Annotated in this window: 40 protein-coding genes (1 of these 40 running past the window's edge); 19 read left to right on the top strand and 21 right to left on the bottom strand. The window is 58.9% G+C overall.

Going from position 1 to position 57671, the window contains the following annotated elements:
* The 8 genes in view from VEH04_05485 to VEH04_05450 are tightly spaced (at most 25 nt apart) and all read right to left on the bottom strand, a layout consistent with a single transcriptional unit that may run on beyond the window.
* A protein-coding gene (locus VEH04_05485; protein ID HYG22218.1) for a glycoside hydrolase family 2 TIM barrel-domain containing protein crosses the window boundary here: on the bottom strand, positions 1 to 1570 show its 5' portion. Its footprint begins 1250 nt before the window's first position; only the first 1570 of its 2820 coding nucleotides appear in the window; the start codon lies at positions 1568 to 1570; its stop codon lies off the left edge, out of view.
* A gap of 1 nt (position 1571) precedes the next feature.
* Positions 1572 to 2459, bottom strand: a complete 888-nt coding sequence (locus VEH04_05480) for an AraC family transcriptional regulator (GenBank protein HYG22217.1) — start codon at positions 2457 to 2459, stop codon at positions 1572 to 1574.
* Positions 2460 to 2471: 12 nt separating this feature from the next.
* Positions 2472 to 3659 carry a four-carbon acid sugar kinase family protein gene (locus VEH04_05475; GenBank protein HYG22216.1) on the bottom strand — a complete coding sequence of 396 codons (1188 nt, stop codon included), beginning with the start codon at positions 3657 to 3659 and terminating at the stop codon, positions 2472 to 2474.
* A 25-nt stretch (positions 3660 to 3684) separates the two neighbouring features.
* Positions 3685 to 4740 (bottom strand): 4-hydroxythreonine-4-phosphate dehydrogenase PdxA, encoded by a 1056-nt coding sequence (pdxA, locus tag VEH04_05470; GenBank protein ID HYG22215.1) that lies wholly within the window; start codon positions 4738 to 4740, stop codon positions 3685 to 3687.
* Positions 4737 to 5684: a dihydrodipicolinate synthase family protein gene (locus VEH04_05465; protein ID HYG22214.1), complete on the bottom strand. Its 948-nt coding sequence runs from the start codon at positions 5682 to 5684 to the stop codon at positions 4737 to 4739. The genes pdxA and VEH04_05465 overlap by 4 nt, the downstream gene beginning before the upstream one ends.
* Positions 5681 to 6829 (bottom strand): iron-containing alcohol dehydrogenase, encoded by a 1149-nt coding sequence (locus tag VEH04_05460; GenBank protein ID HYG22213.1) that lies wholly within the window; start codon positions 6827 to 6829, stop codon positions 5681 to 5683. The genes VEH04_05465 and VEH04_05460 overlap by 4 nt, the downstream gene beginning before the upstream one ends.
* Positions 6826 to 8355 carry a sodium/solute symporter gene (locus VEH04_05455; GenBank protein ID HYG22212.1) on the bottom strand — a complete coding sequence of 510 codons (1530 nt, stop codon included), beginning with the start codon at positions 8353 to 8355 and terminating at the stop codon, positions 6826 to 6828. The genes VEH04_05460 and VEH04_05455 overlap by 4 nt, the downstream gene beginning before the upstream one ends.
* Positions 8352 to 10145 carry a hypothetical protein gene (locus VEH04_05450; GenBank protein HYG22211.1) on the bottom strand — a complete coding sequence of 598 codons (1794 nt, stop codon included), beginning with the start codon at positions 10143 to 10145 and terminating at the stop codon, positions 8352 to 8354. Before VEH04_05450 ends, VEH04_05455 begins: the two co-directional genes overlap by 4 nt.
* A gap of 189 nt (positions 10146 to 10334) precedes the next feature.
* Here VEH04_05450 and VEH04_05445 point away from each other — a divergent pair, with 189 nt between their 5' ends.
* The 5 genes from VEH04_05445 to glpK are packed head-to-tail and all read left to right on the top strand — an operon-like array spanning position 10335 to position 15699.
* Entirely contained in the window at positions 10335 to 11756 is a 1422-nt protein-coding gene (locus tag VEH04_05445; GenBank protein ID HYG22210.1) for an L-fucose/L-arabinose isomerase family protein, read from the top strand.
* Positions 11749 to 12594 (top strand): transketolase, encoded by an 846-nt coding sequence (locus VEH04_05440; protein ID HYG22209.1) that lies wholly within the window; start codon positions 11749 to 11751, stop codon positions 12592 to 12594. Before VEH04_05445 ends, VEH04_05440 begins: the two co-directional genes overlap by 8 nt.
* Entirely contained in the window at positions 12591 to 13592 is a 1002-nt protein-coding gene (locus VEH04_05435; GenBank protein ID HYG22208.1) for a transketolase C-terminal domain-containing protein, read from the top strand. Before VEH04_05440 ends, VEH04_05435 begins: the two co-directional genes overlap by 4 nt.
* A gap of 54 nt (positions 13593 to 13646) precedes the next feature.
* Positions 13647 to 14198 (top strand): four helix bundle suffix domain-containing protein, encoded by a 552-nt coding sequence (locus tag VEH04_05430; GenBank protein ID HYG22207.1) that lies wholly within the window; start codon positions 13647 to 13649, stop codon positions 14196 to 14198.
* 40 nt (positions 14199 to 14238) lie between these two features.
* Positions 14239 to 15699: a glycerol kinase GlpK gene (gene glpK, locus VEH04_05425; GenBank protein ID HYG22206.1), complete on the top strand. Its 1461-nt coding sequence runs from the start codon at positions 14239 to 14241 to the stop codon at positions 15697 to 15699.
* Between the two features lie 262 nt (positions 15700 to 15961).
* On the opposite strand, the gene VEH04_05420 is transcribed toward glpK, so the two are convergent.
* The 4 genes from VEH04_05420 to VEH04_05405 are packed head-to-tail and all read right to left on the bottom strand — an operon-like array spanning position 15962 to position 20451.
* The gene (locus tag VEH04_05420; protein ID HYG22205.1) at positions 15962 to 17188 is read right to left on the bottom strand and encodes a bile acid:sodium symporter family protein; all 1227 of its coding nucleotides are present in this window, start codon (positions 17186 to 17188) and stop codon (positions 15962 to 15964) included.
* Positions 17185 to 17862, bottom strand: a complete 678-nt coding sequence (locus tag VEH04_05415) for an aspartate/glutamate racemase family protein (GenBank protein ID HYG22204.1) — start codon at positions 17860 to 17862, stop codon at positions 17185 to 17187. Before VEH04_05415 ends, VEH04_05420 begins: the two co-directional genes overlap by 4 nt.
* Positions 17859 to 19184 (bottom strand): four-carbon acid sugar kinase family protein, encoded by a 1326-nt coding sequence (locus VEH04_05410; protein HYG22203.1) that lies wholly within the window; start codon positions 19182 to 19184, stop codon positions 17859 to 17861. The genes VEH04_05415 and VEH04_05410 overlap by 4 nt, the downstream gene beginning before the upstream one ends.
* Positions 19185 to 19194: 10 nt before the next feature.
* Positions 19195 to 20451, bottom strand: a complete 1257-nt coding sequence (locus VEH04_05405; GenBank protein HYG22202.1) for a ribulose-bisphosphate carboxylase large subunit family protein — start codon at positions 20449 to 20451, stop codon at positions 19195 to 19197.
* 311 nt (positions 20452 to 20762) lie between these two features.
* Between VEH04_05405 and VEH04_05400 the strand changes: the two genes are divergently transcribed.
* Together VEH04_05400 and VEH04_05395 are read left to right on the top strand one after the other, a co-directional pair.
* Complete coding sequence (locus VEH04_05400) at positions 20763 to 24071, top strand: glycoside hydrolase family 2 TIM barrel-domain containing protein (GenBank protein HYG22201.1); 3309 nt, start codon at positions 20763 to 20765, stop codon at positions 24069 to 24071.
* 217 nt (positions 24072 to 24288) lie between these two features.
* The gene (locus VEH04_05395; GenBank protein HYG22200.1) at positions 24289 to 26460 is read left to right on the top strand and encodes a hypothetical protein; all 2172 of its coding nucleotides are present in this window, start codon (positions 24289 to 24291) and stop codon (positions 26458 to 26460) included.
* Positions 26461 to 26516: 56 nt separating this feature from the next.
* On the opposite strand, the gene VEH04_05390 is transcribed toward VEH04_05395, so the two are convergent.
* Together VEH04_05390 and VEH04_05385 are read right to left on the bottom strand one after the other, a co-directional pair.
* Positions 26517 to 27416 (bottom strand): prepilin-type N-terminal cleavage/methylation domain-containing protein, encoded by a 900-nt coding sequence (locus tag VEH04_05390; GenBank protein HYG22199.1) that lies wholly within the window; start codon positions 27414 to 27416, stop codon positions 26517 to 26519.
* Positions 27417 to 27607: 191 nt separating this feature from the next.
* Positions 27608 to 28456 carry a prepilin-type N-terminal cleavage/methylation domain-containing protein gene (locus VEH04_05385; GenBank protein HYG22198.1) on the bottom strand — a complete coding sequence of 283 codons (849 nt, stop codon included), beginning with the start codon at positions 28454 to 28456 and terminating at the stop codon, positions 27608 to 27610.
* A gap of 203 nt (positions 28457 to 28659) precedes the next feature.
* Here VEH04_05385 and VEH04_05380 point away from each other — a divergent pair, with 203 nt between their 5' ends.
* On the top strand, positions 28660 to 29805 hold the full coding sequence (locus tag VEH04_05380; GenBank protein ID HYG22197.1) for a XylR family transcriptional regulator: 1146 nt from the start codon (positions 28660 to 28662) through the stop codon (positions 29803 to 29805).
* A 176-nt stretch (positions 29806 to 29981) separates the two neighbouring features.
* Here VEH04_05380 and VEH04_05375 read toward each other — a convergent pair whose 3' ends face one another.
* Both VEH04_05375 and VEH04_05370 read right to left on the bottom strand, forming a co-directional pair.
* Positions 29982 to 30878 (bottom strand): PEP-CTERM sorting domain-containing protein, encoded by an 897-nt coding sequence (locus tag VEH04_05375; protein ID HYG22196.1) that lies wholly within the window; start codon positions 30876 to 30878, stop codon positions 29982 to 29984.
* A 143-nt stretch (positions 30879 to 31021) separates the two neighbouring features.
* Positions 31022 to 33622, bottom strand: a complete 2601-nt coding sequence (locus VEH04_05370; protein ID HYG22195.1) for a glycoside hydrolase family 88 protein — start codon at positions 33620 to 33622, stop codon at positions 31022 to 31024.
* A gap of 270 nt (positions 33623 to 33892) precedes the next feature.
* On the opposite strand from VEH04_05370, the gene VEH04_05365 reads away from it, so the two are divergent.
* The 7 genes from VEH04_05365 (at position 33893) to hisS (ending at position 43722) form a co-directional block, all read left to right on the top strand.
* Entirely contained in the window at positions 33893 to 34117 is a 225-nt protein-coding gene (locus tag VEH04_05365; GenBank protein HYG22194.1) for a hypothetical protein, read from the top strand.
* A 271-nt stretch (positions 34118 to 34388) separates the two neighbouring features.
* Positions 34389 to 37241, top strand: coding sequence for a glycosyl hydrolase (locus VEH04_05360; GenBank protein HYG22193.1), 2853 nt, complete (start codon positions 34389 to 34391; stop codon positions 37239 to 37241).
* Between the two features lie 72 nt (positions 37242 to 37313).
* Positions 37314 to 38225 carry a hypothetical protein gene (locus VEH04_05355; GenBank protein HYG22192.1) on the top strand — a complete coding sequence of 304 codons (912 nt, stop codon included), beginning with the start codon at positions 37314 to 37316 and terminating at the stop codon, positions 38223 to 38225.
* Between the two features lie 281 nt (positions 38226 to 38506).
* Positions 38507 to 40561, top strand: coding sequence for a squalene--hopene cyclase (gene shc, locus VEH04_05350; GenBank protein ID HYG22191.1), 2055 nt, complete (start codon positions 38507 to 38509; stop codon positions 40559 to 40561).
* Between the two features lie 119 nt (positions 40562 to 40680).
* Positions 40681 to 41793 (top strand): quinone-dependent dihydroorotate dehydrogenase, encoded by a 1113-nt coding sequence (locus VEH04_05345; protein HYG22190.1) that lies wholly within the window; start codon positions 40681 to 40683, stop codon positions 41791 to 41793.
* 236 nt (positions 41794 to 42029) lie between these two features.
* A complete protein-coding gene (locus tag VEH04_05340) occupies positions 42030 to 42344 on the top strand; it encodes an HU family DNA-binding protein (GenBank protein HYG22189.1) in 315 nt (104 codons plus the stop codon).
* 127 nt (positions 42345 to 42471) lie between these two features.
* Positions 42472 to 43722 (top strand): histidine--tRNA ligase, encoded by a 1251-nt coding sequence (gene hisS / locus VEH04_05335; protein ID HYG22188.1) that lies wholly within the window; start codon positions 42472 to 42474, stop codon positions 43720 to 43722.
* A gap of 175 nt (positions 43723 to 43897) precedes the next feature.
* On the opposite strand, the gene VEH04_05330 is transcribed toward hisS, so the two are convergent.
* Positions 43898 to 48226, bottom strand: coding sequence for an amylo-alpha-1,6-glucosidase (locus VEH04_05330; GenBank protein HYG22187.1), 4329 nt, complete (start codon positions 48224 to 48226; stop codon positions 43898 to 43900).
* 257 nt (positions 48227 to 48483) lie between these two features.
* Here VEH04_05330 and VEH04_05325 point away from each other — a divergent pair, with 257 nt between their 5' ends.
* The 3 genes from VEH04_05325 (at position 48484) to glp (ending at position 52360) form a co-directional block, all read left to right on the top strand.
* Positions 48484 to 49329: a hypothetical protein gene (locus VEH04_05325; protein ID HYG22186.1), complete on the top strand. Its 846-nt coding sequence runs from the start codon at positions 48484 to 48486 to the stop codon at positions 49327 to 49329.
* Between the two features lie 3 nt (positions 49330 to 49332).
* Complete coding sequence (locus VEH04_05320) at positions 49333 to 51069, top strand: ATPase, T2SS/T4P/T4SS family (GenBank protein HYG22185.1); 1737 nt, start codon at positions 49333 to 49335, stop codon at positions 51067 to 51069.
* 85 nt (positions 51070 to 51154) lie between these two features.
* Positions 51155 to 52360: a gephyrin-like molybdotransferase Glp gene (glp, locus tag VEH04_05315; GenBank protein HYG22184.1), complete on the top strand. Its 1206-nt coding sequence runs from the start codon at positions 51155 to 51157 to the stop codon at positions 52358 to 52360.
* Position 52361: 1 nt separating this feature from the next.
* Here the strand turns inward: glp and VEH04_05310 are convergent, their stop codons facing one another.
* The 3 genes from VEH04_05310 to VEH04_05300 form a co-directional block, all read right to left on the bottom strand.
* Positions 52362 to 53318: a hypothetical protein gene (locus VEH04_05310; GenBank protein ID HYG22183.1), complete on the bottom strand. Its 957-nt coding sequence runs from the start codon at positions 53316 to 53318 to the stop codon at positions 52362 to 52364.
* Between the two features lie 78 nt (positions 53319 to 53396).
* Positions 53397 to 54200, bottom strand: coding sequence for an acyl-ACP--UDP-N-acetylglucosamine O-acyltransferase (gene lpxA / locus VEH04_05305; GenBank protein HYG22182.1), 804 nt, complete (start codon positions 54198 to 54200; stop codon positions 53397 to 53399).
* Positions 54201 to 54236: 36 nt separating this feature from the next.
* Positions 54237 to 55319, bottom strand: a complete 1083-nt coding sequence (locus tag VEH04_05300) for a sugar kinase (protein HYG22181.1) — start codon at positions 55317 to 55319, stop codon at positions 54237 to 54239.
* A 226-nt stretch (positions 55320 to 55545) separates the two neighbouring features.
* On the opposite strand from VEH04_05300, the gene VEH04_05295 reads away from it, so the two are divergent.
* Positions 55546 to 56031, top strand: a complete 486-nt coding sequence (locus VEH04_05295) for a YajQ family cyclic di-GMP-binding protein (GenBank protein ID HYG22180.1) — start codon at positions 55546 to 55548, stop codon at positions 56029 to 56031.
* A gap of 14 nt (positions 56032 to 56045) precedes the next feature.
* Here VEH04_05295 and VEH04_05290 read toward each other — a convergent pair whose 3' ends face one another.
* On the bottom strand, positions 56046 to 57440 hold the full coding sequence (locus VEH04_05290) for an MBL fold metallo-hydrolase (protein HYG22179.1): 1395 nt from the start codon (positions 57438 to 57440) through the stop codon (positions 56046 to 56048).
* Positions 57441 to 57671 lie beyond the last annotated feature (231 nt).

Here is a 57671-nt window from a genome sequence, read left to right as displayed (position 1 = left end):
CTTCATCCACCAGGGTCCAAAGGAACGCGCCGCCCAGGAGCTTGCTCGCGCTCATCATCCGCCAATAATCCTCAAGTCCCGCTCCGAGCCCGCCATCGTAAAGCCCATGCAACATTTCCGTAGGCATGTAGATGTATTTTGCCGCGTCGTTCGTGGCGACAAGCTCCTGCCCATTGTGGTAATAAACCGCCTGGCCTGTGGCCGCGATTGAAGCTTTGTCGAAGGCAAGATAATGCGCGGTGCAGAGCCCGCTGAACGCGGCCCACGGATGCAGCACGCGCCGCTGCTGCGGATCCCATTCCTTGAAGTCAGCATCCAGATTTGTGTTCCACCCTCCTTCATTCCCGTTGTCCCAGAACAAAATGGAAGGATGGTTTACATCACGGGCGACCATCTCTTCCACTAACTGGCGGCCGACCTCGGTGTCATACGCGCGATGCCAGCCGGCAAGTTCGTCCAGCACATACAGCCCCAGCTCATCACACAAATCGAGGAATTCGGCATCGGGAGGATAATGTGACATGCGCACGGCGTTCATGTTCATCTCCTTCATCGTTTCAATGTCGAGCTTATGCACGTCCGTGCTGAGGCACCTTCCCGAGTCGGGCCAGAACGAGTGGCGGTTCACTCCCTTGAGAATCACCCGCCGGCCGTTCACATAAATCCCGTCGCCATCGCGGACTTCAACCGTCCGAAATCCAAAACGCTGCGATGTGCGATGCAGCACCTCCGCGCCCTGCTTCAAACTCACGATCACAGTATGGAGATGCGGAGTCTCGGCAGACCAGGCCAGTGGCGACTCGAATTGGGCCGCCACGTTTGCCGACGGAGACGCGGGCGCCGTCAACGCCGAACCCAACGGTTTCCCGTCCCCGCCAATGACCTGTGCCTCAACGGTCGCGCCCTGCGCCTCGCCATTGATGAACACATCCATTGCAAACCTGCCGTCAGCGCGAGCATCAATCGCGACGCGTTGAATGAATTGCCGGGGAACTGCCTCGAGGTAGACGGGACGATAAATCCCCGCGAACACCCAATAATCCGCAAGGCGCTCGGCATCGTTCACCGATTTGTTCGCTGAATGGCGCGCCACGTCCACTTCGAGCAGGTTGGTCCCGCCGAATTTCACGTGGTCCGTGATCTCGTACTTGAATCGATAGAAACCACCCTGATGCGCAGGTCCGGCGGACTGGCCGTTGATCTTGACCGCGGTGTCTGTCATGACCCCTTCGAACACAATAAAGATGCGTCGATTCGTCAGTTCGTTCGGAACAGCAAACTCGCGTTCATACAATCCCCGTTCGTCCAACGCATTTGTTCCGTCCTTTTTGTAGCTGAGTGTGCCGAAGCCGTGCACATCCCAATGAGACGGAACCGGCAGATTGGTCCACACCCCGGCGTTGGCGCCTGACGTGCATTGGAAACGCCACGGCACCGCGTCGTCCTTTCCCTTGCCGGAAAGATATTGCCGCAGCGTCTCCTGCGCCGTCGCCGGGGCGAAGCCACTGCCAGCGAAAACGGCGGCCACCGTGACCAGCCGCAGAACCAAATTCAAAATCCGAAGCTTCATGTCATCCTTTCAAATGCTGCCTGAACTCGGTCGGAGTCATCCCTGTGTAATGGCGGAAGAAATGGCTGAAGTAGAACTCGCTTGAGAAATTGAGCTGTGCGGCGACATCCTTCACGGACAATCGCTTGTCCGCCAGGAGCAGCCGTGCCTGGTCGAGGCGCGCGCGCTGTATATGCTCGTGGATCGTTCCCTGTTTTGCCTTCTGGAACATCGCGCGCAAGCCGGAGTAACTCACCTTTCCGATCGATGCGAGTTCCGTCGCCTTCCAGTCGCGCATGGGATTGGCTGAAATGGCGTTCAGCACCCGCACCACGGGAGCGGGCAGTTCGGCTTGCGGCGACACCAAGAGCTTCCGGGCCATCAGCAGCTTGCCCAGCATGTTCGTGATGACCACATGAATCTGCCATTCCCAACCGACGGGACGCCGGCGAACCAGGCGAAGGAGTTCGCTCTGGGTGCGCTTCACAAAACCAAAATCACTGAGTGCAAATTCAGGACCTTCCGTGCCCCGAATTTCCTCATGCCAGAATTCCAGCCCTGGACCTCCAAACCGGAAACCCGCGATCGTGAGATGCCGCTTGGCCGCGGGCAGATACGTGCGCGGTTTGCTCATGTCCACCAGCCACACCTTGCGCCCGCGCGCCAGCGCCAGCCGCCCTTTCTCATGTTCCAGTTCGCCTTCTCCGGACTGCACCCAGAATAGATGCGCGCCAGGTTTTTCGAACGATTGATGGCGGTCAGATTCGGTGATCCGGCGGGATCCGATCGAGAACAAGTGCCATAACAGCCGCCGCGCAATGGGCGACGGCTCGACAAACGTCAGGTGTTCAGCGGTTGGCGCTTCAGGCGCCTCCACAACATCTGCGTCATCGACCGGTCCAGGTTGCATGCGCGCACTATCTCAAGCGACCCTGCCGCACGCAAGCGCCGCGCCTTTGCGAACCGCTGCCGGCCAGGCGTAACTGCCTGGTTTGACTGTCAGCCATATCCTCCCGTCCTTGCCGGCAGCCAGACGCGCAACACCAGGAGCCAGCTCACTCATGACCTTCAAACGCGTCCATCCCATGCGCTGCATCAGGGCCGCCGCCGTCGCCCCGCCCTCGGCATAGACGCTTGTCACGTCTGCCAGACCCAATACCAGTTCCGCAAGACGAACGAGATGTTCAGTCAGCATCCGCGCCGCCTCGGGTCGGCGCATGTTTGGCAGGCCGACGTGCAATATGACCCGCAGGCTTGTCGCGCAAGCTGCCGCTGCCCGGCGCGCCACTGCCAAACGGGCGAGTTCGCTGAAGTCCGCGCCCCAGACGAGTTCCGATGGAAGTGAAAAAATCGGAACTTTGCGGAGCCGGGATGCCCGGACGAACTCGCGGCCCGAGCGGCTTGCTGTTCCGCAGACAAACAACTCACGGCGGGGTTCGTCACAGCGTTCCAGCTCTGCAGTCTCGGATCGCTCAGGAAAGCCGCGCGCCTCGAGCAGCGCGGCAAAAAACTCTGCGGCCCCCGCTGCAACGATTCCCGGCGTTAATCGTCCCGCCCAAACTTTAAGATCCGCCAGCTTCGAAGCTTCCCCGATCCCGATTCCATTTCCCACAAGCGGGTCGGTTTGCCGAAACACCCGCATCGCGCCCTGCCGCGCAGGCCCGAGCAGGTCAACTACCCTCGCCGTGTTCCGCGGGTATTCCGGATCGTGCGCGAACTCGGTTTGATCGATCGGGCGGCCATCAATGTAATACTTGCCGCCGCGGACAATCCGTTTGCGTGACGGATTGGCCGGAACGAGCAAAGCCCGATCGCAGGCAAGCGCATCCATCACGGCGTGCAGTTCAGCTGCGACGTGACCGCGCAGCACGGAATCGACCTTCTTGTAGATCCACTCAGCACCCGCCGCTTGCAGCACCCGCGCGGCGTCGCGATTCCTCTCCACGGCATCGCTGGCGGTGCGGGAACGCGAATCCGTATCGATGCATACCAAATCCGCCCGGCCCGGCCGCGTCCCATGCGTCACGATCTCCGACGTCAAACCATGGCGCAGGCCGAGCGCGCCGATTTCAGCCGCTCCGCTCAAGTCATCTGCAATGACGCCTATCATTGATTTACGACCTATGATTTACGATTTATGAGTTGAGCGTTCTGTCCGTGCTGGTTGCTTCGTGACGACGTGGCTCCTGGCGTCCCTCGGAGAGTTCAACGGCCACGCGAATCGCCTCAAACAAACTGCTTGGATCGGCCGTTCCCCGCCATGCAATATCGAACGCCGTTCCGTGATCAACAGATGTGCGAATGATTGGAAGCCCGAGCGTGATGTTCACCCCCGTATCAAAGGCAAGCATCTTGAAAGGGATGTGGCCCTGGTCGTGATACAGCGTAACGATGGCATCAAAACGTGCGCGCTGATTTTTGGTGAACGCCGCGTCGGGCACCAGTGGGCCTGTGGCGTCGATGCCGCTTTCCCGCGCTTTTTTGACAGCGGGTTCCACAATCTCCTCCTCCTCGCGCCGCCCGAACAGCCCGTGCTCGCCTGCATGCGGATTAAGCCCGCAGACGCCGATGCGCGGCTCTCGTCGCAGCATCCAACGCATGGCCTCGGCCGTCAGCTCAATCACGTTCAACACACGTTCCACCGACAGCTTCGACTCCACATCCAGGTAACCGATATGTGTCGTCACCATGCTCACCGTGATGACTTCGGACCGCAGCATCATGCAGCTTCGCCTGGAACCCGTGAGCGCGGTGAAGATTTCGGTGTGGCCTGGATGGGGGATTCCGGAAAGATTCAATGCCTCCTTGTGGATCGGTGCCGTGACCACACCCGCGATCTGCCCGCGCAAGGCGGATCGGATTGCCTGCTCAATATAAACATATCCAGCCCGGCCACACGCCGCGGAGATCCTTCCCGGTTCCACTGCAGCCGCATCAATGGCACGACAGTCAACCACTGCCGCATCCGTTATCGCTGTCCGCTCCCACTCTTCCAATGTCAGCAATCGCGGCGCATGTGCCGCGCTTCCAAGAGCCAGACGGGAAACTTTATCCAATACACCAGCGTCGCCAAAGAGGACGGGAACACACTGGTCGAGAACGGAAGGTTCGCTCAGGGCGCGCAGGCAGATTTCCGGGCCTATGCCTGCGGGATCGCCCATCGTCAGGCCAAGGACGGGCCGCGCGCTCATACCGCGTGGCCGTGCCCGTTGCCTGAGCCATTTCCGCTGCCATTGAGCTGAAGCTGCATCATCTGCGTCCGCAATTTTTCCATGGCTGCGGCCGAAAGCATGCTCAACGGCGGCAGCACGTAAGGCTCGCAAAGTCCGCGAAAATGCACGGCGGCTTTCAGGACGGACAGGGATTCATTCAGGGTCCTGCCTTTCTGGTAAAGCGCGGCAACCGCATTCATGCGCGAGAAATGTGTCTCTGCCTGCATCCAGTCGCCGCTCCGCGCAGACACGCACAGGTTCTGGCAAACATCGGGGATCAGGTTGCCTACGCTCGGAACGATTCCATCTGCGCCCAGCTTCAACCCCTTTTCCATCAGCGCGCCCACGCCCACAAAAATGGCGAAGCCCGGACGCCCGCCGAATCGCTTGAGCATTTCCTCGAGCCTTTTCGGATTGTTCTCGGAATCCTTCATTCCAGCCAGGTGCGGATGACCCAACAACGATTCAACCGCCTCCAGCGGAATCGAGATCCCTGTGGTCGAAGGCATGTTGTAAAGAATCAAGGGCCCATGCAGGCCATCGAGCAAACGCCGATACCACCCGCCCACATCCGCGGCGCTGACCGCTTCCGTAATGGGAGGATGCACCACAATCGCATCGGCGCCGTCTTCGAAGCAGTGATTGACGAGGCCAAAGTCGGAGGCTGTCAGATCGCCGACGCCTGCATAAACCATGGCCCGGCCTCGGACGGTGCTCGCGGTGAGGCGGACCATCTGGCGGCGAAGCGCCTTTGGGACGTTCGCGCCCTCCCCCGTCGTTCCGAGGACAAAAATCCCGTTCACGCCTCCCTCGATCAAAGTCTCGACGAGCCGGCTCACCGCGGATTCATCGAGCGCGCCTGCCGCGGTGATTGGCGTCACCATCGGGACGACCGTGCCTTCATATTTTAACCCGTTCTTCATTCAAAACCTGCTTCGTAGATCCTGATCGCATCGGCCTCCGTCAGCGGCCGCACATTGTTTTTCAACAGCCGCGCCACCTGCATTGCCGCGCGCGCCATTTCCGGAATGGCGCTCCGGGGAACTCCGAGGTCAGAGATCCATTGCGGGATGCCACACGCTTTCGAAAGTTTCGTGAGGCGCTGGATTCCCTGCTCGGCTGTGCCCGCCGCCGAGCCATTCCGCTGCACGCCCAGGGCGACGGCCACTTCCGCGTAACGTTCTGGCGCCGCGGGCAAATTGAATCGCAACACGGATGGCAGAAGCACTGCATTCGAAATGCCATGCGCAATATGGAAACGGCCGCCCAACGGATACGACAACGCATGCACCGCCGCTGTGTTGACGGGCCCGAGGCAAAGCCCGCCGTAAAGACTGCCCAGTGCCAGGTCCGCGCGGGCATCCACATTCGAACCGTCCTGCACCGCAGCGTGCAGGCTGCGCGAAATCAGCCTGATGCCCTGCAGTGCATATAAGTCCACGGCGGGATGGGAAAAATTGTTGACGAAAGCCTCGATGCAATGCGTGAGCGCATCCAATCCTGTCGCCGCCGTGACTGCGGGGGGAACGGAAAGCGTCAGCAACGGATCAACAAATGCCGCATCGGGAACAAGGTGCGGGCTGATCACGCCCTTCTTCAGTTCGTCACTCTCATCCAGCAGAATGGCGTTTGGAGAAACTTCAGCGCCGGTTCCGGCGGTGGTTGGCAGGCAAACCAGCGGAAGATTCCGGCCAGCCAGCAAACCAATCCCGAACACCTCCTCCACCCGCTGTGTGCCACGCGTCAAAGCTGCGGCGAGCTTCGCCACATCGATTGCGCTTCCGCCGCCGATGCCGAGAACTCCATCCACATTCTCGCTCTTCGCAAGTTCCAGCACGCCATTGAACAGAGCCCGATCCGGCTCGCGGTCCACAGCGGGGCTCATGACCGTTTGAATCGATTCGCCCGCAAGCGCATCCAAGACCGGCTTGAGCGTCGGAATCACAGGTGAACTCGAAACCAGCAGGACGCGCCGGCCTCCGGCCTCTGCGAGGACACGGGCGCACTGCGGCGCGCAGCCGTTGCCGACAACGATCCGCGGGGGTTGAAGCAGCGTGACAATGTTCATGGTGTTCCCACTGTTTCCAGCGAAGCCCGCGCCGGCACAGCCGGGTTGTCGGTAAACAGGAAGCTCGCTGCCCAGCCCACCACGAAAAGAATCGCATGGTTGAACACCCCGATCAGAAACGGGTGCAGCGAATAGTTGAGAGGGCCGAGATCGAGTGCGCGGCCGCCCAGCGCAGGAATATGCACCGACGTCAACGTCGCCCAGCCTGTAAAGATTGCGCACGCCAGGATCCCTACCAGCGCGCCCTTCGCATTGGCGCGCCGCGTCAGTGCCCCCAGCGCGAACAGGCCCAGCATGCCCGCCGTCGCAATCGAGAAAAGTTGAATGCCAAACTCCATCGCGGTTCCAATCCCGATCCACAATTGCGAAAACACGATCGCCAGGATGCCGAGCATCGCCACCGCCAGCCTGCCCACCCACAAGCGCTGCGCATCGGGCGAAGACGGACGCAGCCGCGCGTAAAAGTCATCCACGATCACCGTCGCCATGCTGTTGAGGTCCGAGTCGAGGCTGGACATCGCTGCGGCAATCAACGCTGCAATCACGAGGCCGATTACCCCCACTGGCAATTGTGTCTTGATGAAGTAGGGAACGATGTTGTCCTTGATGGTGGCGACCTCAGCCGGCAACGCCCCGCCGCTCAGCTGAAAAAATGCCCAAAGGCAGGCGCCGAGGAGGAAGAACAACATCCACACAGGCAGGCAGGCTATCGCTCCGAAATAAGCGCTCATCTTTGCCTGGCGATCGGTTTTCGCGACCAGATATTTTTGCACGATATGCTGGTCCAGAGCGTACCGTTGCACGGCCCAAATCCCGCCGCCTACGAGATAAAACCAGATGTTCTCCGTCACCCAGCTGAACGACATGTTTCCAAGCCCGAACTTTCCGCCCTCCCACGCCGTCTGCAGCACTGCCATGGGTCCGCCCGCCGGCCGGAACATCGCAATCGCAAGACACGCAATCGCACCTCCGATCAGCAAAACGCCTTGCAGCACATCGGCGTAAACCACAGCCGCGATCCCGCCCGCGACCGTCATGATCAAAGTCACCATTCCCACAATGAAAATCACCCAGCTGACACTGATCCCGCTTAGGTAGGAAACCGGGATTGCCAGGAAATAAAGGGTGGCGCTCATGTCTACAACGCGGCTCACGATAAATGCCGTCGCGCCGTAAACCCGCGCGAAGTAACTGAAACGTTTCTCCAGATAATCGTAGATGCTCATCTGGATCGTCCGCCGATAGAACACCACGATGAACCGCGAAACCGCGAGCATCACAACCGGCAGCAGGAAAAACGAAGGCAAATTCCACATGTCGCGGGCGTAGACATTGCCTGGATGCCCGATGAAACTCGTGCTGCTGATCATCGTGCCGACAATCGCAAACACCACAACCCAGCCAGGGACCCGCTTTCCAGCGAGGAAGAAATCAGTCGTGGTCTTCTGGTTGCGCGAAAAGTAGAACCCGATTCCGAACACGACCAGGAAGTAGACTAGTATTATGGCTGAATCGATCGCGCTCATCGAAAACCCTGGCCGCCCGGTTTTGAAGAGTTAACCAGCGCGCCATGCGCAAATTCATAGCGCGCTGACACCTTGCCGTCCTCGCTCCAATGCGTCGCTTTCCCATGGGCTTCAAGCCCGACGAAATGGCGCGCGGCGTCGCGGGCGCGCGGCTTGAGGTTCCAATGCGATTCCACGCGTTTCCTCCCGTTCGGCCAATAGTGCGTCCACACCGCCGTGTTCTTTTCAACATCCCGCTCCCACACCCAAATTTTCTTCCCGTCGCGCGTCCACAATGTTTCGATTCCAGATTTCCGGCCACGGATGTAGGTGGTCTCGCGTTCTTTCTGTCCGTTGTCGTAATAAGAGATCTCCTTGCCGTGCAAACGGTAACTTCCGGCTTTCGTGATTTCCGCCGACCAACTCACGCGCTGTTTTCCGTTGGCGTGATTCTCGGCAAATTGTTCGACACGCGCTCCATCCACATCCAGTTCCCCCTCAGCCCGGTCAGAGAAAACCCAGGCCTCATTGAACTCGTAGTGCAGACAAGGGTGGGTCATGGTCGCGAGCACGTGGATCACACCATTGGGCGCCTGTGCCACACTCGCATAGCCCAAAGTTCCCCGGGCACGATCCGCCTCATGCGGCAGTTCCACCGGCAGCCGCTTTACACGCCACGTCATGCCGTCGTCCCTGGAAATCGCCACGAATGCACCCGCTCCATGCGTCCACCCCGGTGGTAATTCCTCCTTTCGGCGATGATAGGAATCCGTGACAAAGCAAAGATGGCCGTTCGCGAGTCGAATGAGGTGTGGGCGCTGATTCCCGCCAAGCGGCGAAAAGATAGTCGAAGTCGATTCCGACCACGTTGCTCCCCAGTTGGTCGAAATGTTTTGTGGCGTGAATCCGTTGACAGCGGTGTTCTTTCCCCCAATGGAGAGCAGCGTATTTCCATCACTCAACAGCGCCATCGTTGAATGGCGTCCTCCCGTCCGTCCGCCCATGTCGCGCCACGTCACGCCTTGATCGGAACTGCGCCAGAGAAAGCTGTTGTCATCTTCAGCATCCATCGCGAAATACATGGACCCGCGTGGATCCCGAAAGGCATTCACGATCGGTTGCGCAGTGAAATCTTTTGGAGGCGCTTCCAGGATGGGTAACGACAATTTCCAGTGAGCGCCGTTATCCTCGGAAGCGGCGATTTTGAACATCATCGGGTTTTCGCGTCCCCCGCCAAAAAACCGCACCGTGCTTCCATCGATCCAAAGCAGCGCCGATTGATCGTTGAAGTCGCGCGTGTGAAAAAATAGCTCGGGAAGATCCCACTCCTCGGCCCCATGACGCAGCCGCGCCTGCACAAACCGCGCCGACGCTGCGCGCTCGTTGTGACCGCGCGGCCCCTCTGCGCTGAAATAAATCGCCAGCACATCGCCGTTTGGAAGGACCGCGAATCCAGGCGAATGGTTGTGGGCGAGCACATTCGCATCCAGTCCCAGCAATGCGCCGATGAGGTTGGTGTCGTTTTCGGGCGGAATCGGCATTGCAAAGCGCACAGCAAAGTGCGGGTTATCCGCGCTCGGGCCGCGCCGGGCGGCTTCGGTTGTTTGCTTCAGGGCGCGATGCGCCATGCGCGATCCTGATAGCGTTTCAGCGGATTCCCGCAGGGAAACATTGAACTGCGCGGCGCTCCTTTCGTCGACAGTGAAGCCCTCCGGGGCGAGGACAATGACCTCACCCTGAAAGCGATTCGTCCCGGCAACGATGTCCGCGGCGAACGTCCGCGTTGACTCCACGCAAAGCAATGCTGACATTGCCATGACGGCAACACGCAACCGACATTTGTTTGTGAGCGATAGCATAGACCTGTTTGGAGGCCTTTCTCTTGTAACCCAAAGCCCCGAATTCGGTCATCTTAAAAGGGCCAAAAGATTTATGGAAAATGCCACCAGCCAGAAACGGCTTGCATCAATTGCCCGCAGGGAATTGTCTTTCCACGCACTATGAAAGCCCTCAATTCCAAGCCGTTCGCGCTCGGCGTGCTTTACGGAAATCGCGACTTTTTCCCGGATCACCTCATTACGGAGGCGCGGGCGGACATGGCAGGTGTGTTTGCGAAACTCGGCATTCGCGCCATTCAGCTGGACGAAAATGACTCCAAGCTCGGTGGTGTGGAGACCCACGCCGATGCCCGAAAGTGCGCTGAACTCTTCCGAAGGCACAGTCACGAGATGGATGGGATCCTTGTCTGCCTTCCGAATTTCGGCGATGAAAAGGGAGTTGCTGACACGCTCAAGATGGCAAAGCTGAACGTGCCGGTTTTGATCCAGGGTTATCCCGACGACCTCAAGCAACTCTCCCCTGCGCGACGGCGCGATGCTTACTGCGGCAAAATATCCGTGTGCAACAACCTGGTCCAGGCCGGGATCAAGTTCACGCTCACGAGCAAACACGTATCGCATCCCACGTCCGCAAGCTTCATGCAGGACCTGCAGCAGTTCATGGGCGTCTGCCGCGTCGTGAACGGCATGCGCGGTGTCCGGCTCGGCGCCGTCGGCGCGCGGCCAGGCGCGTTCAACACCGTTCGTTACTCGGAAAAAATCCTGGAGCGGCACGGCATCAGCGTCACCACGGTTGATCTTTCCGAAATCATCGGCAATGCCAACAAGCTTGATCTGTCGGTTCCGTCCGTCGCAGCAAAGCTCGACGAAATCAAAAGCTACGCGCCTGCCCCGGGCGTTCCCCATGACAAGCTCGTGCAGATGGCGAAAATGGGTGTCGTGCTCGCCGACTGGATGACCGCCAACGCGCTCGACGCAACGGCGATTCAATGCTGGACCTCGGTTCAACAGAATTACGGCTGCAACGTTTGCACGCTGATGAGCATGATGAGCGATCGTTTCATGCCAAGTGCGTGCGAGGTCGATGTCACCGGCGTGCTTACGATGTGTGCCATGCAACTGGCAGGCAACACGCCTGCGGCGCTCGTCGATTGGAACAATAACTACGCCGATGACGACGAAAAGTGCGTGCTCTTCCATTGCGGCAACTGGGCGAAGAGCTTTCTGCCCGACATCAAGATTTCCAACGCCCCGATTCTCGGCAGCACGCTTGGCGTGGAGAACACATATGGCGCACTCGAAGGGCGCACACCCGGGGGTCCCCTGACCTTCGGACGCATCACGACCGCGGATACGGACGGTTGCATCCGCGCGTATGTGGGCGAGGGCGAGCTTACAAATGATCCGCTCGACACCTTCGGCAATCGAGCTGTGGCGCGTGTGCCGAACCTGCAGAAGCTGATGAACTACGTTTGCCGCAACGGCTTTGAACACCATGTCGTGATGACCGTTTCCCAAAGCGCGGCCATTCTCGAGGAGGCCTTTGGAAACTATTTCGGATGGGAAGTGCACCGGCATGGCTGAACAACGCCCCTTCCTGGACCTCCAGCTCAAATCGTTGCGCCTGCGCAAACGCATGCTGCAGGCGATTCGTCATGCAGGCGCCGGACACACGGGTGGCGGCCTCTCCTGCATCGATATCCTGGTGGCCCTATACAACCAGGTGCTAAACATCTCGCCGCAGAATGCGCTGCACCCGCACCGCGATCGTTACGTCCAAAGCAAGGGACACTGCGTTGAAGCGCTTTACACCGTTCTCGCGGATCGCGGCTTCTTCCCTGAAACCGAACTCGACAAGATCTGCCGCTATCAGTCCCATTTCGTGGGCCACCCGACGCGCCACATTCCCGGAATCGAAATGAACACGGGCGCACTGGGCCACGGTCTTCCGATCTGCCTCGGGATGGCGCTCGCCGGGAAAATGGATCGCGCCAATTACCGCGTGTTCACGTTGCTCGGTGACGGAGAGTTGGCCGAGGGTTCGAACTGGGAGGCTGCCATGGCGGCCTCGCATCACAAGCTCGATAACCTCGTCGCGATCCTTGACCACAACACGCTGCAGATCACTGGCCACACGCGTGATGTGTGTTGCAACGAGCCGCTCGAGGACAAATGGCGTGCTTTTGGGTGGGCGGTGCGGACCGTCGACGGACACAATTTCGCGGACCTGGTTGAGGCGCTCAGCGCCGCGCCTGCGCCCGGGCAGCCCACGTTCATCCTTGCCAGCACAGTGAAAGGCAAGGGCGTCAGCTTCATGGAGAACGTGCCGAAGTGGCATCACGGCGTGCCCACCGCCACCGAACTGGAGCAGGCCCTAGATGAACTCACTGCGGCGGAACAGCGGCTGCAAAAAAATTCATGAGCGCCCCTGCCCCTTCAATATTTTCGACGGCTGCAACAGCCATGGCCGAGAAGCTTGGCCTGAGCATGGGACGCGCGAACCTGGACGAGTTCGCGGCAACCATGGAGGAACTCGCGCGCGCCGATCGCAATATTGTCGCGGTAACGAGCGACTCACGCGGCTCCGGCAAGCTCGCACCTTTTGGCAAGGCGTTTCCGGAACAACTGATCGAAGTCGGCATTGCTGAACAGAATCTGGTTGGCATCACGGCCGGGCTGGCTGCGTGCGGGAAGAAATCGTTCGGGGTTTCACCTTCCTGCTTTCTCACCGCCCGCTCGCTCGAGCAAATCAAGAACGACATCTGCTATTCTGACGTCCCTGCTGTGTTGGTCGGGATCAGTGCCGGCGTCAGTTATGGCGCGCTCGGCAGCACACATCATTCGTTGCACGACCTCGCTGTTCTGCGCGCGATCAATAACATCAGCATCATCGTTCCCGCGGACAACTTTGAAACTCGGGAGGCCATCCTAACCGCCGCACGCGCATCAAAGCCGGTCTTTGTGCGCTTCGGCAAGGCGCCCATGTACACGCTGCACGCGCCAGGCACACAGTTTCAAGCCGGCAAGGCGATCCAGCTGGGCGACGGCAACGATGTTGCATTTATTGGGACGGGAGAGACCGTTGTGCATTGCGTGCTGGCAGCGGCGGCGTTGGAAGAGCGCGGCATTCGCGCCAGGGTTTTAAGTGTGCACACAGTGAAACCGCTCGACGCAGAGACCATCCTGCGCGCGGCCCGCGAATGCCGGTCAGTAATCACGGTGGAAGAGCACAGCGTTCACGGCGGTTTGGGCGAAGCGTGCGCCGGCCTCCTCATGCAGGCGGGCGTGCACGTGGCGTTCCGCATGGTAGGCATTCCAGATGAAGAAACCGTCACAGGTTCGCAAGCGGACATTTTCCGCCATTACGGAATTTCGATGGAAAGTTTGTCGGCAGTGGTTATAAAGGCACGGGTCCCATGAGTCCCATGGGTCTTATAGGATCCATGGGACTGATGGGGAAAAAAGGGAAAACATATGCAAGAGGGATTCATACCGCCGCACGGGAACTACCGCGAGCTTCTGTCCTACCGGAAATCAGAGATGATCTACGACCTGACTTTCACCTTTTGCAAGCGCTTTTTCGAAAGACGAGACCGGACGATCGACCAGATGGTTCAGGCAGCGCGATCCGGAAAGCAGAACATTTCCGAAGCCTCAAAAGCCTCAGGCACCTCGAAGGAAACCGAAATCAAGCTGACGAACGTGGCTCGTGCCAGCCTGGAAGAACTTCTGCTCGATTACGGCGATTTCCTACGCGCGCGCGAACTGAACATCTGGGACAAGAACTCAACAGAGGCTCTCTACGTGCGCAAACTTGGCAGCCGGCCCGACTCTACGTACGAGATCTTTCGTCCGTTTGCGGAAAGCCGTCCTGCGGAGATCGTAGCCAACATCGCCATTTGTCTCATTCACCAGGCGAACTACCTCCTTGATCGCCAGATCCTTCGTCTCGAGCAGGATTTCACCCGGCACGGCGGCCTCCGCGAACGCATGTTCGAAGCCCGCCGCCGCCATAAGTCCCATTAGTCCCATTAGTCCCATTAGTCCCATTAGTCTCATTAGTCCCATGCTCCTAGCCCTTGACCAAAGCACCTCTGCAACCAAAGCGCTCGTCTTTTCGCCGCAAGGCGAAGTCCTCGCCCGGGCCAGCCGCGAGCACCGCCAACTCTACCCGCAACCCGGCTGGGTCGAACACGACCCTGAAGAAATCTGGCAGAACACGCTCGCCGTCCTCAGGGAGGTGGTGGAACAACATCGCCATCCCATCAGCTTCCTCAGCCTGACGAACCAGCGCGAAACGATCCTCATCTTCGACCGTAAAACCAGCAAACCCTTGCACAATGCGCTGGTGTGGCTCGACCGCCGCGGCGATGGGATTTGCGCCGATCTCATTCGTTCCGGCCATGAAAGCACCGTGCGGGAAAAGACCGGGCTCAAGATTAATACATATTTCTCGGCTTCAAAACTCAAGTGGCTCATCCAGGAAAAACCCGGCCTCGCGCAAAAGCTTAAAACCGGTGAAGCGGTCATTGGAACCATCGACACCTATCTTATCCATCGCCTCACGCATGGAAAAACTTTTGCCACCGATTTCACCAACGCCAGCCGCACGCTTCTGTTCAACATCGCCGAACTTCGATGGGATCCAGAGCTGTGCAACCTCTTCGAAGTTTCTTCTCGCGCTCTGCCTGAAGTGCGGGAAAGCGCGGCTCAGTTCGGCGATACTGATCTCGAGGGCCTGCTTCCAAACCCAATTCCAATTGCAGGGGTGATGGGCGATTCACAGGCAGCTCTCTTCGCCCAGCGCTGCTTCACGCCGGGAACCGCAAAAGCCACGTTCGGAACAGGAACGTCGGTCATGCTGAATGTGGGCAGCGCATTCCGCCTGCCTGAAAAGGGAAGCGTGCTGGCCCTGGCATGGGTGCTCAATGGCCAGGCCACTTTCGCGCTTGAAGGTCTCATCAACTTCTCCGCGGCCACCATCGAATGGTTGAAGAATCAAATGGGACTGATCCGCGACGCCTCGGAAGTCGAAGCTCTGGCGTGCTCTGTGCCCGACAACGGCGGTGTGCATCTCGTCCCCGCCTTCGCAGGCCTGAGCGCGCCCTACTGGTCTCCTGATGCGCGCGCCGCAATTCTCGGCATGAGCGCCCACACCCGGCGCGAACACATCGTCCGCGCCGCCCTCGAGTCCATCGCGTACCAGCTTCGCGACGTCCTGGACATGATGAGCGCGGAAGGGCATCGCGTCACCCGGATTGCTGCTGATGGAGGTCCAACCCGCAACCAGTTTCTCATGCAATTCAGTGCGGACATCACTCGTGCCGAACTCGCCGTTGCGCAGACCACCGAACTGTGCGCCTGGGGCGCTGCGCTGAATGGATTGCTGAACCAGAAGATCTGCGGATCGCTGCAGGATCTGGAGCGCATCGGAAACACACACATCTCCTACGCTCCAAAGCTGGATTCCGCCCAGGCAACTGCCCTGCATCACGCATGGCAGCAGGCTGTGCGCCGGGTAATCTGAATTCCCAGTTGCCAGCCCGCGATCGCGCCAAAAGATGCGTAGCTTCCTGGCCAAATCCGGTTAGCGGAAGGCGTGCGCTGATGTACGTTGTGTTCATGACGAGCCACGTGCAGCCAGAGCAGAAATCCGGTGCGATACGCCAACGAACAGAACGGGCATTGATCAAGTGCAATGGGAATTCCCGGCTGGCGTTCCGGGATAACCGCGGAACCTGGCGCGGGCTCCAGCGCGGAGATGAAATCAAAGGCGCAATTCAAATCCTTCAGGTGATCACAACCTGACTCCCGCATTCTGCCGTCTTTCCAGCCCTCTTTCGCCAGTAATTGGCGAGAATGGATCCGCTGACATTCATCCACGGGCTGAAAATGGCCGCCGCCAGGCCCACAGTCCCGAGCTTGCCCATCGCGCCTGCGATGCCCGACGCCATTCCGCCATTCTGCAGGCCGACCTCAAATGCAACCGTGCGGCACGATGCCATGTCGAGCCTGCATAAACGCGCCAATCCGTAACCGAACACGTAGCCGAACACGTTGTGCAACGCGGCCGCGCAAAAGAGGGCCCCGCCAACCTCGAGCAGATTGTTCCGGCCAGCCGCAGTCGTCACGGTGGTGAAATAGACGATGCCCGCCATCGAGAGCACCGGCATCACTCGTGGCAAGACAGGCAAAAATCGCGTGAGTTGATGGTAGATGACCCCGACGGGAATCGCCGCCAGCACAAATCCAACCGCTCCCACCCACGGCAGCGCGTCCGCAGACAACGCCAGCTGAAGCCATGGCCATCCGCCCAGCGCCAGAAATGCCAGCCACCCCACCGCAACCAGCGCGAGCGAAAGCACAATCCTTCTCCCCCGCTCCGAGGCGAACCCGAGATAATCGTGCAGGAGCGCCGCGGCGATCGGAACAATGACTATTTTGATGATCTCCATCATCATGCTCACGTAACTCAAACTCTCAACGCGTTCGTCAACGAGCAGCCGCATCCAAAACGGCGTCATGACCGGCGCCAGCATCGTCGTTATCGAAGTCATCGTAATCGACAATGCCAGGTTCGCCTTCGCGATGTAGGCCATCACGTTCGAAGCAAGGCCTGCGGAGCACGAGCCGATCAAAATCACACCCGCCGCTATCTCAGGTTCGAATTGGAAAAGCTTGGTCAGCGCAAAACCCAGGAGCGGCATGATCGTGAATTGCCCGGCAACGCCGATGAACACCGCCCACGGCATCCGCACCAACCCTTTGAAATCCGCCAGCTTCATCTGCGTGCCCATTCCAAACATGACCGCCTGCACAATGAACAGGATCAGCCACTTGTTGCGGAGATCCACATCACCAATCCGGAGGAAGCGCTGCGGATAAATCATTGCGCACACGACCGCGGCAATGATCCATGCAGTGAATTGGTAGCTGCGCAATTTTGGAACAAATCGCAGGGAAATCGCAGCCGCCACAGCGGCAGCCGCCGCCAGCATTTGCCAGGCGGGGTTCATATCGACCCCGCCGCGCCTTGCATGCGTTGAGCCACGTAGTCAATCGCCAGACGCGGACTCGCAAGGATAGGAACACGCCGCGCTTCCGAAGGCAGCCCCTCGACCACCCGGGCCATCGATGCCTGCGCAAGCACGATGACTTCCACCTTCTGTGCCATGTCCTGCAGCGCTGCCGAAATCATCGCGTCGTGCGTCGCAGCGTCTCCACTCATCAAGGCATTAAAGGCGCCTTCGCAAAGCCGGGATGTGACCTCAACTCTCTTGCCAATGATCGCAGCGCGCCGCGCAATGAGATCGGCCGTGGGTTCCAGTGTCGTGGGCAAAGTCGCCACGACGCCAATGCGAGTGCCCAGCCGAACCGCTTCGTCGGCCATCGGCTGGTCCACCCGCAGCACGGGCACGTTCACCAGCCCGGCAGCTGTCTCCACTGCGCGGCCAATCGAGGAGCACGTGACAAGGATCAAATCGGCGCCAGCCTCGGCAGCCGACGCCACATGCTGAACGACCCGCCGTGCTGTCTGGGACGTGAGCTCGTTTCGGCGAATCACATCCTTGATCAGACTGTCATCGGCGATGTTGAAGGTCTCGACATTCGGCAGCTTCTCCTTGCACAGCGCCGCAAATACAGGAACAAGCGTCGCTGATGTGTGAACCAATCCAAGCGTCTTTTTCATAGCTGTTCGAAATAATTTTCCACTCCCACCTGCCCGCCTTTGAAAACCACCTCACGCCCATCGAGCGGCGAACCTGGAGCGCGCGCACGACACAGCGGCGCCCCGGGTGTCAACGGCGCGATCATCTCAAGCGCCTCCAAACCTAGCGCACGGGCTGCGTAACTCGACGTGTCCCCTCCAGCAAGGCACACCCTGTGAACCCGATTTTTCGCCAGGACATTCCGGAGCACGGAACCGAGCGCATTCCCAAGAACCTCAGCCGTGCCTTTCGGGAAATGGCTCGACAGTCGTTCGGCGCGGCCGTGACGGGTCGTATGGATCACAACACTGCGTTCTTTTTCGAGCGCGGCCAACGCGGCGTTCGACGCGCGGACAATTTCGTTTGCGCGGCTCCTTGCCGCTCCCAGCGCCCGCACGTCCAGCGGTACTTCAACAAACCCGCTGCGGACCGCAGACCTTATCTGGCGCAGCGTCACAGGCGAGCAACTGCCCGAGGCCACCAGCACTGGTTCGCCCGCAGATATTCCAGTGCGGCGAGGCTTCACCGCTCGCGGCCGTTTGCTCGTCATGCTGGCAAGTGCCGTTTCAATTGCGGACGAACCCATTGAAAACATCGGGGCCTGTTCACTCGCAAACGCATCCATCAGTTCACCCACGCGCTCCACGTGGTCCATGGTCAATGCGTCGAACAACACCACGCGCGCCCCAGCAGCCAGCAGGCCTTCAAGAGCGGTTGTTCGCTTTTGCATTGGCAGTGAAAGCTTGAGGACGTCAAACAGGCCAACGGCTTCCTTCGTCTGTCTTGCCAGGTGCAAACGCAGATCCGCCTCACGCATCGGGGTGATCGGATGCCTGCTGACGGACGGATGCCGATCCAGCCGATGAATCTCCCCGCCGCTGCCGATGCCAAATTGCGCGAAATGATTTCCGAACACGGTGAATCGGCCGAGCGCGGGAGCAGCCGCGAGGATGGGAATGAATCGCGTTTGAAACACCTCGAATCCCAATGCAATCACAGTGCCGAGATTGCCGGCATCAGGGGATGAATCGAACGTCGAGCAAACCTTGTAATGAACATGACGCGGCCGCAGGTCCTTCAAACGCTGAAAGGCTGGCCGCAGTTCTCGAGTCATCGCTTTCGGCCGCAACGCGCGTGTGCGCCCCGCGACGCCAATCGCCTGCAGCCCATCGAATCGCCGCATCTGTTCGGCCGTTGGCGGCGAAGTAAACAATGCGGACTGGATGCCTGCCATGTTCAACTGCTCCAGCGCGTCAGTCGACCCCGTGAAGTCATCGCCATAAAATGTCAGGAGCAGGCTCATGCGCGTGGCGTCAGCTCGATCGCTTGCTTCCGCCGAATTTTTCCCGGGACAACCTTAGCTCGGGATACGCCTCGACCGCCTGTTCCATGGACAGCCCCTCAACCGCAGCCTCCCACCATTTCCGCAACGACCGCACGCCTGCTGCCGGCCCCGAGGGGTGCGCCATGATTCCGCCGCCCGCCATGTACAACAGGTCCACCGTTTGTGTTCGACGATACGTCTCGGGCGCTTGCCCGCCCCATTGGCCCGACGACACCACTGGCAGGATTGCAGACGTGTTTTGCAGCCGCGCCTGGCAAGCCTCGATCGAGCGCACGACCGAATCGTCGCTTTCCCAAAACTTGTTTGCGATGCCGTTGACGTGAAGCTGATCCACTCCTGCCATGCGCCACAATTTCTGGTATGCGCCGAATTCAATTCCCAAAAGTGGATGCCGATTCAGGGCACCCCAGCCATTGCGATGCCCGTGAACTGACAGCTGTCCAACGTCACAAATCTTCTTCACCGCAGACAACCCGACGCTGTTGATCGACATCATCACGCAGGTGCCGCCACTGCGAACCACCTTCTCGTAATGGCGCAACATCGGATCCAATTCGTCGCTGATGTTGAACGCGTACATGACCTTTTTGCCCGTCCGATCGGCATGCGCATGGATCACGCGCATGATGGCATCGACACGATCGTCGAAGGGTGAATGCGGCGGATCAGCCATGAGTTCGTCGTCCTTGATGAAATCAATTCCAGCTTCGCTCAGCACGCGGACGAGTTCCGCCGTTTGTCCTGGCGCGAGGCCGATGCTCGGCTTGATGATCGTGCCGATGAGCGGCCGTCCGTGAACGCCCGTCAGCTCGCGGCACCCTGCAATTCCAAACTTCGGTCCGCGAAATTGGGACACAAAGGAAGGCGGCAGCTCGAGATCAAGCAGCTTGAGTCCGGAAAATTGGGAGAGCTCGTAGAGGTTCCCCTGAACCGTGGAAACGAGCGTCGGCAGATTGAATCCCATGTTTTCAATCGACCACGACACCACGATGTCCGCGCGTTGGTAGGATTGGTTTCCCTCCCCGCAACCAGGAAGGCTCGGGTGCGGCAGCACCTCCCGGGGTGTGATGCTTTCCACGCGCGCCGCGAAACGGTGTTTCAGTTCGGCGGTTTCGCCTGGCACTTCCACGAACGTGCCGGAGGATTGCTCGCCAGCGAGGATTGCGGCGGCTTTCTCGAGCGGCAGCGGCGTTTCGATCCGATAGATGGCGCGGATGCGTTCCATGAGTTTTTGAGCCGCCGCCAGCATAACGAACGGCTTCAAGGAACCAACACTTTGCGTGAATGGAAAATCGCCAAATGCGTTGATGAAATTGCCTCGCCCGTTGCTGCATCCCGCCTGACTGACTAAGCTCTCGCCAAGTGAACACCCCCACGCATCGCAGCGCAGACTTGAAAACTCGGTGTAACGCGGGTTTCCAAACTTCCCGTGCGCGGTTTGGCTCAGCGCACTCGGAAGCCGGAGATACAGCAGGTTCGGAGACCTGCGCTACGAGCAGCGCAGACTTCCAAACCTGCTCACCACTGATTTTCGCCATGGTCCTGCTGCTCTGCGGGGCAACCTCTTTCGCCCGCGAGTGGGAAAACGAGCAGGTCAACCAAATCAACAAACAGCCGCCGCGCGCCACGTTCACACCGTTCCACGACGTCACATCCGCTCTTACAGGCGATCCAACACGTTCGGCATTTTATCAATCATTGAATGGCGCATGGCGTTTTCACTGGGTTCCAACGCCAGACTCGCGTCCCACCAACTTTTTCGAATCAAGGTTCGACGACTCGCAATGGGTTCACATCGACGTGCCCTCGAATTGGGAAATGCGCGGTTACGGCACGCCGATATACGTCAGCGCGGGATATCCGTTCCGAATCGATCCGCCCCGCGTGACTTCTGTTCCGCCCACCCATTTCACGGCATTCACGGAACGCAACCCTGTGGGCTCCTATCGTCGCACATTCGAGCTGCCGGCTGCATGGGACGGGCGCCGCGTCTTCATTCACTTCGCAGGCGTCGACAGCGCATTTTACCTGTGGATCAATGGCCAATTTGCCGGCTACAGCGAAGACAGCCGCACGCCTGCGGAGTTCGACATCACTGATCATGTGGCCGCGGGAACCAACCAGGTTGCGGTGCAGGTCTATCGCTGGTGCGATGGCAGCTACCTGGAGGATCAGGACATGTGGCGATTGAGCGGAATTTTTCGCGACGTTTGCCTCTACTCCACCGCGCCCGTGCGCATTCGCAACTTTGCAGTACGGACCGATTTCGATGCCGATTATCGCGACGCTACGCTGCAAATCAAACCCGAGCTCGAAAGCCACACAACGCAGTCGCTTGCCGGCTGGACGATTGAAGCGACTTTGTTTGATGAACAGCTGCGTCCGGTTGAAATGCAGGCGTTGAAACGCGATGCTGCGTCGTTGTTGAACCAGAATTTTGCGCCGTCGATCCTGAACGATCTCACCCCTCAGCGCGGTTCGCCAACATTCGCCCTGATGGAAGGGGTTGTGGCAAGGCCGTCACAGTGGACTGCAGAAACACCGAACCTCTACACGCTGGTCCTAGCGCTCAAGGATTCGGCTTCGAACATCGTTGAAGCCGTCAGTTGCAACGTCGGTTTTCGCGAGATTGAAATTCGAGATGGCCGATTCCTCGTAAACGGCCAGCCCATCCGGCTTCGAGGCGTGAATCGGCATGAAATTGATCCTGACCGGGGCCATGCAGTAGCCGTGGATCGCATGGTGCAGGACATCCTCCTGATGAAGCGCGCCAACATCAACGCCGTCCGCACGTCGCATTATCCCAACGATCCGCGATGGTATGAGCTGTGCGATCGTCACGGGCTGTATGTCATTGACGAAGCCAACATTGAAACGCACGGAACGCGTGGATACCTCGCAAACGATCCGGGCTGGCACCACGCGTTTCTCTCACGTGCCATTGCCATGGCCGAACGCGACAAGAATCACCCTTCAATCATCATGTGGTCCATGGGCAACGAATCCGGGTTCGGCCCCAATTTCGCCGCAATCTCAGCTTGGTTGAGTTCCTTCGATCCAACCCGCCCCATCCATTATGAAGGGGCGCAAGGCGAAGCGCGGGAACGCGAACTTCTCCCTGGCTCAAGTTCACCCACCGCTTCCGCGTCCAACGCACGGAATCTTCCTCCGCCGGATCCTGACAGCGTCGACGTGATCAGCCGCTTCTATCCGCGCGTGCTGCAGCCCTATCTCAAACCCGACGCTCCCGAGAACGCCCGTTGGGACTACTTGCTCGCGATGGCCCGTTATCCGAACGACCATCGTCCCATTCTCACGAGTGAGTATGCCCACGCGATGGGCAATTCCATCGGGAACCTCAAGGAATACTGGGATGAAATCTATTCACATCCGCGATTGCTCGGCGGGTTCATTTGGGAATGGTGCGACCAGGGTTTGCGCAAGGTATCTTCCGACGGAAAAAGATTCATCGGCTACGGCGGCGACTTTGGCGATGTGCCGAACCATGGGATCTTCAGCATCAAGGGCGTTGTGACTTCGGATCGCGATGAATATCCGAAATACTGGGAAGTGAAGAAGGTGTACCAACCCGTCGGAATTCGCCTGGCGGGCCGGAATCGTCGCGGATTGCAAATCGAAGTTGTGAATCGCCACTCGTTTTTGAACCTGCGCGATCTCGAACCTCGATGGACGGTCAGCAGCAACGGAGTGGTTGTCGAGTCCCGCATCGCCAATCCCATGGTGCTGCGTCCAGGCGGGACGAATCTTCTGTTCATTCCTGCGGCTGGAACCGCCACGCGGCGCGGCGCGGAACATTGGCTTCGCTTAAGTTTTCACCTCCGGCACCAGACGGATTGGGCGCCTGCAGGACACGAAGTCGCGTGGCAGCAGATGCCCATCAACGTTCGATCCACCCAGGCTGCCTCTTCCCAGCGGGAGACCCGGTTCGATAACTCACGCGGACGCAACGTGGGGCTGCGACTGACGCGCACGAATGAATCGCTCGCAATCGCGGGCGACACGTTTTCAATTCGGTTCAATGTCAACAACGGCACGTTGAGTTCGCTGCTTTATTCAGGGCGCGAATTCCTTGGCGGCAGCAACAGCGGCCCGGTGCTGCAATTCTTTCGCGCGCCGGCGGACAACGACCGCGGCTTTGGCCGATGGCTTGCACGCGATTGGCGGCAGGCCGGCCTTGACCAGGCGACTCGCACGCTGGATTCGTTCTCAGTGCAGGAGTCCGCGCCGATACGTATTCACATTGTCTCGCGCACGACCGCATCGAACGGCGCTGGTTATCGGCATTTTGAAACATGGACCATTCACCCCGAGGGCGTCCTCGATCACGACAACCGTTTTGAGCCGTTCGGGGTCCTGCCCGCTTTGCCGCGCATCGGTGTCGTGCTGCAGTTGGACGGAATGTTTCAGAATCTCCAATGGTTTGGCCGCGGTCCGTGGGAAAACTACGCCGATCGAAAGGAGAGCGCCGATGTCAGTCTGTGGCGAAGTTCTGTTACCAATGAATACGTTCCCTACGTCCGCCCGCAGGAAAATGGAAACCACGAGGACACGCGGTGGCTGACATTGAAAGACGGGAACGGCGCTGGCTTGAAGGTATCGGCAATTGAAGCGTTGTTCTCGTTTTCCGCGCTCCCTTTCACCGCAGCCGATCTTGCGTCGGCCCGCCATCCGCACGAACTGGAAAAACGGCGTACAGTGGTCCTGTCGCTAGATGCAGCGCAATCCGGTCTTGGCAATGGCAGTTGCGGCCCGGGAGTCCTGGAAAAGTACTCCGTACCGCCGCAGCCTTACCGTCTGAAGCTTCGCTTTGAAGAAGTCAGATAAGGTCTCTGCTCCAGCCGGGAGTGCTCATTTTTCAAACAGTTATGCAATATTCCCTAGCTGACGCTGTTGTGCTGCATGCTAGAGTGACCCCGTGTAATCCCAATCAGTATTGAAGCCATGCCTTCTTTGCTGAGTTGGAATTATTCGTGATCGCGCAATTGCCTGCTGTGTTTCGCCCAACTGGAATGCAGCCCATCGACAAACCAGAACAATTCCTATGAAGCCAAGCCGTACGATTCTTGTCCTCTGCCTCGGCGCATTGCTGACCGCAAGCACCCAGGCGATCACCTTTTTGAACGAACCGTTTGCCAATTATGAAACGGGAGAACTCGGCGCCGCAGGCACCGGAAGCACCGGGACCGAACCAGGGTGGAACACTCCCCAGGATTTCATCACTGTCACCAACGGGAGCGGCAGCCTCGATGCCTCCGCCCTGGGTTTGCTGGCGGCGACAGGCGACATGGTGTGGATTGCAGCCAGCAACATCAACAACGGCAGCTACAACAGATTCGTCCCCTCGCAAACGTTCCGGCCCGATATCAATACAAACGTTTACTATTCGTTCCTGTATCGCTTCAACAGCATTTCCGAAGTCTCAACTGACGGGCAGATCATCACCGCTGCCAACCGGCAGAACAGCGGATGGGCGTCGACAGCCACGTTCCACTGGCATTTGCAAGCGCGCCGATCCGGCAACTCCGTGCAACTCGGGCTCAGCCGGGCGGGAGGCACCACGACCAACTGGGCAACCGAAACTGTCAGCGCAGGTCAGACGTTTCTCGTCGTGATTCGCCAGCAGATCATCGCGCCCGCAGCTACTCCCGATACGGAGGATTTGTGGGTCAACCCTCCGTCCTCAACCTTCGGAGTGGACGAAGCGAGCGTGCCCACACCCAGCGTCAGCACATCCGACGGACTCGATGACACGAGCAACACCGGCGTCGGCCGATTCTGGATTGTTGCGAGCGGACAAAATGCAAACCTGGACGAGCTCCGCATTGCCAACACGTGGGCGGAGGTGACGCCGCCAGCCGACTTGTGCGAACCCGCGATGATCACATCGAGTCCGACAAACCTGACGCAGGTTGCGGGCATCACGGCAACGTTTCGGGTTGTAGCTGGAGGAACGAGCCCCACCGTCCAGTGGCAGATCAGTGAAAACAACGGCGCAAGCTGGATGGATATCCCGGGCGCTGTCTTCTCAAGCTACACCACGCCCAACCTGTGGCTGCCCGACGATAATGGAAACCAGTATCGCGCGATTGTGAACATTCCCTGCAATAGTTCATCGGCAACCTCTGAAGTCGCCAGCGTGACTCTTACAGCGCCTGTTGCGAGCCCGAACGGCCTTGTGATGCACGACACGTTTACGGACCCGGAACTCGGTTTTGACTCTCGCAGCAACGAGCCGCTCACCCCGAGCAACTCCCTGTGGTATACGATTCCCGGTGAGGGTGAGGAATCCAGCGGCTTGAATGCATTCAATACGGGCGGAAACCTGGTCGGCACACCGCGAACAGGAAGTTCAAGCCTGTGGCTTGGATACTTCGTTCCCGCCGGTGACCAGCCTATTCACCTGGATGTCGGGCAAGCCATTCGAGTCACCCTTCCGTTCATCCCCGACAGTTTTGCCTCCCACACAAACAATGCTGCGCTTCGGTTTGGATTGTTTGATTACTACGACGCAGGCACGCGTGTCACGGCGGACGCTGCGGATATCAGTGGCAGCAATGGCCGGGCATTCGGGGTTCGAGGCTACATGTTAAGCGTCGATTTTGGTCCGACCTTTACCGCCAACTCGCCGCTTTCGCTCCTGGTTCGCAATGGCATTTTTGATTCAAACCTCATGGGAACGACAGGAAGCTACGCCTCGATGGGCAGCGGCCCCGCCAGCGGCGGTTATAGCAATGCGCCGGCGTTCCAGGCTGGGGTGGAATACACGCTTGAATTCACTGTCGCCCGCACGGGCATGAATTCGGTGAACGTCACCGCTTCGATCGCGGGTGGCGGAACCAATTGGACGCACAGCGCGACCGAAACCAATAACGCGTATCATCGCTTCGACTCGTTCGCGATCCGCCCCAATTCACTCGAAACGTCGGCCGACACATTCACGTTCCCGGAATTCAAGGTGGAAGTGATTGCGGCTGCGATCCCCCTCAATCCGTTCGGCCTTGGTGTGAACCTGCTCGCACCTGGTTCCGTGCGGCTCAATTGGGCGTCACAAACCGGAGTCAATTACCACGTGCTGTCGTCGGCCTCCCTGGAATCGCCGTCTTCCTGGACAACGAACGCCACGGTGATTGGAACCGGCGGAACGCTGTCCTACACCAACTCAGCAATCTCTACCACGACTCAAAGGTTCTATCGGGTGCTTGCCACGCCTTGAGCGCAGTTGGCGTGAAGTAATCGCGAGAGCGCCGGTTTCGCCGGCGCTCTTTTTCCTTATGGCTTCCAGGTATTCATCAGCGTCCGCCAGGTCCTGCTGGGCGGAGGATCATTGCCCAGGGGTTCGCCCCCAACTTCATGATCCTTCCAGAGCTTGAAGGCCGTGGGATTCTGACGCGCATTCTGGTAAGTGACATGGCCGTCGGCGAACAACGCATTCAATCCGGCGACTGACGAACTCAGTTTATGGGCGGCAGTGGCAACGCTATGGATTTGATCGGTGGAAATGCTCTTGTTCAGGTCCACGTTGTTTAGCTTCATCACGATCATGTCGAAATCTCCCCCAAACTCGAGAACGACATTTTTGTAGGTTACTCTTGGAAGCAGCACTCCGCCCACAGGGCTCAACTCCTTGGACTGCGGAAAAAAATTGTAGTTCGCTCGCACCTGTTCGTCCGTCGATCCCACGGGCGTGGATGGCCACATGTTCGGAGATCGTGAGTAATAATCAAACGTGCGATCTTCCGCTCCGCGCTTGTTGCTGGGACAATAAAAAACGCGCGGGTCAGGAACGAGCTTGGTTCGCCACAGCAAGCCAAGGTTCATGAAGCCGCGGGTGACATTCATGGTCCCCGGCTGCACACGGCAGGCGCTGTAGGTCTGCCACGGATTCTGCCCGCTCGGCCAGCCGCAAATTGGCAAAACATCGGAGTTGTCTCCCGAATACATGTTGATCCCGACACCAGATTGCCGAAGGTTGCTGCTGCAACTGGCGCGCATCGCCTTTTCCTTCGCGCTGCTCAGTGCAGGGAGGAGCAATGCAGCGAGAATGGCAATGATTGCGATAACCACCAGAAGCTCGATCAGCGTGAAGGCTGCGCGGTCCGGGGCCGTGTCACGACACGATTTCAATCGAGTGTTGGATGCCGAAATGGTTGCTTGAACAGACTTGCTCATAGGCGTTTCGGTTGGAGTTATCTGAACCTAGCAACGGGTACTCCGCGCCAGCAATGCCCGGAGCGTGCATTTAGCGGTGAAAAATCTGCACCGCTTCCGCCGCACCGAGCGCCGGCCACGGGGTTCAGCACAAAAAAACCGGCACCATGGACTCCATGGTGCCGGGTCAAAAGCGAGTCACAGCCGCCGCATCATGGCTTCCAAAGATTCATCAGCGTGCGGAACCTCGTCGAGTCGCCGCCTGGGTCTTCCCATAACGTGGCCTGGAACGCTCCCGGATTGGCACGGGAGCTTTGAAAGGCAACATGGCCATCGGAGAACAGCGCATTCAGCCCCCCGGCTCCGGCATTGGCCTTGTGGGGAATCGCTTCCTTGCTGTGCACCAGATCCGTGGAGACACTCTTGTTGGGATCAGCGTTCGACTGCTTCATGACCACCATTGAAAATTGGCCGCCAATCTCCAGGTTCACTGGCGTAAACGTGAGTTTCGGCAATAGGACGCCTCCAACGGGAGTGACATCGCGGGATTGCGGATAATAATTATAGCCAGTCTTCACCTGTTCATCCGCGGCATCCGGCGACGAGGGCCAGGGCGCTTTGCGCGATGCGTATTCGTAGGTCCATTTCTCCCCGCCCGTCCGCTTGTTGCTCGCGCAATAGAAAACCTTGGCATCCGGAATCGCCTTCGTTCGGAAGAGAAGCCCCAGGCTCATGAACCCTCGCGTAATCGTGACACCATCGCCTGCCACTCGAGCCGCGCTGTACGTCTGCCAGGGATTTTGCCCGCTCGGCCAGCCGCAGATCGGCATCGTGTCGCGATTGTCTGAAACATACATTCCAATACCGATTCCCACCTGGCGCATGTTGCTGGCGCAGTTGACCCGCAGCGCACGCTCCTTGGCACTGCTCAGCGCCGGGAGCAACATCGCGGCGAGAATGGCTATGATCGCAATGACCACAAGCAGCTCGATGAGCGTGAAACCACGGGTTCGCGAAGGACGCGCGGGGAGTAGGGGTCGGACCTGGGGGCTGTGGATCATACGGCGGGAATGGTCGTTATAAGATTGGGTCGATGCGAATTCACCATAGTCGCGATCCCCAGCAGGAACAACGTTCCGCATCTGCATTTGCTCTTGAAAAAACTGCACCCGCCCGACGAATTGCGTCCTTTTTTTCACGTCAGTTCTCACGACACGAAAACCAGTTGCGTGGCTCCAACACACTGGTCATTCTTCGCGCTACAATGCACAAACGCCGCAAGCGGGTGCTTACCGCGCTCGGATGGTACGATTACCGGGTGCATCGCGGAATCGAACGCTATGCGCAGGAACACGACTGGCACCTCTCCGCCAATTTCGCACGGGAAAAAATTATTCCCTGGGGATGGGATGGCGATGGCATCCTCGCATGGCTCGGCGCCGGCGATGACCTCGCCGAATTTGTCGTTCATGCCAAAAAACCAACCGTAGACCTGAGCTGCCGGCGTCCGCATCTCAAGTTTCCCCGCGTCCTCGAAGATCATGCACATGCTGCAAAAATGGCGGCGGAACATTTTCTTTCACGGGGGTTTCGGAACTTCCTTTTCTACAGCGAGTCGGACAATTGGTCCTATGAGGAACGCGGCCAGGGATTTGTCGCCGCGTTGAGGGAAGCGGGCCACGCGTGCGCCTGGATTCGATGGCATCAGTCACCGGCCTATCGCGTGGATCGCGAGCAATGGAGCCGCAAGCGCAGCTGGATTGCCGCGCAGATGCGCCGGGCGACCAAACCGCTCGCAGTGTTCGCCGCCAACGACGAACACGCTCTGGACGTGCTGGAATGCTGCCAGTCCGCGGGCATCACCGTTCCTGAACAGGTTGCAATCGTGGGCGCCGAGAACTATCTGCTCGCGCCCGACGCCATGCTGACTCCGATCTCGAGTGTCGACACAAACCTTGAGCAACTCGGCTATACAGGCGCTGCGTTGTTGGACAGGCTGATGCACGGTGGAGAACCTCCCGACCAGCCGATCCGCGTTCCGGCCGCCACATTGATTACGCGCAAAAGCAGCGATCTTCTGGCCGTGAATCACAAGGGAGTCGCGAACAGCCTCCGCTTCATTTGGGAGCATTGCCATGAGCCAATCAGCGTGAAGGATCTTGTCGGCGTTGCCGCGATGTCACGCCGCGGATTGCATAAAGCCTTCCTCGAGAATCTCGGCCGCACGCCCGGACAGGAGCTTCAGCGAATGCGCATTGAACGCGCAAAACGCCTGCTGACTGAGACGGACCAGAAGGTGGAGATTGTGGCGGGCATGTGCGGATTCCAAAGCGCCAATAGCTTCTGCGTCGCGTTCAAGCAGGCGTCGGGTGTCTCGCCGAAACAGTTCCGCACAGCCTCGTATCACTGACAGCGAAGGCGCGCCGCGTCAGTGGCCGCGTCGAACCTTGGGACTGAACGCGCGTGGGAGAGTTCCAAGGATTCTCGCATGTTTAACAGCGAAGCAGGCTGAACTGCGCTCCGCCAAAAACAAAAGCGCCGGGAAAATTCCCGGCGCGTGAGAGTGATCCAAAAAACAGGCGGGGCTTATGCCCTGCGCGAGCGGCGAATCGCAAGACCAGCCAACCCAAGGCCAACCAGGGCGAAAGCGCTCGGCTCAGGCACCGGGATGAACTCGACGGTCAATCGCCCTGTATCGAATATCTGGGCTGCACCTGTCGCGTTCGAAGGGCGAATCGAGAATGTATCGAAGCTGAAGCTGTTTGGCGTTGCATCCGAAACACTCACCGTCGCGGTGCCCGAGTTGTTCAAGCTGCCACCCGACATGGTGGAGGTGATATCCAGGCCATCCAGGGCATTGCGCATAAATTCCATTGTCAGCGTGTATTGCGTGCCTTCGACGTAGCCTGTATTCCCGGTAGTAGCGCCATTGCCCAAGCCGACCCAGGAAGCACCTGCTGAAAGCATGGCTGACGCGGTGTTTGGATCAACGCGCTCCATGAGCTGGTAAGGATTCGAGTTGCCCAGCACGGGCGCGAGATTCATGAACATTCCGTAACCCGCGTACGCGGCGTTTCCAGGTGCTCCGTCAGCCGCGAGTCGATTAGCATCGGGCGTATCCACCACCGCCAAACGGAAATTCTGGCTGTTGTTCTGAGCGCCGATTCCCGTAAGACTGAATTGCCACGTGAGACGCAGCGTATCGCCAGCATTCGCGAGCACGACCGCGTTGCCTGCGCCGGCGAAGTAAGTTGTCCAGGACGCGGAGCCGGTTGCTCCCGCGCCGAGGTCGCCGCGCAATGGACCACCAGGAGCGACCACATCCAGCGTGCCAACGCCGCCGCGATACCATTGCGAAGACGTGGGGAGATTCTGATCGTTGCGCGCGCCGTCGGCGAATGTGTCATTGAGAAGGGTCGCAGCCTGGCTTTGTGCGACGACGCCGCAAAGCGCCGCAAGTGACAGGGTAATCGGGAGTTTCATGAGTCAGCGGTTGTTGGGGTTATTCTGTATTGAACGGCGTCCATCGTAACGGCGCATGCAGAATTGTCACCCTTGCAGGTTGCAAAGGTGCTTGAAAATTCGGCACAAATGGCGCATCTCGGGAATTACGGATAACCCGCTGCTTAATCCGCCTTCGCTGCCGCAGCACCCGCGTTCTCAACCACGCAGTCGACCAGTTTCACATCCGTCGCCTCCCTGATCACGTCGGGTCGCTGCACGTTGCCGAAGGCTGAATTCACGACACGCACGTTGCTGATCTCGCCATTCGGAATCCCCACCACGTTCAACACGCGCGGCGTTTCCCGGCTCGTAATGTTTTCCATCACGACATTCCGAACAACCGGCCGATGGCTGCCTTTCGCGCCTTCCTCGTACACGAAGTCAATCTGCAGGATCGCATCAGCCACGCGGCCAACGCGGATATTGCGCATGAAGATGTTCTCCACGAGCCCACCGCGCACGGCGTTGGATTTGAACCGCAGCACACGATCCAGGTTCGGGCTGTCCATTTCGCAGTTCTCGACAAAGACATTTCGGCAGCCGCCCGAAATCTCGCTGCCAATCACCACGCCACCGTGTCCATCCTTCATCGTGCAGTTGCGAATGATGATGTTCTCCGAGGCCAAACCAACACGCCGTCCATCGTTGTTGCGTCCCGACTTGATCGCGATGCAATCATCGCCCGTGTCGAACAGGCAATCTTCGATCAGCACATCGCGCGAAGCTTCAGGATTGCAGCCGTCGTTGTTCGGCCCGTGCGTCACGATGTCGACACCCCGCACGATCACGTTGGTGCAGAGCGCTGGATGAATTTCCCACATGGGGGATCGGCGAATGCGCACGCCTTCGATCAGCACGTTGCGGCAGCGATATGGATGAATAAAACTGGGCCTCAGGTAATCGCCCTCGCCGAAACGGCGTTCGTCGACGGGCACGTTGTTCTCGACCATTTTGATCAGCCGATCCCGGGCGGCTTTCTGCTGCGGTCCGCCCGTTTTCCATCCATGCTTCGCCTGCCCTTTCCACGGCCACCACGTTTCGTGATCCGCCTGCCCGTCCAACACGCCATCGCCGGTGACGGCAATGTTTTCCTGGTCGATGGCATAGATGAGCGGCGAGTAATTCCAGCAATCCATTCCTTCGTAACGTGACAACACTGCTGGGAGGAATGCGGCGGGGTCTTTCTTGAACAACAGCGTCGCGCCGCCATCGAGATGCAGATTCACGCGGCTCTTCAATTCAATTGGCCCCGTCAGGTACATCCCGGCAGGAACCACGACGCGCCCGCCGCCCGCCTTCACGCATGCGTCAATGGCGTTGCGGATCGCATCAGAGGAATCCGATTGCCCATCGGACTTCGCGCCAAAACCGACGATGGAGAATTCACGATTCGGAAAAACAGGCGCCTGAATGCGCGCAAGAATCTCGTCGGCCAGCTTCCATTCATTTGTGAGAATACTTGCTGCCGCGCCGCCTGAGCCCAGGCCTTTCCACTCTGCGCGCATGGGCAACCCAAGCAGCCGCTGCATCTGGATTCCTCCAAGGATCAATGGCCCGACGCCCTTGAGATCATTATTCACGATCGGCTCGCGAAGATAATACGCGTACGATCCATCGCGTCCGTAACCGAGTCCCGCCACCGAGCAGCATTGGGTGAGCGATACTTTTCCATTCGCCTCCACTTTGAGCAGCCGTTCTATCAGCCCGCTGTAACCTTTCAGCAGCGGCTGCAGGTACGGGTCGCGCGGCAGATAGCCTTCGTTGATCGCCTTCGCCAAAGTGTAGGTGAACATCGTCGCGGCCGTTGCCTCGAGATAATTTCCCTCCCTGCCGCCCTGGTCCATCACCTGCCACCACAGACCGCTCGCGGGGTCCTGATGCCGGACGATGCCGTCGGCAACGAGCTTCAGCGATTTCAGAATATCTGCGCGCCCGGGATGTTCCTGCGGCAGAAAATCAAGAACGTCCACGAGCGCCATTGAAAACCAACCCAGCCCGCGACCCCAGAAATTGGACGAAGTTCCCGTCGTCTTGCTGGCCCAATCCTGCTCCCTGCTTTCATCCCAACCGTGATAGAAGAGGCCGCTCTTCGAATCGTAGGTGTGCTTCACGATCAACCTGAACTGCTTCGCCACATCGTCGAACGCCGCGGGTTCATTGAAGAGCTTCGCGTATTCAGCGTAAAACGGCGCCCCCATGAAGAGGCCATCGAGCCACATCTGGTTTGGATACCGTTGCTTGTGCCAGAACCCGCCATCGCTCGTCCGCGGATGCGTCTTTAATTGGTTGCGCAGCAACTCAGCGCACTTTCTGTAGCGCTCTTCCTGCGTGCGTTCCCAGAGCGTGATGACGGTTTTTCCGGGATTGATGTTGTCGATGTTATAATCCTCGAGCTTGTAACCCTGAATGCCGCCGTCAGGTTTCACAAACGAACCGATCGTGCGCTTGCTGAACTCCACGTAGCGGGGATCGGGATGCAGCGTGTGCAGCGTCAGCAGCGACTCCGTGAAAAGCCCCGCCGTGTAATCCCATTTGGCGCGGCCGCCTTCCTTCCACGCAAGATTGTCGCCGCGCCGTTCCATTTCCGACTGCGCCATGCGAATCGACCACTCCAGCGGCGTTGCGCCTTTGAATTGGCTGGGAAAATCGGCTGCATTGGCCAGGGACAGTGCAAGAGCGGCGGGGAGCAGACAACAGCATTTCAGGACTCGCATCAGCTTCATAAGGTAATTTGGATCCAGCGCGCGTTGGGCGAAGTGCATACGGCGTTTAGAACCGGGAATTTCGCGAAAGGTTACCGGCGTTGCAGGGGTTTGAACATTGAGAATTCGGCAATTCGACGTGGGTTATGTGCACGCGCAAGGCTGAACGTTCAACTCCCCTCGCGGGCAACCCGCCAAAACTCCTGCGTCATACTGCAGACTTCCAGGTCTGCTGCCGAATTCGGGTATCCCCCACGTGGACGCCTCTCAAGCTGCGGTTCAGGTTGCAGCATGAATACAAATGAGATCGCTGAACAAGCAACGGATCGGGCGCGCGAAGCAGCCGAGACCATTCGCAACTCCGCAGAAACGTTGAGCAGCCGCGCCGCAATGAAAGCGCGTGAAGCCAGCGCAATGGCCGATTTTTACGTGCGCGAGTATGCGTGGACCTCAGTGGCAATGGTCGCCATTACCGCGGGACTCATCGGGTACCTGCTCGGTCGCCGCGAAAATTGAATCGAACTCACGCGGTGTTCTGCTCGAAAGCGTGGGCCGCCGACAGTTCGGAACCCCCCACCTTCAAGCACGTGGAAGCCGTGTGCTTCAGGAGGCACGCGTTGACTCCTGAAGCGCAGAGAGCTATTTCGTCTGCATGACCCACGGCGATTTCCTCCGCGCTACTCTTCGACCGCTGATCTTAGTTTCTGTCCTAACGCATTCATTCGTTCTGTTGTCAGCTCCTGCGGATGGAAATGCAGCGCTTTCGTGGCCTGATGTGACGCGTGAAATGCGCCCGTGGACCCGCTGGTGGTGGATGGGCAGCAGCGTGGAATCCAACAGCCTCTCAGCCGATCTCGAGGGGTTAAAGGCTATCGGCATCGGTGGCGTCGAAATCACGCCCATTTACGGCGTTGCAGGACGGGAGCAACAATTCGTCCCTTATCTTTCTTCCCGCTGGACGGACCTGTTCGCGCACACTCTGGCTGAAGCCGAAAGGCTCAACCTGGGCGTCGACATGGCGACTGGCACCGGCTGGCCGTTCGGCGGGCCATGGATCGGCGCACCCCATGCCTGCAAGGACGTTGAGTTCCGAACCTTTCAACTCAAGCACGGTGAACGGCTGAACGAACCCGTCACCTTGTCTGCCGCGCCGCTGATTCGCGCAGTGGGCAACCAGGTTTATCAACTCTATGGCGAAATCCTGCGCCCGCCCGGCGAGCGCGTCATCGGCACTGCGCAAAATCCGCAGCTCCTCGACAGTTCCCCGCGAATCGCTTTGGAACGACTGCGTGATCCAATTGCGGACACCCCAAACCTGCAGACACTCGCCCTCGATCAGGTCAAATTTCCCAAGCCATTGCCCCTTCAGGCGCTGATCGCCTACTCCAAGTCGGGGGCTGTCCTCGATCTCACCCGGCGCGTCGACGCGGACGGCCGGCTCGACTGGAGCGCCCCTCAAGGCGAATGGACTCTCTACGCAGTTTTCCAGGGCTGGCACGGCAAGATGGTTGAACGGGCCGGGCCGGGCGGCGAAGGCAACGTCATCGACCATTTTTCATCCGCTGCCCTCAACCATTATCTGGATCGATTCGGTCACGCCCTCGCCCGCCGCGATATCCGGCCGCTTCGAGCGTTCTTCAATGATTCGTATGAAGTGGACGACGCCAACGGACAGGCCGACTGGACGCCCCGCCTGTTTGCAGAATTCCGCCGCCGCCGCGGTTACGACTTGCGCGAACATCTGCCCGCATTGTTCGGAAACGCATCGTCCGAAGTGAATGCGCGGATACTGCACGATTATCGCGAAACGATTTCCGACCTTCTGTTGGAGAACTTCACGCAGCCGTGGCGGCAATGGGCGCATCGCAAGGACGCCCTGGTTCGCAATCAGGCGCATGGTTCGCCCGCAAATATCCTGGACCTGTATGCTGCAAGCGACATCCCTGAAACCGAGGGAACTGACATCCTTCGCCTCAAGTTCGCCAGCTCCGCAGCGCATGTAACCGGAAAACGCCTGGCGTCGGCAGAAGCGGCAACGTGGTTGAATGAGCATTTCCTCTCCACACTTTCGGATGTGAAGCGCGCGCTTGATCTCTACTTCATTGGAGGCGTTAATCACGTGTGTTATCACGGCACGGCGTACTCGCCCCAAGACGAACCCTGGCCGGGATGGCTGTTCTACGCTGCCGTTCATTTCAATGCGCGCAATTCATGGTGGGAGGATTTTGGCACCTTGAATCAATACGTCACGCGCGTCCAATCGGTGCTCCAAAGCGGCAAGCACGACAACGATGTGCTGCTGTATTTCCCGATAGCTGATGCATACGCGGAACGGGGTCCCGATTTGCTGAGACACTTCGACGGCATGCCGCGCGGCAGTCACATTCAGAAGACGGCGGAAGAACTGCAGGCGGGCGGGTTTGCCTTTGACTTGGTTTCAGATCGCCAACTGCAACACGTAAAGTTCTCGCGCGGAAAACTTCGCGCCGGCGGAGGCGCCTATCAGGCAATCCTTGTGCCCGAGTGCCACTGGATGCCGCTCGACACGATGCAACGATTGATCGTCCTCGCGAAAGAGGGCGCCCGGATCGTGTTTGTGAATGGATTGCCAGCTGACGTTCCCGGGCTGCACCAGCTGGATTCGCGGCGCGCAAAATTCAAAGCACTCGCAGCGAACGCCGCGTTCACTGAAACGAGCAGCGGTGGCGTGCAGGCCGCTGAAATGGGACACGGCACGCTCTTCGCAACATCATCCGCGCGCGCTGGCCTCGAAGCCTCGGGCGTCGCGCGGGAAACCATGGTGGATGCGGGCCTGCAATTTTTTAGGGGAATCAATGCCCTGGGAACATTTTATTTTGTCGCCAACCGCGGCGAACGTGCCGTCGCTGACTGGATTCAGCTGGGGAGAACTGCGGGCAGTGTAGCGTTGTTCGATGCCATGACTGGCAACATTGGCTTGCTGCCGTCGAAGAGTTCCACGGGCGAATCCAATTCTGCCGTTTACCTGGAGCTCGCGCCGGGCGAAAGCGCGATTCTCCAAACGCTGTCAAGCTCCACCGCCGATGCTGCGATCAGCTTTCACATCGAAGCCGGCGAGTCGCAGGAGTTGAGCGGCCCCTGGCGTGTGACCTTCCTGCGCGGCGGGCCGGAATTGCCGGGCACGATCGACCTGTCAAAGTTGCAGTCCTGGACTGAGTTCGGCGGAGATGCAGGGAGAAAGTTTTCTGGAACCGCCGAGTACTTCACTCGATTTAGCACATCCCTTGATGACGCCGCCGCGGGATTATGGCTCGACCTTGGCGAAGTCGCCGACAGCGCGCAGGTGTTTTGGAACGGTGAGCGCCTGGCAACCCTCATCGGAGCGCCCTTCCGCATTTTTGTTCCGCGTTCGAAGGTGCATTCACACAACCTTCTAGGGATCCGTGTATCGAATATCATGGCCAATCGCATTGCGGACATGGATCGAAACAAAGTTCTATGGAAGAAATTTTACAACGTAAACTTCCCCGCCCGGCTTGCGGCGAATCGCAGGAATGGGGTGTTCGACGCCTCGGATTGGGAACCCCTGCTCTCGGGATTACGCGGGCCAGTGACGCTCACTCCCGCCCAGGAGCGGGTGATCGGCCCCGCCCGACGCTGACAGGCTCAAAATCAAAATCCAGCCGCTTTCCGCCAATCAGCGGGTAGTGATCGGCCGCGCTTCCGCAAAAGGATGGTGACCATGGAACAGCGGCATCTACTTTCAATCGGCAGCAGCAGGAATGGTCATGGTCTTTTATCGGACACGTGGACGGAATCAGCGTTCGGCTCTCCGCGCGACTTCCTCAAGAATCGTTTCGTCTACCTTGTCATTTCGCCGCGTGCCAAAGGCCTGTCGATCGGCATCAACCTCAACCCGGTTGTCACCTGCACGCTCGACTGCCTGTATTGCGAGGTGGAGCGGCGCAAGACGGTTTGCGACTGCAGCCTGGACGTGGACCAAATGGCGAATGAACTGAATGCGATGCTGGACACGATCTCGCCGGAATGGCTGCGCCAGTGGCCTCGTTATGCGCGCCTGCCTGACGACCTGCTGCAGTTGCGACACGTGGCATTGAGCGGCGACGGCGAGCCGACGCTTTCGCGCCATTTCATCGAAGCCGTGCAGGCCGTGGCACACGTTCGCGCCATGCGCGGATTCTTCAAGATCGTGTTGCTCACCAATTCCATGTCACTCGACCTGCCGAACGCACAGGAGGGGATGAAGTATTTGACCCGGGAGGACGAGATTTGGGCGAAGCTGGACGGCGGCACACAGGAATATGTTCAACGCCTGAACGGCGGAGCGGTTTCGTTAAAGAAGGTCCTCCACAATATCCTCCTCGTCGGACGCCGCCGCCCCGTAGTGATCCAAAGCTTGTTTCCGGCAATCAACGGCAAGGCGCCCTCCGTCCGCGAAATCCGCCAATACGCGGAGCGCCTGAAGGAACTGAAAAACGCCGGCGCAGAAATTCCGCTGGTGCAGATTTACTCCGCCACGCGTCCGATGCAGCGCACCGGCTGCAGCCATTTGCCCCTCAAAACTCTCTCGGCAATCGCCCGCACCGTCCGCAACGTCAGTGGCTTGCACGCAGAAGTTTTCTGAGGATCGGGGGACGTCTGGGCTCGGAAGAGAGGGAGTCGGACGGGGTTGCGCAGTAAACCTCGCACGGCTGCTTTCTCCCCTCGCCTGCGACGGAGGAGTGGGAGTGGGGTTGGGGAGAGGGTGCTCTGATCTTTTCCCCTGCTGTCGTGCTATCCCAAGTCAAACGCGCCTCCTCTCCCCAGCCCTCTCCTCCGCTCGGAACCGGAGTTGAATGGGGTTGCACCCTTTCGACACTCAATAAACTCTTTACAGCCCGAACGTCGATTCGCAGAGTATCGTGCGTGTCTGCCAAGTCTGAACAGAATCGAGCGGGAGAGGCACTGCGGCCCAAAGTGCCGCAGAAAAGTGCCGGGAATTACGAGGACGCCATCCGGCGTTCGCAGGATTATTTGCTCTCGATTCAGAAACCCGAAGGTTTCTGGGTCGGAGAACTGATGGTTGACTCCACCCTGGTGTCGGACATGGTCGCATTCCACCACTGGGACGACAGCGTGGATCCGGAATGGCAGCGCAAGGCGGTCAACCACATCTTTTCCATGCAGTTGCCCGAGGGCGGCTGGAACATCTATCACGGCGGCCCCTCGGAGGTGAACGCCACGATCAAGGCTTACCTCGCACTCAAACTCGCGGGGGTGCCCGTTACAGATCCGCGCATGCTGCGCGCCCGCGAGGTCGCGTTGAACCTTGGCGGGGTGCCAAGGATGAACACCTTTTCCAAGCTTTATCTCGCGTTGCTTGGCCTTTACCCGTGGGAATACGTTCCCACGATCCCGTGTGAAGTGCTCCTGATCGGCAAGTGGTTCCACGTCAATTTCTGGGATATGAGCAATTGGTCGCGAGCCATGCTCGTGCCCCTTGCGATCATCAACCATTTCAAGCCCACGCGGCCTCCGCGCAACCGGGTGAACCTGGACGAACTCTACCCGCTTGGATTCCACGAGCGTGATCTTGCCCTCCCGCCCGATCCGGATCGCTTCTCATTGCGCAACTTCTTCCTGTGGCTGGACCGCCTGCACAAGTTTGCCGAGGTCTTCGCACAGAACGGCATTCACCCGTTCCGCAAGCAGGCCCTCAAAAAAGCCGAGCAATGGATGCTCGAACGCTTCGAGGGTTCCGATGGGCTCGCTGCGATTTTCCCTGCAATGCTGAACTCCATCATTGCGCTGAAGGCGTTGGGTTACGCCGACGACAACCCGGTCCTGATGCGCGAATGGAAGGAATTGAAGCGCCTGCAGCACGAAACAGAAAACAGCGTGCGCATCGAGCCGTGTTTCTCCCCCGTCTGGGATACCGCCATCGTTGCGATCTGCCTGCGCGAATCAGGAATTCCCGCCGATCATCCGCAGATGATCGCTGCCGGGGAATGGCTGATGTCCAAGGAAATCCGCTTCAAGGGGGACTGGCAGTACAAAAATCCCACCAAGGTCGAGCCGAGCGGCTGGGTGTTTGAATACGAAAACAAGTGGAACCCTGATGTCGATGACACCGCCATGGTGCTGCTCGCGCTGCGCCTGGTTCCAACCCGCGACGTCAAAAAACGCGACGAATGCTTTCAGCGCGGGTTGAAATGGATGATGGCCTTCCAATGCAAGGACGGCGGTTGGGCGGCGTTCGACAAGGATTGCACGAAGAACATTCTCGAGAAGGTTCCATTCGCAGATCACAACGCCATGCTCGATCCCGAGTGCGCTGACATCACGGCGCGCATCCTCGAACTCCTCGGATACGAGAACTACAGCACGCGTCATCCGCAAATCAAGGACGCGCTCGCCTATATCCGCGAGCAGCAGGAACCCGATGGCTCATGGTACGGCCGATGGGGCGTGAACTACATCTACGGAACCTGGCAGGTATTGCGCGGCTTGCGGGCTCTGAACATCGACATGAACCAGCCGTGGTTGCTCAAGGCCCGTGACTGGCTGGAAAGCGTGCAGCACGACGACGGCGGCTGGGGCGAACGCTGCAATACCTATGATGATCCTGTCTTCAAAGGCCGCGGCCCGAGCACGGCCTCGCAGACAGCCTGGGCGTTGATGGGCTTGTGCGCGTTTGATGACCCGCATCGCGCCAGTATCCGCCGCGGCATCGATTACCTGGTGCGCACGCAGAATGCGGAAGGCTCGTGGACGGAACACGAAACGACGGGCACAGGGTTCCCAAAGGTCTTTTATTTGAAGTACGACATGTATCGCAATGCATGGCCCCTGCTCGCGCTCGCAACTTATCGGAAGATTTTCAATCGCGCCCTGGAACACAGCGTTGGCCGCAATGGTGAAAATGGGCTCGTCGCAAAACCTGCACTGACACAAACCGCGACGACCAAGGTGGATCATTGAACGGCGCCACGATCGGCGAGTGTGACATTTAAACTCTCCGCAGCAGAAGCGCCTTCGGCGCCGTGTTGTTTCCGTTGCGACGCTTTGAACGTGAACTTGAACCTGGAACCTGCACGGGAATGAGCTGGCTGTATCGAAACGCAGTCCGGCCCGTGTTGTTCACCCAGGATCCGGAAATGGTCCATAACCGGACCATGCATACGCTCGGCTGGCTGAGCCGTCACGAGCTCGCGCTGGATGCGATCCGCTCTTTCCTTGGATCGCCCGAATTGCCGGTGGATCTGTTCGGTCTTCGGTTTCCAAACCCAGTCGGCCTCGCAGCGGGAATGGACAAAAATGCCGAAGCTGTCCCAGCCTGGGCCGCCATGGGATTTGGCTTCACAGAGCTCGGCGCCGCCACGTGGCATGCTCAACCGGGAAATCCAGCGCCCCGCGTATTCCGCGCCGTGACGGAAAACGCGATCGTTAACCGAATGGGCTTCAACAACATTGGAGCAGAAGCAATCGCGGAAAAACTCTCCGCCTGCCGTCGTTCGGGGCGCTGGCCGAAGCACCCCGTCGGCATGAACCTCGGGAAATCGAAGATTACTCCGCTCGATAAAGCGCCGGAAGATTACGCCAGTTCCTTCCGCGTGCTGAGGGCGCATCTCGACTTCTTCGTCGTCAATGTCAGTTCACCCAACACACCCAATCTCCGCCAGCTTCAGGATAAATCCGCGCTCAACGACATCTTCAAGGCCATCCAGGAAATCAACACGCCCGGGAATGGCCCCGATTTCTACAAACCCATCCTGGTCAAGGTCGCCCCGGATTTGTCGTTCGAGGCGCTCGATGAGATTCTTGAATTGGTTGAGCCGTGCCGAATTGCTGGGATTGTTGCCACCAACACTACCATTTCCCGCCCGGCCTCTGCAGATGCCATGGTGAAGAGGATTTACGCTGAATCAGGCGGATTGAGCGGGAGGCCCCTCACGTCACGGAGCACAGAGGTGATTCGGCACCTCTACCGGCGAAGCCAGGGCAAAGTCCCAATCATTGGAGTGGGTGGCATTTTCTCTGCCGACGACGCCTGGGAAAAAATTCAGGCGGGTGCATCCCTGATCCAGGTTTACACGGGCTTCGTCTACGAGGGCCCAACCCTGGTGCGCAATCTCGTCCGTGGCCTGATAGAGAAGCTGGCCGCGCGCGGGGAAACCTCGCTCCTGGCCGCGGTCGGCAGTGCCGCGCGGTAGGGGCGGACGCGAGCTTCAGGTTCCCGCACGCTGCACCTCAGGAACCTTCCGACACGCCCATCCCCTACCCCTGCTAGGCTGGCTTCGAGAACGGGCTTCCCCGCGGACCACCCAACAAATTTTGCCCTGGTAGCTCTTTTAGCTTGCGTGTCACTTTTAAGTCACACTCATCTCTTGACCGTTCGCGCTAAGGCGGTTATACACGAAACGTTCGAACCTAATCTCCCTTTATTTGTATGACGCTCACCAAACGTGACCTCGTGACTCGGATCAGCGAAGAGACGGGGATGGTCCAGCAGGAAGTCCTCGACGTCGTTCAAAAAACGCTGGATTACATTGCCGAAGCACTGGCGAATGGCGACAAGGTGGAACTTCGGAATTTCGGCGTGTTTGAAGTGAAAGTCCGAAAAGCGAGAGTCGGCCGAAATCCAAATGCCCCCTCCACCGATGTGCCGATCCCCGAGCGCTCAGTGGTCAGGTTCAAACCTGGCAAGGAAATGCGCGCCGAGGTATTGAAGATTGGTCCAAACTCCATTCCCACGGGATCGTAAGTTCCGTCGATTTCTCCCCTGAACAGGAATTCATCAGCGGTGTTCCTTTTCAGGGATTCTCTTTTTCAGGAAGCAGCGTTTTGCCTTTTCTCGCGCGGCGGCGGGACTTACCTTCCCGCGACATTTTATGGAACGTTTGCCCGGTTTTCGCGATTTCTATCCAGAACCGCTTCCGCACCCCGACGTCTGGAGTGCCGACGCGCGACAATACATCTTTGCCAAATGGCGAAGCCTGGCTAAACGCTACGGATTCCGCGAATACGACGGTCCCCCGCTCGAGCCGCTGGAGCTCTTCACAACCAAGAGTGGCGAGGAAATCGTCAAGCAACTGTTCGACTTCAAGGACAAGGGAGATCGCCACGTGGCAATGCGCCCCGAAATGACCCCGACCCTCGCCCGCATGGTCGCGGCGCATGAACGGAACTACAGGAAACCAATCAAGTGGTTCGCGATTCCGCAGCTGTTTCGATACGAAAAACAGCAGCGCGGGCGGCTTCGGGAACATTTCCAGTTCAATGCCGATATCTTGGGTGAAACGGATCCTGCCGCCGACGCCGAGTTGATTGCGCTATTGATCGACACGTTGCGCGGATTCGGCCTGACGGCGGCGGATTTCGTCGTGCGCCTTAGCAGCCGCAACGCCTGGCAGCAGTTTTATCAGGCGCATGCCACCGGCCAAAGCCAGCCCGCCGACGGCGAATACCAGTTCTTCCAGATCATCGACAAACTCGAACGGGCATCCGCCGATGAAAGCCGCAGGAAGCTCCAGGAACTTGGGTTTTCATTGGATGACGTCACGGCATTCATCGAAGGGGGCGCGCCAACGGCAGAATTACAGGCCATCATCGACAACCTCGCCGCGCGTGGAATGAAGGATTTCGTCAAGATCGATTACCATGTCATTCGCGGGCTCGCGTACTACACAGGCGTCGTATTCGAGGCGTTCGACACCAACATGAACCTCCGCGCGATTGCGGGGGGAGGGCGTTACGACAATTTGATCAAGCTGGTGAGCGGCGGCAAAATTGCATTGCCTGCCCTCGGATTCGGGATGGGCGATGTCGTTCTCGTTGAATTGTTGAAGGCCCGCGGATTATTGCCGCCCTTCGATGCAAACGTTGACGTGTTCGTGATGATTGAAGATGAAGCATTGCGCGGAGCCGCCCTGGCCTTGATCCAAACGCTCCGAACAGCAGGGCTGAGCGTGGAGTACTCCCTGACGCCTGCCAAATCGGATAAACAATTCAAGCGCGCGCAGGAGTTGAAAGCGGTGTTCACCGCAAAACTCGACAGCGATTCCTACGTGCGCATCCGCAATCTGCAGACGCGCAAGGAAGTGGTGACGGGATTCTCAGACGTCGTGCACCACGTCAGGTGAGTGGAACGCCAACGGCGTGACTCAACCCGAACAAGGGATTGCTCACCCTTGCCTGCTGCGCTCGCCGATTGCGCTTGCATTGACTTTGGTCCGCCTGCCGAAAACTGTTCATCCGGAAGTCTGCGGGAACCCGATCCCGTCCCACGCACGCGTCGCGCTGCCGAGAGTCGATCAATCAACTGTTGAGAATTCGCCAGACGCGCAACGCTTCGGTCGCACCCCACGCCTGCGCGTCGCAACCGCGCGCAGCGTGCGGCGTGTTGCCATCCAGAACCTCCGGAACGTGTCCGAGGCAGCCCGACTCCATCAAACGGGCAATGCTCGCAAGATACGCGCGGGCCGCTGCAACGGCTTCCGGCGCAAACTCCCACGCGGCAGCGAGGGCTTCGCAGAACACCGGAAAAGTCCAGGTCCACGCCGTTCCATTGTGATAGGCCGGCTTGCGCCGCGTATCTTCATCGCCTTCGTAATGTCCCCAATACGGGTGCAATGGATCGTTCAACATTCCGCCGTGATTACCCAGGACAGGAACAGGCACCGACACCGGCAGCGGTGCCAGCGATCTAAGTGCGCCCGGAATGACAAGGTAGCGCTGGGACGCGGCCACACATCTGCGGGCGCGTTCGCCCGAAATGACCCCGAGCGAGACGAGAAACAATGCGTTGCTTCTCAGGGCATCGCTGGCGACGGCGCGGGCTGCCGAAACCTGCCGTGCTGCAATCAAGACATCTGCATACCATCCGCGATCTTCAAGCCAGCAATACTGTTCAACAGACGTTTTCGCGTGTTCCGCCATCCGAGCCCAACCTTCCGCGTCTTTTCCTGGACTGATCCGCGCCAGGTGCCGTAACAGGCGAATCCACAGCGCCTGGATTTCGACGGGATATCCTTCGCGTGGCGTTCCAGCCGGATAATTCGTGTCCATCCAGGTGAAGTGACTTGGGCTCCAGATGAGGCCGGATTCGGGATCCATTCCGATTCCATTGGGCGTTCCCGAAACATAATTGTCAGCAATGCTGCGCAACACCTGGCGGATCGTGCGTCCGGAATCATCAACATGACGATCGTACAATGCGTCCTGTCCCTGCGCCTGCGCGAGCTCTTCACACACGACGCCGAACCACAGCGGGGCGTCTGACGTGTCGCGGTTGGATGCATCCGCGCCATGAATTGTATTGGGCAGGGTCCCCTGCTGCTCGAACCGGGCGAACGTCAGGACAATTTGCTCAACCTCCTGCAGCATTCCCGCGGTGATCAATCCGCGTGCACAAATGAATGTATCGCGGCCCCAGTCCAGGAACCAGGGGTAACCCGCAATCACTGTCTTTCCTTCGTCGCGGCGAACCACGAACGTGCGCGCCGCAGACTCCAGGCGGGTTGCGAAAGACTCCTCCGCACGGTTCCCGTCCGCGTCCAAAACCGCGTCGAAGCTGTCCCATCCTTCCGGCTCGGCCGTGACACAAACCTCGGAAACGCCGCCTTTCGGCATTGGAAATTCAAACCATCCCGGGCTGAACGCATCGCCCGAACCGATCTGTCCGCGCGCCGCTTCGACGGGGTGGGGAATTCCTTCACTCCATTCAGGCTGCGAATGATAGCGCCCCGATTTTGCAAACACCCGCAACTGCCTGTCCTGGGCTGGAGTGAAGGCAAAGCCCTGTCGATGCGTTGATGGGTCGATGAGATGAACGTTGGATTGGAAATGAAAGTCAGTCCCGCCGTTGCGCCGGGTTTCCGAATGGAAATTACGATCCTCGATATCCACCCGCACCGTTAGCCGAACATCGGCATCGGCAGGCAACTGTTTTCCTGACGCCGCAGCAGCCGTGGGACGGGAAAATCGAAAGATGGTGGAGTTGCGGCCGGGCACCATGGCAGCATGCACCTCGATTTCCACTGTCCGCCCATCGCCCGCATTGGCCACAAACTTCCACACCGCGGGCGGCCCCGACTCAAACGCCACCAGTTGCTGGCTGTTCAATGGCGATATGAATCCGTCCGCCACCACCCAGGCGCGAATGCGCTTGGCAAAGATATGACGGTCCACTGGCAATCGCGCATGAAGGTTCGCACCGAGCACGCAATCGTACTTGGATTGGATGCGACCCAAATCCACGCACAGACGCGCCATGCCGCCGATGCCATTGGTCAGAAGCACCATTGCATCACCGCCTGGCAAAATCCTCGCCTGCCCCCCCGATCGCGGGTCTGCCGGCACAAAACGGACGCGCCCTTCAGCCGAACGCTCGGACTGTCCATAGCGTTCCAGCACCAATCGCGCGTCGCCGACCCGGCCTCGCGGCGGAAAGCACGCGATGAAACGTCCGCCAGCCGCGATCGCCTCGACGTGCTGCGGCACATGCGCGCCTTCATCCTGGAACAGCAGCGATGCGCGAAAGCGGCAGTCGTCCTCGATTAGCAGCCAATGTGCGGGCGGCACGGGCGTGACTCGATTGCAATCCAAAACACTCCATTGAATCACCCGCGGGTAAGATAACGCATCCGAACGCCCGCTGATAACGTCGCGCACCTCAGCCGCTGTCGCATCGAGGGTGAGACCTGCGGTGCGCGCGAGGAAAGCAAACGGTGATCGATCCACAATTCGCGAGAGTTCCAGCCAATCACAACCAACTGCGGCAACGCTCGGCAGGGTGTGGTGCAGCGCCTGGATTGCCCACGCTGCACGTCCTCGATGGGCGCGGTAAACATCCCCTCGAAGTCCAAGCGGTTCGGGAGCGGGAGCGAGGCAACAGACCTGGCCTGGCGCCAGCGTCATCCTGAAGTGATTCCCTGATGTTTCAAGCGGGTGAATCGCCTGTCCCAGCAATTCAAAACGAAATTGCTCCAGCGGTGCGGAGGTTGTCCGCAACTCAATGGTCTGTTCCTTGTCTGGATCTGTGTTGGCGAGCACCAATACTGCGTCGTCCCCTTGCCCTGACTTGCGCAACAAGGCATACACGGGCGATTCGATTTCGCTCAGCCGGGCAAGAGTTCCGCCGTCAAAGAAGCATGGATGATCGGACAACAACCGATTCAATTGCGCAAGTTCCTTCACGAGATTTTCGGTTCGCCCCCATGCGAGGCCATTGCACCCGTGCACGCGAATTTTTTCCGTGGCGAGCCACTCCACGCCGCAGGTGAAACCGAACCCGCCACTAACGCTCGTCAGCCCGCACAAACCATTGCGAAGCCATGACCACGTCTTGTCAGGAGGGGTGGCCGAAGTGATCGACCCACGCCCATGGGCTGCGAGGCGGTTGTTATCGTGAGTCTCGCTATAATGCACGTAGAGACCCACACGCGCACTTTGGCGCAGCGCATAATCCAGGTACGTGGCGACTTCGCGGCCCGAATAGTTTTGGAACAACTCGGAATACGCCCACTGCATGCGCCCTTCGGTCAGCAGAGATTCGGTCGTTTCCCACGATCCACCCAGTCCCTCGAGGAGAAAGAGCGTCTCCGGAAATTCCTGTTGAACGCGCGCAATGATGTATTGCCACGCGGGCAGTGGCACCTTGTATCCCGCATCGCACCTGAAACCATCCACCCCGCGGCGGCACCAGGTGAGGAACATCGCGGCCAGCCGATCCCACAACGCCACATTGTCGTGCTTCAGCTCCACCAAATCCTCCCACGTCACACCCCACGCTCCCGGGCTGGCAAATGTACCGCCGGCATCTCGCAGAAACCATTCGGGATTGTTCTCCTGCAGCGTGGAACCCCACCCCGTATGGTTGATAACGATGTCGATGAACACGCGGCCACCGCGTTCATGCGTCGCATACGTGAGTTCGCGAAACTGGTCCACGGCCGTTGTGCGTTTATCGAAGACGACGAGCGCCGGGTCAATCGCGGTCAGATCCAGCGCCGCGTAGGGACTGCCGAATCTTCCGAACCGCGCGTATGTTGTCGGAGTGGGATTGACAGGCAGCAAATGCAAGATCCGGCAGCCAAGGACATCGATGATGTGCGGCAGCGCATGAACGAGATCGCGAAGCTTCCCCGAGGGCGGCAGGATGGCGAAACCATGTTCCTCAATCTGCTGGATCTGCGATTCCAGCTTTTCATTCGCGGTGGAAACCGCATTCCGCGTTGGCCCGAACAGCCTGGGAAACGCGCAGTATAGAATATTGCCGGTCCGATACGAATCGGGATGGACAGAAATGCCGACGTCGCCCCCTTCGGGCCAGTGCTGCCAGCCCTGGGGGTCCAGCAGATACGCCTTGGCTTGAAAATAACCGACCTCGGCTGCCGCGAGCTCAATCACCCACCCGTCCTCCACGCTTGCCATGGGCAAATCGCGCCACGACGCGCCGGCGATGGGCAGGCTGTTGGTGTGGGCATCCAGGATCTCTCGCCGCAGCAACTCCGCCCGGCCGAGATTCGTGCGCAAGCGTGCGTGCCAGCCCTCTGTGGCGGCCGCGCCCCCGGGGATTTTCAGGTGGAAACGAACGCAATCGCCGACGAACTTTTGCAAACGTTCGCCAGGTGCGGGCGTCATCATTGGAATCCAGTGTCCCATCGTGGGTCGGCCTGAGTGCGCTTAACTTCAGCAAGTTGAACCGTGATTGCAATTCCGCAGTGTTGAAACAGGACAGAAGTGTACGGGAACGGACAGCCACGGGCGGCGCGGTCCCTTTGCAACGAATGCCAGCAACCGGAATTCTGCGGATTCCTCCAGGTGTGGCGGCGATTTTGCTATGCACTGCTTGCCCGGATTATGGCAAACGAACCAGAACCATTTTGCCGGGCAGTTCGAACATGGCCAGTACACTGACGCAAAGCGAAGAAGCTCAATTGGCACAAACAATTGAGATGTTCGAAGTCATCATCGAATCGCAACCGCAGGATTACCAGTCCCTGGAAATCCTGAAGGAGGCATATTCGAAACTTGGCCGCGAACAGGACGTCGTCCGCACCTCAAAACGTATCGCCGAAGCGTATGTGGACATGGGACAGCTCTCGTCTGCCATCCTCGAATACGAAACGATCCTGCAGCGATCCCCTGACGATCCCGACGCGCAAAAAGCCCTGCGCCAGATCGAAACCCGGGCCAACAATTTCTCGCCTCAGACGCTGCCCTCGGACACGGACCTGGCAAAATCCGCCGCGCCCGCCTCGCAGCCGAGCAAATATCCCGAACGCAACGGGACGGTGAAGATCGACGATGGCAGGCAGGCGTTGCAGAAGATTTTTGTCGACAGCAAGCTGATCACCGCTGGCGACTTCGACCTTTGCTGGGTCTCGCCGGGTTCAACCGCCCCTTCAGGCATCGTGGAACCGTTCATCCAGATTCTTGCCGACAAGGGGATCGTCCCTGTGGACAAGTCGCTGAAGCTTCTGAGTGACAAGTCGCGCCTTTCGTATCTGCCTCTGGAGAAGTATGACGTCGACATCGACCTGTCGCGCGGGTTCCCTGCGCAGATTTGCCAGCACTGGTGCGTCCTCCCATTTGATCGCATGAGCAAATCGGTGCTCGTGGCGACTGCCAATCCGTTTAACCAACAGGCAGCCAAGGAACTCGCGGCGGCGACGCCGTACAGGTTGTTGTGGTATCTGACCACGCCCACGGAAATCGTCAAGGTCCTGCAAAAAGCATTTCGTTAACCTATGGCTGCAGTGAAATCATTTGGCGAACGCATCGCCGACGCATTGGTTGAAGACGGGCTGCTCACGGCCAAGCAGGTCGAGGAACTTCTCGACCAACAGAAAAAGGGCGGGACCCGCCTGCTCAAGCTCATTCTCGAGAAAGCTTACGTCAGCGAGCAGGACATGGCTGTCTGCATGGGCCGCGTCCTCAACACCGCGCCCGTCAACCTGCCCCGCATCACCATTCTTCCCGAAGTCGCCGAATTGCTCCCGCGCGACGTGGCCCAGAATCACAAGGTCATTCCGGTTTCGCGCCTCGAGAACAAGCTGTTCATCGCGATGGCGGATCCGCTGAACGTTCTCGCCCTCGACGACGTTCGCCGAATCACACGGCTGGAAGTCTCGCCGATGATTGCGTCGGAAAAGGCGATTCTGGACAAGCTCGCCAGCCTTGATGCTGCCAAGGGCGGCAGCATGGAGGACATCATCCAGGATGCCCAGAAACAGGAGAATGCCGAGGAGGATGATAACCTCGAGGTTGCGAAGGAAGCCGTAGAGGAAGTCAACCTGGACCAGCTCGCCGCCTCCAGCGAAGAAGCGCCCGTCATCAAGCTCGCCAATCTTATATTGATCCAGGCCATCAAGGACCGCGCGAGCGACATTCACATTGAGCCTTACGAGCGCGGGATGAAGTTGCGGTATCGCGTTGACGGCGTCCTGCTCGATGCCACCCCGCCGCCGAAGCAATTGCAACTCGCCCTTGCGTCGCGCTTTAAAATCATGAGCAGCCTGGACATTGCCGAACGCCGGCTGCCCCAGGACGGCCGCATGAGGGTGCGCGTGAGCGGCAAGGATTACGATCTCCGCGTCTCGATCATGCCGACCGTGCATGGCGAAAAAATCGTGCTGCGCGTTCTCGACAAGTCGAACCTTTCCGCAAGCCTGGACAAACTGGGGCTCGATCCCGACACGTTCCAGCAGGTCAAAACCGCCGTCGACGCTCCACACGGGCTCATTCTCGTCACAGGCCCCACTGGCTCAGGCAAAACGACGACGTTGTATTCGGCCCTTAACGAGCTGAACAACCCGATCTACAACATCATCACGGTTGAAGATCCCGTCGAATTTCAGATTCCAGGCATCAACCAGGTGCCCGTCAAAAAGGAAATCGGCCTGACATTCGCCAACGCGCTCCGCTCCATTCTTCGCCAGGATCCAGACATCATCATGATTGGTGAAATCCGTGACACGGAGACCGCGGAAATTGCAATCGAAGCGGCGCTCACGGGGCATCAGGTCTTAAGCACGATGCATTGTAACGACGCTCCAGGAGCCATCGCGCGCCTGGACGACATGGGGATTGCGCCATTTCTGATTTCTTCGTCCGTGATCCTGTCCTGCGCGCAACGCCTCATGCGCCGCATCTGTTCGCATTGCAAGGAACCCGTCACCTATCCCGAGAAGATGTACAAAGACCTGAACATCGACCCGAGCACGTTTGATGGCGTGACGCTCTATCGGGGACGCGGTTGCGATCGCTGCAAGAATTCCGGATATGCGGGTCGTCTCGCAATCATCGAGGCCATGACTGTCAGCGATGAAATCCGCAAACTCATCATCTCCCGCGCGAACACGCGTGAGATGGGAAAGATTGCCATCGGCCAGGGAATGCGAACGTTGCGGATGGTCGCGCTCGACAAGGTTCGCGACGGCGTTTCCACCCTGGAACAGGTGCTCGTGCTGACCGCGGCCCATTAATCGCGGGGCCGCCCTTCTCAAATTCGGCAGGTGACAGGCGCACGTTGAACTTTCAACCGCGCCGGGAGTTTTCTAGATTCCGCCCATGCTGGAACTTGAAGACGCGATTCAACGTATATTGTCCAGGCTCCCCGCGTCCGCTTCCGAACGCATTCCCCTGCCCCAGGCCGATGGCCGATATCTTGCGCAGGGGATTACCGCGCCGCTGAATCTCCCAGGATTCAACAACTCTTCCATGGATGGCTACGCTGTCCGCGCTTCCGACATTGCCCAGGCTGCGAAAGGCTCCCCTGTGCACTTGCGCGTGGTGGGACGAGTCGCAGCCGGGCAGCACACGGACCTGGCCATCCAATCGGGAGAGGCAATGCGCGTGTTCACAGGATCGATGGTTCCCGCCGGGGCAGATGCCGTGGTCATGCAGGAAGATAGCGAGCTGGATCCGGCCACACCCGATCTCGTCAGCGTGTGCGATTCGGCCAAGCCATGGGAGAATGTTCGTTTCCAGGGAGAAGACGTGGAACGTGGAGCGGAAATAGCGCGCAAGGGTGAGCAGTTGAACGCGGGTCGCATTGCGCTGCTCGCTGCCCTTGGAGTCTCGGAGGTGGAGGCGGGCCGGCGACCGCGCGTTGCCGTTCTGGCGACAGGTTCGGAATTGCATCCAGCCGGAGAACCACTGCCTCCAGGCGGAATCTATGAAAGCAACCGTGCTGCGTTGGCGTCCCTTGTTGCGCGAAGCGGTGGGATCGCCGAGGTGATGCCCATTGTGCCCGATGACCCGCACGCCACGCGCTCCGCCCTGAAGCGTGCGTTCGCAGCAAACGATCTCGTGATCACCTGCGGCGGCGTCTCAGTCGGCGAGTTGGATCTTGTGAAAAGCGCATTCGAGGAACTTGGCGGGAGGCAGGATTTCTGGAAAGTGGCGATCAAACCCGGCCGCCCTTTTGTATTCGGGGAAATCGAATCTCGATTTCTTTTTGGTCTTCCAGGAAATCCCGTGTCGGCCTTCGTAACATTCCTGTTGCTGGTTCGGCCCGCGCTCCTTCGATGGCAGGGCGCGATCGACATTTCATTGGAAAAAATTCGCGCGCGCCTGGCCCAACCTGTAAGCAACGGAGGAGATCGCCGCCATTTTTTACGCGTTCAATTGACCGCGCACGGGGAAGTTCATGCGCCAGGTTTGCAAGCGTCACACGCGTTAAGTTCGCTCGCGGAAGCAAATGCACTGCTGGAAGTGCCTCCCCGTACAACGGTGTCCGCGGGGACGGAAGTGACAGTGCTGCGATGGGATTAGGCTAGAAAGCGCGTTGCGGAAACGAGAAATCGGCGCGGGGCGGAGCGACCCTCGTCGGGCTTGGGGCCGGCGCCGTGGAAGTATATTGGTCCGGAGACACCGGCGCTGTGGGCGCAGTTGGCGCGGAAGGAATGGCCGTCGGCACCGCCGGGTTTTGATAAACCCCGGAGATCGGCGGATACGCCGTAGGCGCCATGTTGGCCGGAGTCCCGTAAGCCGGCGCCTGCCACGTGTTCCACGGATTGTTTCGATCCGCTGAAACCGCGGTGTCCGTGTTCACGGGAGCATAATGCGGTTTGGCGAGGTCCAACGCCTTTCGGAAGGCTTCCATCTGGCGCTGCTGCGAATCGCGCTGCCGGATGGCATCGGGTGAAAACGGATTATTCCGCAGCCCCAGCAAGTCGGGAAGCCCTTCAAGCCGGGAAACCGGTTCGTTCCCCGCACGTTCACCATGGAATGCGTCCAAAGCGCTAGGCCCATTCAATCCGGGCATTCCGCTAAACGAAGGAAGCTCCATCGGAGGCGCTGCATTTGTCGCCGTCTGACCGCGCATCTGCCGCTCGTAATAGCGCTCCACGGGCGAAAGTGAATTCCAGTCACGGCCATCAGGCATCAGCGCCGGAACCTTGCCGTTAACCTTCGTCATGTATTCCTGGATGACATCCTCAGCTGTTGCGAACCCCCAGTTGCCCGGACTGTCGAGCACGCTTCGTTGCGGCTGTCGCACAGCGGGACGCGGCGGCCTCGGCACAGGCGCGCCCGTGTCCGGCCCGCTGTTCCGCAGGCCGCTGAAATCTGTTGGAAAATCGGGAAGCTTGATCTTACGCGGAGGCGCCGTGTTGTCCGATTCAGCCGTGGTTGTAGAACCGGAAAACGACTCCGCCGATGGCAGCTCAACCGCGAGCATCTGGAAGGCAGACAAACACACGAAAAGACTCACCAACCTGACGGCTGGCACCGCGCTCCTTAGACGACTGCAGAAGCGGAAAAGCATTTCGGAGCGAATGCTACCGCACAATATTCAGCAGGTCAAAAGCTAATCCCGAACTTCTTCGTTGTCTCCTCGCAACTTCCCGGACCTTTCCGCGCAGAACCCACGCTGGGACTCGCCAAGAAAGTCGAGCATCGTCCTCGCAGGCCCGGCGGTGAAGTCCCGGGCGGCCGCAACCGCCTCCCGAAGGTTCTTCCCCGATCGGAAGAGGGCATGATACAGCCGCTTCAGTTCAATCCGTTGCTGCGGTGTGAAACCGGCGCGCCGCAAACCCACGATGTTGAGCCCGCAAATTTCATTCTGACGCCGCGCGATTGTGAAGGGCGGCAGGTCTTTGCTGACCCCCGATCCGCCCTGCATCATCGCCAGGGTCCCAACGCGCGTGAACTGATGCACAAGGCAGTTCCCGGAAATGAAGACCCGGTCCTGGATCGTCACGTGGCCCGCCAGCAAGGCGCCATTTGCAACGATCACGTGATTGCCCACCACGCAATTGTGCCCGACATGGGAATTCGCCATGAAGAAATTGTGCGAACCGATGGCCGTGTTCTGCACAAGCGAAGTCGAACGATGCACCGTGAAGTGTTCGCGAAACACGTTATCGTCGCCAATCACCACCCTGGTCGCTTCGTCCCGATACTTGAGGTCCTGCGGAGCGTCGCCAATGACGCATCCAGCGTGGAATCGATTGCGGGCTCCGATTGCTGTGCCGCGCGAAATCACCACGTGCGGCCCGATTATGTTCCCGGGGCCAATCGAAACACCCGCCTCGATCACTGAATACGGGCCCACTTCAACGCTGGCGTCCAGGGTCGCAGCCGAATCAACGATTGCCGTTGGATGAATCACACTGATGAACGCCGATACTGCGCGCGGGAATCAAGATTACCGTTGGATGCGTGCGGATCCCCCTTTTGCAAAGGATCGAACCTGTTCCACCGTGGACATCGTCGTGTCGCCAGGAAACGTCGTCAGCAGCGCGCCATGTGACCAGCCAAGGTTGACCGCTTCCTGCTCGGACGCCCCGGAGAGAAGCCCGTAGAAAAATCCCGCGGCGTAACCGTCACCACCTCCCACACGATCCACAACGTCGAGCTCACAGGTCGGCGACTGAAATGTCGTGCCGTTGATCCATGCAACCGCGGCCCAGCTGTGGCGGTTCGTCGAATGCACCTCGCGAAGCGTCGTCGCGACAATTTTAACATTCGGAAACTTTTTAACGGCCTTATCAATGACGGCGTAGAACGCGGAGGGATCAAGCTTCGATTTGGATTCCACATCCTGCCCTTCAATGCCGAGCCCCTTCTGCAAATCCTCTTCATTGCCGACGAGAACGTCCACGTGTTGCACGATTCGTCCAAGGACATCGAGCGCCTTCGTTTGTCCGCCCCAGATGTCCCAAAGCTTCTGGCGGTAATTCAGGTCGAACGATGTGACCGCGCCCGAAGCCTTCGCTGCTTTCATGGCTTCGACGATCAATTCGCCGGTGGTTTCCGACAGTGCCGAGAAAATGCCTCCGCTGTGAAACCACCGCACTCCCGCGCCAAAGATCTGTTTCCAATCGAAATCCCCGGGCTTGAGCTGGCCCGCGGCTTCGTTCGAGCGATTGTAAAAGACGACAGGCGCACGCACGCCCTGGCCCCGATCCGAATAAACCGTTGCCATGTTGGGTCCGCGAACGCCGTCATGCTTGAACCGTTTGTAAAACGGCTTCACTCCCATCGCGCGCACCCGCTCCGCGATCAAGTCGCCGATTGGATAATCAACCATCGCGGTCGCAACGCCTGTGTTCAGCCGGAAGCAATCCGCGAGGTTGGCGGCAACGTTGAATTCACCGCCGCTGACGTGAATGTCGCAGTGATTCGCTTTTCGGAAGGGGATGATGCCGGGATCGAGGCGATGCACCAGGGCACCGAGCGAAAGAAAATCGAGGGCGCCTTCCGCGCGAATATTCAAACCGTAGCTCATTCTTATGTCCTTTTTCGTGTTTGGCAGATTCAGTTCAGGCCCCCGGTTCCGCTGATGTGTTCCGCGGACCGGCGGCGCGCGCCATGATTCAGGAAACGCCCGGGTTTGTCCTTCAAAAAATCATGTGAATTTGGGAACAAAGCCCTTCACTTTCTGCACTTCAACTTCTTGTTTTTGCGCCGTTTCAGACTTTTCTTTTGAACACTCTTAATTAGGCTACCGCGCCATGCCGTCATTCGACATAGTCTCCGAAGTCAACTCGATGGAAATCGAGAACGCCGTCAACCAGGCCAAGAAGGAATTGGCGAACCGTTTCGATTTCAAGGGGAGCAAAGCCGAGATCACGCTCGAGAAGAACGAGATCAAACTCAGCGCCGAGGATAATTTCAAGGTGAAGACCCTCAACGAGATCGTGATCGGAAAACTGGCAAAGCGCAGCATCAGCCTGAAAAGCGTTGAAGCCGCGGAGCCCGACATCTCCCCTCTCGGCCACGCCCGTCAAAGCATCAAGATCAAGCAGGGCATCGAAAGCGTTGTTGCAAAACAGATCACCAGCTTCATTCGCGACGGCAAGTTCAAGGTGACGACCCAAATCCAGGGCGACGCGATCCGGGTAAACGGAAAAAGCCGTGATGAACTTCAAACGGTGATTGCAGCCGTGCGCGACCACGACTTTCCCGTCCCCGTGCAGTTCATCAATTTCCGCGACTGACCACCCGCACGCGGTCAGACGTCGAGGGTCTGGCGCAGTTCGGGAACAATCACTTCCGCATGCGGCTTCATTTGGCGCAGCGTTTCACCGAACGCGAGGGCCTGCGATTCCTCGCCATGAATCACGCTGATTTTCTTTAACGGCCCCGTCAGCCGCTCCACGTACTGGCCCAGTTCATTCTTGTCGGCATGGCCTGAGAACGAGTCGATCGAGGCCACCTGCGCTCCGACATGATACGGCTCTCCAAAGATGTTCACGGGATTTCTCCCGTTCAGGATCTGGGCGCCCAGCGTGTGCTCGGCACAATATCCGACGAAGAGCACCAGGTTTTTTGGATCGCCAATGTTGTTCTTGAGGTGATGGCGAATGCGCCCGGCCTCGGCCATGCCTGAAGCGCTGATGATCAATGCCGGTCCCTGCAGGTCGTTCAGTTTCATGGAGCGTGCGGCTTCACGGATGTAGGTGAGATTCTCCATGCCGAACGGATTCTCCCGCTCGCGCAGGAACTGGTAGATGCGTTCGTTGAAACATTCCGGGTGCAGGCGGAAGATCTCGGTCGCATTCACGCTGAGCGGACTGTCCACAAACATGGGAATGCTCGGCAACTGCCCGGCATCGGCGAGCTGGTGCAGCGTGTAGACAATCTGCTGCGTGCGCCCGACTGAGAACGACGGGATGATCACCTTGCCGCCACGCTCAACCGTGTCGCGCACAAGCCGGCCGACTTCCTCGTTCGCGTTGCTCTTGGGAGAATGAACCCGCGCGCCGTATGTGCTCTCGATCTGCAGGAAGTCAACGTCCTCGACCACGTGCGGGTCGCGCAGGATGTCATCGTTCCCGCGCCCGATGTCGCCCGAGAACAAATAACGAAAGCGCCGCGCTCCCTCCTGCACATCGAGCACCACTTGCGCCGAACCCAGAATGTGACCCGCGTCCCGAAACGTCACGCTCACCCCATCGAGCACTGGAAAGGGCCGGTCGTAGTTGATCGCCACGAACTGCCGCACCGCCTTTTCTGCCTGCGTCGGCGTGTAAAGCGGCTTCACGGGAGGAAGCCCCTGCTTTGCGCGCTTCTTCGATACAAACGCGGCATCCGCCTGCTGAATTTGCGCGGAGTCTTCAAGCATCACGCTCGCCAGGTCACGCGTCGCAAACGTGCAATAGATGTTCCCCTCGAATCCCTGGACACACAGGTTGGGTAGATTTCCGCAATGATCGATGTGCGCATGGCTTAGCACGACCGCATCGACAGTTGCGGGGTTGAATGGAAAGTGGCGGTTGCGGTCCATTGTTTCATCGCGACGCCCCTGAAAAAGGCCGCACTCCAGCAGCAGCTTCTTTCCGTTCACCTCCAACAGATACATCGAGCCGGTGGTGGTTCTTGTGGCTCCGAAGAAATGGATGCGCATGGGGCAGAGCGTCTGAAAGGTCGGCAGAGTCGTCAAGCGGACAGAAAACCGGCCCGCGATTCAACAGGTTTTGGGAACCTGCGCTTCGACGGGCGCACATCAGATTTTGAGGGGGTGAGATGGAGCACTGATGCGCGAGTAATCAGTTGCGTAGGTGGTTCCAGGAGTTGGCGTGGGGAAAGAGCAGCCGCCAACGTTGGTTGCGCCACATGGTTTCCAGAGTGATCAACG

It is taken from the genome of Verrucomicrobiia bacterium, from assembly GCA_035629175.1.
GTDB lineage: Bacteria > Verrucomicrobiota > Verrucomicrobiia > Limisphaerales > DASXHY01 > DASXHY01.
The sequence above is the reverse complement of the archived record's forward strand: the minus strand, read 5'-3'. Positions and strand labels throughout refer to the sequence as shown.

What these genes read in the sequence shown, in the direction of transcription:
- VEH04_05480 (HYG22217.1), bottom strand. Translation starts at nt 2,459, where the DNA reads ATGCAACCTGGACCGGTCGATGACGCAGATGTTGTGGAGGCGCCTGAA.
- VEH04_05475 (HYG22216.1), bottom strand. Translation starts at nt 3,659, where the DNA reads ATGATAGGCGTCATTGCAGATGACTTGAGCGGAGCGGCTGAAATCGGC.
- pdxA (HYG22215.1), bottom strand. Translation starts at nt 4,740, where the DNA reads ATGAGCGCGCGGCCCGTCCTTGGCCTGACGATGGGCGATCCCGCAGGC.
- VEH04_05465 (HYG22214.1), bottom strand. Translation starts at nt 5,684, where the DNA reads ATGAAGAACGGGTTAAAATATGAAGGCACGGTCGTCCCGATGGTGACG.
- VEH04_05460 (HYG22213.1), bottom strand. Translation starts at nt 6,829, where the DNA reads ATGAACATTGTCACGCTGCTTCAACCCCCGCGGATCGTTGTCGGCAAC.
- VEH04_05455 (HYG22212.1), bottom strand. Translation starts at nt 8,355, where the DNA reads ATGAGCGCGATCGATTCAGCCATAATACTAGTCTACTTCCTGGTCGTG.
- VEH04_05450 (HYG22211.1), bottom strand. Translation starts at nt 10,145, where the DNA reads ATGTCAGCATTGCTTTGCGTGGAGTCAACGCGGACGTTCGCCGCGGAC.
- VEH04_05445 (HYG22210.1), top strand. Translation starts at nt 10,335, where the DNA reads ATGAAAGCCCTCAATTCCAAGCCGTTCGCGCTCGGCGTGCTTTACGGA.
- VEH04_05440 (HYG22209.1), top strand. Translation starts at nt 11,749, where the DNA reads ATGGCTGAACAACGCCCCTTCCTGGACCTCCAGCTCAAATCGTTGCGC.
- VEH04_05435 (HYG22208.1), top strand. Translation starts at nt 12,591, where the DNA reads ATGAGCGCCCCTGCCCCTTCAATATTTTCGACGGCTGCAACAGCCATG.
- VEH04_05430 (HYG22207.1), top strand. Translation starts at nt 13,647, where the DNA reads ATGCAAGAGGGATTCATACCGCCGCACGGGAACTACCGCGAGCTTCTG.
- glpK (HYG22206.1), top strand. Translation starts at nt 14,239, where the DNA reads ATGCTCCTAGCCCTTGACCAAAGCACCTCTGCAACCAAAGCGCTCGTC.
- VEH04_05420 (HYG22205.1), bottom strand. Translation starts at nt 17,188, where the DNA reads ATGAACCCCGCCTGGCAAATGCTGGCGGCGGCTGCCGCTGTGGCGGCT.
- VEH04_05415 (HYG22204.1), bottom strand. Translation starts at nt 17,862, where the DNA reads ATGAAAAAGACGCTTGGATTGGTTCACACATCAGCGACGCTTGTTCCT.
- VEH04_05410 (HYG22203.1), bottom strand. Translation starts at nt 19,184, where the DNA reads ATGAGCCTGCTCCTGACATTTTATGGCGATGACTTCACGGGGTCGACT.
- VEH04_05405 (HYG22202.1), bottom strand. Translation starts at nt 20,451, where the DNA reads ATGGAACGCATCCGCGCCATCTATCGGATCGAAACGCCGCTGCCGCTC.
- VEH04_05400 (HYG22201.1), top strand. Translation starts at nt 20,763, where the DNA reads ATGGTCCTGCTGCTCTGCGGGGCAACCTCTTTCGCCCGCGAGTGGGAA.
- VEH04_05395 (HYG22200.1), top strand. Translation starts at nt 24,289, where the DNA reads ATGAAGCCAAGCCGTACGATTCTTGTCCTCTGCCTCGGCGCATTGCTG.
- VEH04_05390 (HYG22199.1), bottom strand. Translation starts at nt 27,416, where the DNA reads ATGAGCAAGTCTGTTCAAGCAACCATTTCGGCATCCAACACTCGATTG.
- VEH04_05385 (HYG22198.1), bottom strand. Translation starts at nt 28,456, where the DNA reads ATGATCCACAGCCCCCAGGTCCGACCCCTACTCCCCGCGCGTCCTTCG.
- VEH04_05380 (HYG22197.1), top strand. Translation starts at nt 28,660, where the DNA reads ATGCACAAACGCCGCAAGCGGGTGCTTACCGCGCTCGGATGGTACGAT.
- VEH04_05375 (HYG22196.1), bottom strand. Translation starts at nt 30,878, where the DNA reads ATGAAACTCCCGATTACCCTGTCACTTGCGGCGCTTTGCGGCGTCGTC.
- VEH04_05370 (HYG22195.1), bottom strand. Translation starts at nt 33,622, where the DNA reads ATGAAGCTGATGCGAGTCCTGAAATGCTGTTGTCTGCTCCCCGCCGCT.
- VEH04_05365 (HYG22194.1), top strand. Translation starts at nt 33,893, where the DNA reads ATGAATACAAATGAGATCGCTGAACAAGCAACGGATCGGGCGCGCGAA.
- VEH04_05360 (HYG22193.1), top strand. Translation starts at nt 34,389, where the DNA reads ATGCGCCCGTGGACCCGCTGGTGGTGGATGGGCAGCAGCGTGGAATCC.
- VEH04_05355 (HYG22192.1), top strand. Translation starts at nt 37,314, where the DNA reads ATGGTGACCATGGAACAGCGGCATCTACTTTCAATCGGCAGCAGCAGG.
- VEH04_05345 (HYG22190.1), top strand. Translation starts at nt 40,681, where the DNA reads ATGAGCTGGCTGTATCGAAACGCAGTCCGGCCCGTGTTGTTCACCCAG.
- VEH04_05340 (HYG22189.1), top strand. Translation starts at nt 42,030, where the DNA reads ATGACGCTCACCAAACGTGACCTCGTGACTCGGATCAGCGAAGAGACG.
- hisS (HYG22188.1), top strand. Translation starts at nt 42,472, where the DNA reads ATGGAACGTTTGCCCGGTTTTCGCGATTTCTATCCAGAACCGCTTCCG.
- VEH04_05330 (HYG22187.1), bottom strand. Translation starts at nt 48,226, where the DNA reads ATGATGACGCCCGCACCTGGCGAACGTTTGCAAAAGTTCGTCGGCGAT.
- VEH04_05325 (HYG22186.1), top strand. Translation starts at nt 48,484, where the DNA reads ATGGCCAGTACACTGACGCAAAGCGAAGAAGCTCAATTGGCACAAACA.
- VEH04_05320 (HYG22185.1), top strand. Translation starts at nt 49,333, where the DNA reads ATGGCTGCAGTGAAATCATTTGGCGAACGCATCGCCGACGCATTGGTT.
- glp (HYG22184.1), top strand. Translation starts at nt 51,155, where the DNA reads ATGCTGGAACTTGAAGACGCGATTCAACGTATATTGTCCAGGCTCCCC.
- VEH04_05300 (HYG22181.1), bottom strand. Translation starts at nt 55,319, where the DNA reads ATGAGCTACGGTTTGAATATTCGCGCGGAAGGCGCCCTCGATTTTCTT.
- VEH04_05295 (HYG22180.1), top strand. Translation starts at nt 55,546, where the DNA reads ATGCCGTCATTCGACATAGTCTCCGAAGTCAACTCGATGGAAATCGAG.
- VEH04_05290 (HYG22179.1), bottom strand. Translation starts at nt 57,440, where the DNA reads ATGCGCATCCATTTCTTCGGAGCCACAAGAACCACCACCGGCTCGATG.